Origin of the sequence: Bradyrhizobium sp. SZCCHNS3002 (assembly GCF_032377435.1) — a bacterium.
In the GTDB taxonomy this organism is placed as follows: Bacteria; Pseudomonadota; Alphaproteobacteria; order Rhizobiales; family Xanthobacteraceae; genus Bradyrhizobium.
In genome coordinates this window covers 1-57,671 of record NZ_JAUHHY010000018.1, presented here as the reverse complement: position 1 = coordinate 57,671, position 57,671 = coordinate 1, and the positions used below count along the sequence as shown (strand labels likewise).

At 68.0% G+C, this 57,671-nt stretch carries 34 protein-coding genes (1 of these 34 running past the window's edge); 22 read left to right on the top strand and 12 right to left on the bottom strand.

Annotated elements, in window-relative coordinates:
- The 12 genes from QW845_RS29385 to ggt form a co-directional block, all read left to right on the top strand.
- Positions 1–1,419, top strand: the 3' portion of a protein-coding gene (locus tag QW845_RS29385) for an aldehyde dehydrogenase (protein ID WP_315805001.1). The gene continues 66 nt to the left of window position 1, outside the view; 1,419 of the gene's 1,485 nt are visible here — the last part of the coding sequence; the start codon falls outside the window, past its left edge; its stop codon occupies positions 1,417–1,419.
- The gene (locus QW845_RS29380; protein ID WP_315805000.1) at positions 1,416–2,795 is read left to right on the top strand and encodes a transaminase; all 1,380 of its coding nucleotides are present in this window, start codon (positions 1,416–1,418) and stop codon (positions 2,793–2,795) included. Before QW845_RS29385 ends, QW845_RS29380 begins: the two co-directional genes overlap by 4 nt.
- Positions 2,796–2,797: 2 nt before the next feature.
- A complete protein-coding gene (locus QW845_RS29375) occupies positions 2,798–3,589 on the top strand; it encodes an SDR family oxidoreductase (protein ID WP_315804999.1) in 792 nt (263 codons plus the stop codon).
- Between the two features lie 231 nt (positions 3,590–3,820).
- On the top strand, positions 3,821–5,500 hold the full coding sequence (locus QW845_RS29370) for an amidohydrolase (protein WP_315804998.1): 1,680 nt from the start codon (positions 3,821–3,823) through the stop codon (positions 5,498–5,500).
- Complete coding sequence (locus QW845_RS29365) at positions 5,490–6,536, top strand: GTP-binding protein (RefSeq protein WP_315804997.1); 1,047 nt, start codon at positions 5,490–5,492, stop codon at positions 6,534–6,536. The genes QW845_RS29370 and QW845_RS29365 overlap by 11 nt, the downstream gene beginning before the upstream one ends.
- A gap of 44 nt (positions 6,537–6,580) precedes the next feature.
- On the top strand, positions 6,581–7,882 hold the full coding sequence (locus QW845_RS29360; RefSeq protein ID WP_315804996.1) for an ABC transporter substrate-binding protein: 1,302 nt from the start codon (positions 6,581–6,583) through the stop codon (positions 7,880–7,882).
- A gap of 11 nt (positions 7,883–7,893) precedes the next feature.
- Complete coding sequence (locus QW845_RS29355; RefSeq protein ID WP_315804995.1) at positions 7,894–8,616, top strand: ABC transporter ATP-binding protein; 723 nt, start codon at positions 7,894–7,896, stop codon at positions 8,614–8,616.
- Positions 8,603–9,301 carry an ABC transporter ATP-binding protein gene (locus tag QW845_RS29350; RefSeq protein WP_315804994.1) on the top strand — a complete coding sequence of 233 codons (699 nt, stop codon included), beginning with the start codon at positions 8,603–8,605 and terminating at the stop codon, positions 9,299–9,301. The genes QW845_RS29355 and QW845_RS29350 overlap by 14 nt, the downstream gene beginning before the upstream one ends.
- Before the next feature lie 10 nt (positions 9,302–9,311).
- A complete protein-coding gene (locus QW845_RS29345; protein ID WP_315804993.1) occupies positions 9,312–10,178 on the top strand; it encodes a branched-chain amino acid ABC transporter permease in 867 nt (288 codons plus the stop codon).
- Between the two features lie 4 nt (positions 10,179–10,182).
- Complete coding sequence (locus QW845_RS29340; RefSeq protein WP_315804992.1) at positions 10,183–11,190, top strand: branched-chain amino acid ABC transporter permease; 1,008 nt, start codon at positions 10,183–10,185, stop codon at positions 11,188–11,190.
- 6 nt (positions 11,191–11,196) lie between these two features.
- Complete coding sequence (locus QW845_RS29335; protein ID WP_315804991.1) at positions 11,197–12,696, top strand: amidase; 1,500 nt, start codon at positions 11,197–11,199, stop codon at positions 12,694–12,696.
- Between the two features lie 21 nt (positions 12,697–12,717).
- Positions 12,718–14,340, top strand: coding sequence for a gamma-glutamyltransferase (gene ggt, locus QW845_RS29330; protein ID WP_315804990.1), 1,623 nt, complete (start codon positions 12,718–12,720; stop codon positions 14,338–14,340).
- A gap of 265 nt (positions 14,341–14,605) precedes the next feature.
- On the opposite strand, the gene QW845_RS29325 is transcribed toward ggt, so the two are convergent.
- Complete coding sequence (locus QW845_RS29325; protein WP_315804989.1) at positions 14,606–16,186, bottom strand: endonuclease/exonuclease/phosphatase family protein; 1,581 nt, start codon at positions 16,184–16,186, stop codon at positions 14,606–14,608.
- A gap of 24 nt (positions 16,187–16,210) precedes the next feature.
- On the bottom strand, positions 16,211–16,948 hold the full coding sequence (locus QW845_RS29320; protein ID WP_315804988.1) for a hypothetical protein: 738 nt from the start codon (positions 16,946–16,948) through the stop codon (positions 16,211–16,213).
- 171 nt (positions 16,949–17,119) lie between these two features.
- Here QW845_RS29320 and QW845_RS29315 point away from each other — a divergent pair, with 171 nt between their 5' ends.
- From QW845_RS29315 to QW845_RS29305, 3 genes are all read left to right on the top strand, one after another.
- A complete protein-coding gene (locus QW845_RS29315; RefSeq protein ID WP_315804987.1) occupies positions 17,120–17,767 on the top strand; it encodes a hypothetical protein in 648 nt (215 codons plus the stop codon).
- A gap of 216 nt (positions 17,768–17,983) precedes the next feature.
- Entirely contained in the window at positions 17,984–18,322 is a 339-nt protein-coding gene (locus tag QW845_RS29310) for a hypothetical protein (protein ID WP_315804986.1), read from the top strand.
- A gap of 69 nt (positions 18,323–18,391) precedes the next feature.
- Positions 18,392–18,847 carry an RbsD/FucU family protein gene (locus tag QW845_RS29305; protein ID WP_315804985.1) on the top strand — a complete coding sequence of 152 codons (456 nt, stop codon included), beginning with the start codon at positions 18,392–18,394 and terminating at the stop codon, positions 18,845–18,847.
- Between the two features lie 271 nt (positions 18,848–19,118).
- Here QW845_RS29305 and QW845_RS29300 read toward each other — a convergent pair whose 3' ends face one another.
- Positions 19,119–19,496 carry a hypothetical protein gene (locus tag QW845_RS29300; RefSeq protein WP_315804984.1) on the bottom strand — a complete coding sequence of 126 codons (378 nt, stop codon included), beginning with the start codon at positions 19,494–19,496 and terminating at the stop codon, positions 19,119–19,121.
- Between the two features lie 416 nt (positions 19,497–19,912).
- Here QW845_RS29300 and QW845_RS29295 point away from each other — a divergent pair, with 416 nt between their 5' ends.
- Positions 19,913–20,065: a hypothetical protein gene (locus QW845_RS29295; RefSeq protein ID WP_315804983.1), complete on the top strand. Its 153-nt coding sequence runs from the start codon at positions 19,913–19,915 to the stop codon at positions 20,063–20,065.
- Positions 20,066–20,290: 225 nt separating this feature from the next.
- Here QW845_RS29295 and QW845_RS29290 read toward each other — a convergent pair whose 3' ends face one another.
- Positions 20,291–21,076: a GNAT family N-acetyltransferase gene (locus QW845_RS29290; RefSeq protein WP_315805067.1), complete on the bottom strand. Its 786-nt coding sequence runs from the start codon at positions 21,074–21,076 to the stop codon at positions 20,291–20,293.
- 530 nt (positions 21,077–21,606) lie between these two features.
- A complete protein-coding gene (locus QW845_RS29285; protein ID WP_315804982.1) occupies positions 21,607–22,812 on the bottom strand; it encodes a M20/M25/M40 family metallo-hydrolase in 1,206 nt (401 codons plus the stop codon).
- Between the two features lie 143 nt (positions 22,813–22,955).
- Here QW845_RS29285 and QW845_RS29280 point away from each other — a divergent pair, with 143 nt between their 5' ends.
- The 4 genes from QW845_RS29280 (at position 22,956) to QW845_RS29265 (ending at position 26,375) form a co-directional block, all read left to right on the top strand.
- Positions 22,956–23,714 (top strand): SDR family oxidoreductase, encoded by a 759-nt coding sequence (locus tag QW845_RS29280; protein ID WP_315804981.1) that lies wholly within the window; start codon positions 22,956–22,958, stop codon positions 23,712–23,714.
- On the top strand, positions 23,711–24,619 hold the full coding sequence (locus tag QW845_RS29275; protein ID WP_315804980.1) for a sigma-70 family RNA polymerase sigma factor: 909 nt from the start codon (positions 23,711–23,713) through the stop codon (positions 24,617–24,619). The genes QW845_RS29280 and QW845_RS29275 overlap by 4 nt, the downstream gene beginning before the upstream one ends.
- An 81-nt stretch (positions 24,620–24,700) precedes the next feature.
- On the top strand, positions 24,701–25,267 hold the full coding sequence (locus tag QW845_RS29270; RefSeq protein WP_315804979.1) for a cytochrome b: 567 nt from the start codon (positions 24,701–24,703) through the stop codon (positions 25,265–25,267).
- Between the two features lie 106 nt (positions 25,268–25,373).
- On the top strand, positions 25,374–26,375 hold the full coding sequence (locus QW845_RS29265) for a biotin/lipoyl-binding protein (RefSeq protein ID WP_315804978.1): 1,002 nt from the start codon (positions 25,374–25,376) through the stop codon (positions 26,373–26,375).
- An 87-nt stretch (positions 26,376–26,462) separates the two neighbouring features.
- Here the strand turns inward: QW845_RS29265 and recQ are convergent, their stop codons facing one another.
- Positions 26,463–28,268 carry a DNA helicase RecQ gene (recQ, locus tag QW845_RS29260; RefSeq protein WP_315804977.1) on the bottom strand — a complete coding sequence of 602 codons (1,806 nt, stop codon included), beginning with the start codon at positions 28,266–28,268 and terminating at the stop codon, positions 26,463–26,465.
- 224 nt (positions 28,269–28,492) lie between these two features.
- Here recQ and QW845_RS29255 point away from each other — a divergent pair, with 224 nt between their 5' ends.
- Positions 28,493–29,140, top strand: coding sequence for a ParA family protein (locus QW845_RS29255; protein WP_315804976.1), 648 nt, complete (start codon positions 28,493–28,495; stop codon positions 29,138–29,140).
- The gene (locus QW845_RS29250; protein ID WP_315804975.1) at positions 29,137–29,718 is read left to right on the top strand and encodes a hypothetical protein; all 582 of its coding nucleotides are present in this window, start codon (positions 29,137–29,139) and stop codon (positions 29,716–29,718) included. The genes QW845_RS29255 and QW845_RS29250 overlap by 4 nt, the downstream gene beginning before the upstream one ends.
- 3 nt (positions 29,719–29,721) lie before the next feature.
- Here QW845_RS29250 and QW845_RS29245 read toward each other — a convergent pair whose 3' ends face one another.
- The 6 genes from QW845_RS29245 to QW845_RS29220 form a co-directional block, all read right to left on the bottom strand.
- Positions 29,722–30,945 (bottom strand): trans-sulfuration enzyme family protein, encoded by a 1,224-nt coding sequence (locus QW845_RS29245; protein ID WP_315804974.1) that lies wholly within the window; start codon positions 30,943–30,945, stop codon positions 29,722–29,724.
- A complete protein-coding gene (locus tag QW845_RS29240; protein ID WP_315804973.1) occupies positions 30,938–36,502 on the bottom strand; it encodes a type I polyketide synthase in 5,565 nt (1,854 codons plus the stop codon). The genes QW845_RS29245 and QW845_RS29240 overlap by 8 nt, the downstream gene beginning before the upstream one ends.
- Positions 36,503–36,515: 13 nt before the next feature.
- Positions 36,516–37,703 (bottom strand): cupin-like domain-containing protein, encoded by a 1,188-nt coding sequence (locus tag QW845_RS29235; protein WP_315804972.1) that lies wholly within the window; start codon positions 37,701–37,703, stop codon positions 36,516–36,518.
- A complete protein-coding gene (locus QW845_RS29230; RefSeq protein WP_315804971.1) occupies positions 37,700–41,677 on the bottom strand; it encodes a type I polyketide synthase in 3,978 nt (1,325 codons plus the stop codon). Before QW845_RS29230 ends, QW845_RS29235 begins: the two co-directional genes overlap by 4 nt.
- Complete coding sequence (locus QW845_RS29225) at positions 41,674–48,072, bottom strand: SDR family NAD(P)-dependent oxidoreductase (RefSeq protein ID WP_315804970.1); 6,399 nt, start codon at positions 48,070–48,072, stop codon at positions 41,674–41,676. Before QW845_RS29225 ends, QW845_RS29230 begins: the two co-directional genes overlap by 4 nt.
- Positions 48,069–57,671: non-ribosomal peptide synthetase (locus QW845_RS29220; RefSeq protein WP_315804969.1), on the bottom strand; the 9,603-nt coding region annotated here is incomplete at its 5' end. The genes QW845_RS29220 and QW845_RS29225, both read right to left, overlap by 4 nt.

Here is a 57,671-nt window from a genome sequence, read left to right as displayed (position 1 = left end):
GGTGCCGTTGCCGAGAGTTCGGCCGGCAGTCGTTTGGACGTGATCTCCCCGATCGATGGCAGGCGGCTGACGACGATTGCTGACGGCAGCGCCGAAGATATCGATCGCGCGGTGCTGGCCGCGCGACGAGTCTATGACAGCGGAGCATGGTCGCGCGCGGCGCCCGCGGAGCGCAAGACGGTGCTGCTGCGATTCGCCGATCTCGTCGAGCGCCATGCGCTCGAGCTCGCGGTGCTCGGCGTGCGCGACAACGGCACCGAGATCGGCATGGCCTACAAGGCGGAGCCGCTGTCGGCAGCAGGCTCCATCCGCTACTACGCGGAGGCCATGGACAAAGTCTATGGCGAGATCGCGCCCACCAGCCGCGATGTGCTCGGCTTGATCCATCGCGAGCCGCTCGGCGTGATCGGCGTGATCGTTCCATGGAACTTTCCGTTGATGATCGGCGCCTGGAAAATCGCGCCCGCGCTTGCCGCCGGAAACTCCGTGGTGGTGAAGCCGCCAGAGACCGCGTCGCTGACGCTGCTGCGCCTGGCGGAGCTGGCGAGCGAAGCCGGTTTGCCCGAAGGCGTGCTGAACGTCGTCACCGGGCGCGGCGCCACCGCCGGCGAGGCGCTGGCCCTGCACATGGATGTCGACGTTCTGGCGTTCACGGGGTCGGGAGCAGTCGGGCGACGGCTGCTGGAGTATTCGGCGCGCTCAAATCTGAAGCGAGTCTATCTTGAGCTCGGCGGCAAGTCGCCGAACGTGGTCTTCAACGATGTCGTGGACATCAAGCAGGCCGCCAAGGTGTCGGCGAACGGCGTCTTCCGCAACTCCGGTCAGGTTTGCGTGGCCGGCTCGCGGCTGCTGGTACAGTCCAGAATCTATGACCGGTTCTTGAGCGAGCTGCTCGCGGTCACAGCCAAGCTCAGGGTCGGCGATCCCCTCGATCTCAGCTCCGATATCGGCGCCGTCAACAGCGATGCTCAATTGCGCAAGAATCTCGACGTCGTACGGCAGGCGGAGGAGGAGGGGGGAGAGCGGCTGTGTGGGGGTGAGCGGCTGCATGAGACCGGCGGCGGCTACTACATGGCTCCGACAATCTTCGCCGGTGTGAGCCCCGGCATGCAGCTGTGGCGCGAAGAGGTGTTCGGCCCTGTGCTTGCGGTGACGCGGTTCGAGGATGAGGACGATGCGGTGCGGCTCGCCAATGCGAGCGTCTACGGACTGGCCGCCGCGGTCTGGACCGGATCGCTCCGGACAGCGCATCGGATGGTGCGCGCGATCAATGCCGGCGTGGTGCATGTCAATACCTATGGCGGCACTGATCTGACGGTGCCGCTCGGAGGTTTCAGGCAGTCCGGCTTCGGCCGCGACAAGTCGCTGCACGCGCTCGACGAATACACCGATCGGAAAACCGCCTGGATTGCGCTATGACGCCGCCAGCACATCCGGCGCTCGACCGGCTGATCGACGCGGAGCAGGCGCGCTTCCTGCGCGAACATCCGCGCTCGGCGGCCGCGTGGCGGGAGGGGCAGCGACACTTCCTGTATGGCGGCCCGTCGCACTGGATGCGTCGCTGGGCGGGCGGCTTTCCGGTCTATGTCGATGCGGCGTCCGGTGCCCATGTCAGGGATATCGACGGTCGCGATTATGTCGACTTCTGCCTTGGCGATACGGGCGCGATGTGTGGCCACGCGCCCGAGGCCGTGACGCGAGCGGTTACGCGGCAAATCGCGCGCGGCGCCACGATGATGCTGCCGACCGAGGACAGTCTTTGGGTCGGCGCCGAGCTGTCGCGCCGCTTCGGTCCCCGCTATTGGACCCTGACGACCTCGGCAACCGATGCCAACCGCGCGGCCATTCGGATAGCACGCATGATCACCGGTCGTGCCAAGGTCCTGGTGTTCTCCGGCTGCTATCATGGCGGGGTCGACGAGGCGCATGTCGAACTTCGCGACGGGCGGGTCGGGCTGCGCAACATGATTCACCCAAATGCAGTCGCCTATGACGCAGTGGCGAAGGTGGTCGAATTCAACGACGTTGCGGCGATGGAGATGGCGCTTGCGGAAGGCGATGTCGCCTGCGTGCTCACCGAGCCCGTGATGACGAATTTCGGCATGATCCCGGTCGCCGACGGGGTCCACCGCGCCCTGCGCGAGGCGACGCGGCGCGCCGGCACCGTGTTGATCATCGACGAGACGCATACGTTGTCGTGCGGGCCGGGCGGCTACACCGCGCTTCACGGGCTTGCGCCGGACATCCTCGTCGCCGGCAAGGCAATCGCCGGCGGCATTCCGGCCGGTGTTCTCGGTCTCGATGAGGCCGTTGCCGAGCAGCTGTGGCACATCGTGCCACAGGTCAATCCGCGGCAGCGACAATCGGCGCACCTTGGGTTCGGCGGCACGCTGGCTGGCGGCGCGTTGGCGGTGGCCGCGATGCGTGCCGTCCTGGAGGACGTGCTGACGGCCCCAGCCTATGCACGCATGATTGGACATGCCGAATGCCTCGCCGCGCGGGTCGGAGACTTGATCTCCCGCAACGCTTTGCCCTGGCACGTGACCCAGATCGGCGCCCGCATCGAGATCATGTTCATGCCTGATGCGCCGCGCAATGGAGCCGACGTGATCGCGGCACGACAGCCGGATCTCGAGACGTTGATGCACGCCTACTACATGAACGAGGGCATCCTGATCACGCCGTTTCACGGAATGCTGCTGACCTGCCCTGCAACATCGTCCGCCGATGTGGACACGCATGGCGAGATTTTCGAGCGCTTCGTCGGGCTGGTCCGGGATGCAGGAGTGATCTGATCGTGGCGTCGCCGTTCGACCTGACGGAGCGCGTTGCTCTGGTGACCGGCGGCGGCCGGGGTATCGGCGCTGCGATCGTGACGCGGCTGGCGGAGGCGGGAGCTCACGTCGTGATCGCCAATCGCTCGCGTAATGTGGCCGAATCGCTCGCGGCCGATTTGGGCGGACGGCATCTCGCGGCCAGCGTCGCGGGGTTCGATAAACTCGATCGTGGCGGTCTGCACGAGCTCGTGAGTGACGTGGCTGGCCGTTTCGGCCGGCTCGACATTCTGGTGCACAACGCAGGCGGCTGCCCCTGGGCCGGCATCGAGGAGCTCGACGAAGACAAGCTCGATCAGGCCATGTCGATCAACCTCACCGCGGCCATCTGGCTCATCCAAGCGGCCGTGCCGTTCATGCGCACGCAGCAATATGGGCGAATTTTGGTGACTTCGTCGATTTCGGCCCGGCTGGCGATGGGGGGAGGCGCGCACTACTCGGCCGCAAAGGCAGCGATAAACGCATTCATCCGAGGCACGGCCTTCGAATTGGCGCGCGACGGGATCACGGCAAACGCCGTGGAGCCGGGGTTCATCGCCAAGCCCGGGCGAGGGACCTTTAGCACTCCCGAAAATCTGTCCCGGGTCGCTCGCCATATTCCGATGGGACGGATCGGGACTGCCGACGACGTTGCCTACGCGATGCTTTATCTCGCCTCCGAGCAGGCCCGCTACGTCACCGGGCAGACCATTGTGGTCGACGGGGGAGCGACGCTTCCCGAGACGGGCTTTGCAGTCGAACGACAATGGGGCTGATGCGCGAGCCGTTGGCGCCGCAGTAGCCGCGCGCCGCGGCGACTACTCATCAACAAATGAAGGCCAGGCGTGACACCGATCGACGCGAACGGGTCGCCGGGAGCGGCCCGTGGTCGTGTGCGGGGCGGCCGTCCGTCCGGCAGGTACGGGACTCGCTGCGTCATCAACCAAACGGCTGATTGTGACAGGCGGACGCGCGGAACAAGCTCAGGGCGCAATCGGGATCGGGAAATGAGCGAGATCAAGACTAGCGCCGACATGCTGTTCCGAAACGGGCGGATCTACACTGTCGATCCCGGCCGTCCCTGGGCAAGCTGCGCGGCGGTGAAGGCAGGGCGCTTCGTCGCCGTCGGCGAGGAATCCGACATCGAACCCTTCGTCGGCAGCGACACCGAGGTGGTGGATCTTGCGGGCCGTATGGCGATGCCGGGCATCGTCGACATCCACAACCACATCATGATGGGTGGTCAGGCCGATCTCTACGAGCTGCGCTTTTCGTCGAGCCATTCGATCAGCGAAATCGCGGGTGCCGTGAGGGGGGCGGCGGAGAAGGCGGCTCCCGGAAGCTGGATCGTCGGTGGACAGTTCGGCAACGACCTGTTGCAAAGGCTCAACACCGATGCCGCGGCAGCGGAGCTCAACGCTGCGAGCCTCGGCCACCCCGTGCTGCTGCGCGACGACAGCTATCACAATCGCTGGGCGAGCGCCGAGGCGTTACGGCTCGCAGGTGTCACCGAGGAGACGGAGAACCCCGTCGACGGCGAGATCGGCCGGGATCTCGACAGTGGCAGGCTGACCGGGCTGATGGTGGAAGCAGCCTCGGGCATCATCGAGCGCGCGCTCGCGAAGGTCGGCCATTACACCGCGGAGATGGACCGCGCTGCGGTCGCCCGTTCGATCGCCGTGCTGAACTCGTTCGGCGTTACCGGCTTCGTCGACGCCGCGAGCATGCAGCCGATCCTGGCCGCGCTGAAGGGGCTTGACGACCGCGGCGAGTTGTCGGCGTGGGCGGTCTGCGCCATGCCCATCGTGGAGCCCGGCTTCATGTTCGGCACCTCGGGCGAGGAACTGTTCGCGTTGCGCGATCAGTATCGCTCCGCCCACGTGAAGCCCGACTACGCCAAAATGTTTCTCGATGGCGTCCCCGGCGCCAAGACGGCCGCTTTTCACGAACCCTACGTGGCCGATCCCGTGCGCGGCTGCTGCTTTCGCGGCACCACCATGCTGACCGTGCCGGAGCTGATCCGCTGGCTCGGAAAATGCGAGAAGCTCGGCCTCGCGGCCAAGATCCACTGTGCCGGCGATGCCGCCGTCACGCAGGCGCTCGATGCAATCGAGGTGGTGCGCTCGTTCAACGGGCCGACGGCACTCATCCATCACGTCGCGCATGCGAGCTACATTGCGCCCGACGATATCCGGCGCTTCGCCGATCTCGGTGTCGCGGCCGACCTCTCGCCGATCATCTGGTTTCCGACGGTCTTCCTCGAGGCGCACAAGGCAGCGATGGGCGCGGAGCGGGCACAGCGGTTCTGGCCCAATCGCGATCTGAAGCTGGCCGGTGCGTTGATGGCCGGCGGCTCGGACTGGCCGGTCATCCCGAACCCGGATCCCTGGCACGGCATCGAAGGCATGGTGACGCGACGCAATCCAGCGGGCGACTTTCCCGGCCTGGCGCTCTGGCCCGAGCAGGCGCTCGACCTGGCAACAGTGATCGAGATCTACACCATCGATGCCGCGCGAGCCGCGGGCCTCGGCGGCTTCACCGGATCGATCGAGGTCGGCAAGTCTGCCGATTTGATCGTACTGAACCAGCCGCTCTTCGAGATCCCTGCTGATCAGCTCGCGGAAACGATTGTGCAGATGACCTTCTTCGAGGGGCGCAAAGTCTATGAGCGAAACCATGAGCAGTGACTCGCTCATTCCAATCACCGTTCTGACCGGCTTTCTCGGTAGCGGCAAGACCACTGTGCTGAACCATCTGTTGCGTCAGCCCGGCATGGACGGGGTGGTCGCGATCATCAACGAGTTCGGCGAGGTCGGCCTCGATCATCTCCTGGTCGAGACGAGCGAGGAGCGCTTCGCACTGCTCGACAATGGATGTGTCTGCTGCTCGGTCCGCGAGGATCTCGTCGCGCTGCTCGACGACCTGTCGTCGCGTCAAGCCAGAGGTGCGCTACCGCCGGTCCGGCGCATCCTGGTCGAAACCACCGGTCTTGCCGATCCGGTGCCGGTGCTGCACACGTTGATGACGGCGCCGAGCGTGGTCGCGCGCTATCGGATCGATGGTGTCGTGGTGACTGTCGACGCGGTCAACGCGATCTCCTCGTTCGAGAGGCACGAAGAAGCCGTCAAGCAGATCGCGATGGCCGACCGGATCTTGTTGACAAAATCCGATCTCGCCGAAGCTGGGACCCTCGCTGCGGTGGAGCAGTCGATCCGCTCCATCAATCCGACGGCCCCCGTCATCCGCGTGGCGCACGGAGCGATCGCGCCGGACGCCGTATTCGAGGCCGGCCTGTTCACGCCGCAGGTGCGATCGGAGCGGGTCGAAGCCTGGTTTGCAGCGGCCGCCGCGGCCCACGCGCAGCCGCATCCTGATCATCACGCGTACGGCAAGCGCATCTCTTCCTTCAGTCTGGTCGTGAACGAGCCGATACGCTGGGCCGCCTTCTCGCGCTGGCTGGACTACGTCGTCGCGCTCAAGGGAGACGACCTGCTTCGGTTCAAGGCGCTGGTCAACGTCGAAGATCGGCCGCAAGGGCCCTTGGTGGTGCACGCGGTGCAGCATGTGCTGCATCCGCCGATCGCGCTGGAGTCATGGCCGTCGGACGACCGCAGCTCCCGCCTCGTGTTCATCGTCCGCGATATTGCCGCCCACGCCATCGAGCACACGCTCGCGCGTTTCGGCGAAATCAGTCGCGACAGCATTGCGCGGCCGGCTGCATGAGACCGGCGGCTTTCCATTAACGCTTGATTTGCAGGAGACATGTCGTGACGAAGATCGGTAGCGGGAAGGTCAGTCGGCGCAGCCTGCTCAAGGCGGCCGGAACGGCAGGATTGGCGGCGGCCAGCAATGTGCCGCTGGTGAATATTGCAGGAGCCGCGTCGAGTACCATCAAGATCGGCTGGTGCGGCTGCCTTTCGGGCGTACGCGCCCCCTTTGCCGAGCCGGATCCATGGATCCACGAGCGGATGAAGGGTCTGGTGAAGGACGGTCTGAAGATCGGCGGCAAGAACTACGCCGTGGAGTTCGTGATCAAGGACGATCAGTCCGATCCCAACCGTGCGTCGGTGGTGGCCAGCGAGCTCGTGCTGCGCGAGAAATGCGATCTCATCCTGGTCGAGGATGGCGACGCGGAGATCCCGATCGGCGAGCTGGCGGATGCCCGCGGCGTGCCGACGATTTCGACCATGCTGCCCTGGCAAGGCTGGATGTTTCCGCGCAAATCCACGCCCGACAAAGGCTTCCCATACACGTTCCATTTCTTCTGGGGCGCCGACGACGTCGTGAAGAATTTCGTCGGCATGTGGCAGTCGGTCGAGACCAACAAGAAGGTCGGGACGCTCTACATCGACAATCCCGCAGGCACGGCGTTTTCCGATCAGAAGCTCGGCCTGCCGGCCGGCATCAGGCAGGCCGGCTTCCAGGAGGTCTCGACCGGCAGCTTCCAGATCGCAACCGATGACTTCTCCAATCAGGTGTCGACCTTCAAGAATGCCGGTGCGGACATCGTCTCGGGCTTTGCCTACGGCAATCATTGGGTCACGCTGTGGAACCAGGCCGCGCAGGCCGGCTTCAAACCGCAGATCTGCACCGTCGCGGCGGCTTTCCTGTTTCCAAGCGCGGTCAATGCGCTCGGCGACCGCGGCGACGGCATGTCGACGGAGGTGTGGTGGACGCCAGCCTATCCGTTCAGATCCTCGCTCACCGGCCAGAGTGCCGCTGAGCTTGCGGCCGAGTGGGAGAAGACGACCGGCAAGCAATGGACGCAGCCGATCGGCTATGCGCACGCGCTCTGGGAGGTCGGCTTCGCGGCGCTGCGCAACAGTGATCCCAAGGACAAGAATTCGCTGCGCGACGCAATCGCCGGGCTCGATCTCGAGACCGTCGTCGGCCCGGTGAAATTCAAGGGCAGCCCGATCAAGAATGTCGCGGTGACCTCGCTGTCGGGCGGGCAATGGCGCAAGACCAAGAGCGGCAAGTCGCCCTATGAGCTCCTGATCGTACACAATGGCACCGCGCCGTTCATTCCAAAGCAGGCGGATCTCGCACTGCTGTCAAAGCTCGCTTGAGGAATGGCCGCGTGCTGCGTGTAGAAGGTCTCTGCAAGAATTTCGGGGTTATCCGGGTTGCGGATGACCTCGAATTCGAGCTCGCGCGCGGCGAGTGCCTCGGCGTCATTGGTCCGAACGGAGCCGGAAAGAGTTCGGTACTGAACCTGATCGTCGGGCTGATCAAGCCGGATGCCGGCACGATCATGCTCGATGGCCGCGATATCACCGCCGAGCCGCCGCATCGCCGGGCCCGGCTCGGCATCGGCCGCGCCTTCCAGATTCCGCAGCCATTCCCCCATCTGTCCGTCTATGAAAACGTGCTGGTCGCCGCAACCTATGGCGGCCGCCTGCACGGCGCCGCGGCCACCGACTGGGCCATGGAGGTGCTTGGCCGCACCTCGCTCGCCGGCAAAGCGGATCGCGTCGCCGGCGCCTTGCCGCTGATCGACCGCAAGCGGCTCGAATTCGCCAAGGCGCTCGCCTCCAGGCCGCGCCTGATCCTGCTCGACGAGATCGCTGCCGGACTGACCGAGCCGGAGGTCGAGCGGCTGATCGACATCATCGCGGGCGTGAAGGCCGATCACGCCATGATCTGGATCGAGCACATTCCGCACGCCCTGCGCGCCGTCGCCGATCGCATCCTCGTGCTGAATTTCGGTCGCAAGGTGCTGGATGGACCGCCTGCGGAGGTGATGGAGAGCCGGACGGTCAAGGAAATCTACATGGGGCTCGCGGCCGATGACATTGCTTGAGGTGGCGGGCCTCGACGTCTTTCACGCCGATCTGCAGGCGGTGTTTGGTCTCGACTTTACGGTCGCCGAGCGCGAAGCCGTGGCGCTGGTCGGCGCCAATGGCGCTGGCAAGACCACCTTTCTGCGTGCGCTGGTCGGACTGATCGACAGCAAGCGCGGCAGCGTCCGGTTCGCCGGCGGCGACATCGTGAACATGCCGGCCGAGCGCATCGCGCGGCTCGGCCTCGGCATGGTGCCCGAGGGGCGCATGCTGTTCGATACGCTGACCATCGAGGAAAACCTCCTGATGGGGCAGGTGAGCAGGCGGCCGGGGTCGTGGACCCTGCGGCGCGTGTACGACCTGTTTCCGGCGTTGCAGGAGCGGCGCAACCACATGCCGCGGCAGCTCTCCGGCGGGCAGCAGCAGATGGTCGCGATCGGCCGCGCGCTGATGTGCAATCCGCGCCTGCTGCTGTGCGACGAGATTTCTCTCGGCCTGGCGCCGGTGATGGTGGAGCAGATCTACGGCGCGTTCGCCGACATTCGCAGCGAGGGGACGGCGCTGGTGCTCGTCGAGCAGGACGTCAAGCGCGCCGCGAGTGCGAGCGACCGCATCTACTGCCTGCTCAAGGGACGCGTGTCGCTGTCGGCGAGCGCAGGCGAGGTCGGTCTCGCCGAGCTGACGCAAGCCTATTTCGGAATGTAAGCGAGGGGACATGGCCTGGTTGGAGACGCTGGTGAACGGGGCGCTGCTGGGCGGGCTATACGGCCTGCTCGGCATCGGGCTTGCGCTCGTTTTTGGCGTGATGCGGCTGGTCAACATTGCCCATGGCGAGTTCATGGTGCTGGCGGCCTATCTCGCCGTGATGCTCGTCGGCCTGTTTCCGCAGGTGCATCCGCTGTTCGTGCTGATCCCGGTTGTGGTCGCGGCGTTCGGCGTCGGCTATCTCTATCAGGCAGCTATCATGAACCGGGTGGCCCGCGCGCCGGACCCGCTGGCGCCGCTCTTGCTGACCTTCGGGGTTTCGATCGTGCTGCGCAACCTGATGGTCGAGATCTTCGGCGCAGACGTCAGGGGATTGCAGCTCGGCGAGCTCTCCCGCGCGAGCATCAGTCTGTTCGGGCTGACCATCGGCGTCATGCCGTTGCTGACGCTCGGCGTGGCCGTGTTGTTGTTCCTGCTGCTGCAATGGGCGCTCAAGCGCACGGTGTTCGGCCGCATCGTGCGGGCCACCGCGGACCGGCGCGACATCGTCCGTCTGTTCGGCGTCAGGCCGGACATGGTCTACAACTACGTCATGGGCCTGTCGCTGGCGCTCGGCGCCATCGGCGGCGTGCTGCTGGCGGTTCGCTCGAGCTTCACCCCGTTCTCCGGCGTCGAACGCCTGCTGATCGCCTTCGAGGTCGTGGTGCTCGGCGGCATCGGTTCGTTCTGGGGCGCGCTGCTCGGCGGCATCGTGCTCGGCATGGCGCAGCTCGCCGGCCTGAAATGGGACGCGAATGCGGGCCTGCTCTATGCGCATCTGTTGTTCTTCGTGATGCTGCTGATCCGGCCCGCCGGCCTGGTCGCGAGCAGGGCGTGATCCGATGAGAGCAATCGTGATCTCCTCGACCATCGCCGCGGCGCTGCTCGTCGCCGGCCCATGGCTGCTCGGCGAGGGCACCTTGCGGTTTGCGACCGAGTGCCTGCTGGTGCTGGCGATGGCGCAGATGTGGAATCTGCTGGCCGGGTATGCCGGGCTGGTGTCGTTCGGTCATCAGGTGTTCGTCGGCATCGGCGCCTACGGTCTGTTCCTGATCTCCGATACGTTCGAGCTGTCGCCTTACTGGGTTCTGCCGGTCGCGCCGCTGGCGTGCGCGACCGTCGCTGCGATCATCGCGCTACCATTGTTCCGGCTGCGCGAGGCGTATTTCTCGATCGCGATGTGGGTGTTCTCGGAGATCGTTGCCGCCCTCGTCATGAAGGCCGGCTGGCTTGGCGGGACGTCGGGCCTGCCGCTGAAATCGAGCCGGCTCATGGATCTCGACTGGTTCGAGCCGGCGCTGTTCTGGATGGCCGGGACGCTGGCGCTCGGGACAATCGGCGGCCTGTTTGTTCTGATGCGCTCCGGCTTCGGACTCGGCCTGATGAGCGTGCGCGACAACGATCTGGCGGCAATGAGCGTCGGCGTCGACGTCCAGCGCAATCGCTTCATCGTGTTCGTGTTGTCCGCCGCCGGCTGCGGGCTTGCCGGCGCGGTCTCCTTCCTGGGCAACCTCTATGTCTCGCCCGCCGCGGCGTTCGACGTGAACTGGGTGGTCTACATGATGTTCGTCGTGATGATCGGCGGCATCGGCACGCTCGAAGGCCCGATCATCGGCACGGTGATCTTCTTCGGCTTGCGCGAGCTGATCACCGACCAGCTCGGACTATCCGCCGGCTGGTACCTCGTCGCGCTGGGTTCGGTCGCCGTGATCATCATGTTGTGGTCGCCGCGCGGGCTGTGGCCGCCGCTGCGCGATCGATTCGGGCTCAATTTTCTCGGCGTCGGCCGGACAGCCCCTGCCGCGCCCGCGCTTGCTCCGCTGGCCGACAAGGCCGGACAAATGGGATAATGCGCCATGTCTGTGAACGGAATGCCGACCACCGCGACGGCTCCCGACGAGATCTGCTTTCTCAGCGCCACGGAGCAGCGCAAGCTGCTCGCCTCGCGGCGCATCAGCGCGCGCGAATTGCTGGACCTGCATCTCGATCGCGTGAAGCGCGTCAATCCATCCTGCAACGCCGTGGTCGCGCTGGATGAGGAGGGCGCGCGCCGTCAGGCCGTCGCCGCCGACGCGATAATGCCGCGTGGCGAGCAGACCGGGCCGCTGCATGGCCTGCCGATGACGATCAAGGATTCCTTCGCCGTGTCGGGCATGGCCGCGACCTGCGGGCTCGAAGACCTGCGCGACTATCGCCCGCCGTCGGACGCCGTCGCCGTGGCGAAGATCCGCGCCGCCGGCGCCGTGATGTTCGGCAAGACCAACCTGCCGGCGGGAGCGGCGGACCACCAGTCCTGCAACACGCTGTTCGGCCTGACGCGCAATCCGTGGGACGGCGAGCGCACCGTCGGCGGCTCCTCCGGCGGCTCGGCCGCAGCGCTCGCAGCCGGCCTGACGTCGCTGGAGCTCGGCAGCGACATCGGCGGCTCGATCCGTGTGCCCGCGCATTTCTGCGGTGTCCATGGTCACAAGCCGAGCTACGGCCTCGTCAGCACCGAGGGCCACATTCCGCCGCCGCCCGGCCATATCGCACCTGCTGAGCTCGGTGTCGCCGGCCCGTTGGCGCGCAGCGCGTTCGATCTCGAGCTGTTGTTCGACGTCGTCCAGGGCATGTCCGAGATCGAGGCTGCAGGGGCCGAGCTGCGGCTGCCGCGCGCACGGCATCAGGATCTCCGCGCCTTCCGCGTGGCGGTGTGGAGCGATGCAAAGTCCTATCCGCTCGACAATGGCTACGCGGCGGCGATCGACGCCTTCGTCGATGATCTCGTTCGCCTCGGCGTGACGGTCGACAGGGAGGCGCGTCCGCCGATCGATCCTGCTGCGAGCTACCAACTCTACCTGCAGACCTTGTTCGGCATCATCGGGGCCGGGCTGCCGCCGCCCGCCCGCGACGCGCTGCTCGCCGCGGGGGAGCAGGCGGAGCAGGGCAGCTACGCGCGCCGCGTCGCCGACGCGGTCAGCCAATCCTTGCCGCAGCATCTCGCCGCGGCGGAGCAGCGCCATCAGCTCTATCGCGCCTGGCGTCGCTTCTTCGCCGACTACGACGTGCTGATCTGTCCGGTGACGCCCACGGTGGCGTTCCCGCACGATGTCGAGCGGCTCGATCTCGCCGCGCAATTCACCCGTCGCCTGGCCGTGGATGGCGGCACAGTTCCGTACATGGACAATCTGGCCTGGCCCGGATTGGTCACCGTCGCCAACCTGCCGGCCACGGCCATTCCGACCGGCCGCAAGGTCGGCAGCGTCCCCGCCGGGGTGCAGGTCGTGGGACCGTATCTCGGCGATCGCACCACGCTGAAGTTTGCCCAATTGGTCGAGCAGGCCCTGGGCGGCTTCGCCCGGCCACCCGGCCTCTGATTGGCTGTCAAAGGATCTGTCATGGACATCAGCACCGGTCGGCCGGTTACGCTTGCGCCCCGCGGAATGGTGACTTCGCCGCATGCGCTCGCTTCGAGCGCGGGGGTCGACATCCTGCGCGCCGGCGGTTCCGCGGTCGATGCCGCGATCGCGACCAGCGCCGTGCTGTCGGTGGTCTATCCGCACATGACGGGCCTCGGCGGTGACGCCTTCTGGCTGATCCATGACGGCCGCAGCGGAGCGGTCAAATTCCTGAACGGCGGCGGCAAGGCAGCCGGATCGGCCTCGCTGCCGGCGTTGCGCGAGAGAGGGATCAGCGAGATCCCGCTGCGCGGCATCATCCCGGCCACGCTGACGGTGCCGGGCGCGGTTGCCAGCTGGACCGAGGCGCATCGCGCCTTCGGCTGCCTGCCGCTCGCCAAGGTGCTCGAGAACGCCATCGCCTACGCGCAGGATGGCTTTCCCGTCACAGCCCGGCTGGCGAGCTTCATCGAGCTGATGCGTGACGAGCTTTGTCGCCAGCCGGAGGCGGCCGCGCTGTTCATGCCCGGAGGCGCAATCCCCGCGGCGGGCGCGAGGCTCGCAAATCCGGATCTCGCCCGGACGCTGCGCGCCATCGCGGACGCGGGCTGGGCCGGCTTCTATGGCGGGCCGGTGGCCGACGAGCTGACGCGCGTTTCGCGCGAGGCGGGAGGCTTTTTTGGCGACAGCGATCTGGCACGGCAGCGGGCGGGCTGGGGCACGCCGCTGGTCGGCCGCTACCGCGGCGTCGAGATCTACAACACGCCGCCGCCGACCCAGGGCTTCTCGGTGCTCGAGATGCTCAATCTGCTCGAGCCTCACGGACTGCACGAGAAGGATCTGCTCGGTCCCGACCGCGTGCATCTGATGGTCCAGGCCAAGCAGATCGCCTATCACGACCGCGACCGCGTGCTCGCCGACCCCGCCTTCGTCGATGTGCCGGATCAGGAGCTCATTTCCAGAGCCTATGCGGACAGCCACGCCGGACTGATCGATCCTCGTCGCGCGCTGCGTTGGGATCAGATTCCCTCCTATGGCAGCCTGGCCGGCGACACCGTCTATGTCGCGGTGGTCGACGGCGACGGCAACGCGGTCTCGCTGATCCAGAGCCTGTACGGTGCGTTCGGATCCTGCCTGGTCGCCGGCCGCACCGGAATCCTGTTGCAGAATCGCAGCGCGTATTTCTCGCTCGATCCCGACCATCCCAATCGGCTCGAGCCGGGCAAGATCCCCTTGCACACGTTGATCGCCTCGATCGCCAAGCGCGATGGCCGGCTGTGGAGCGTGCTCGGCTGCATGGGCGCGGACGGGCAGCCGCAGATCCAGCTCCAGCTGTATTCGGCGATGATCGATCACGGCCTCGACATCCAGGAGGCCATCGAGCTGCCGCGCTTCCTCTCCGGCCGCTTCGGACTCGGCGAGGCCCGGGATACGCTTCACATGGAAGGCCGCTTCCCGGAGGAGACGGTCAGCGAGCTGGCGCGGCGCGGGCACATCATCAACCGCTGGGGCGCATGGAACGAGATGGCCGGCCACGCCCACGGCATTACGCGCGACCCGCAGAGTGGCATACTGGCCGGAGGTTCAGATCCACGGAGCGACGGTGCGGCCCACGGTTGGTAGTTCGGCGCGGACGTCGGAGGGGGCGACCGCTGTAGCGTGGCCTGCCGTTTACCAGGTCGAGTGCGAAGACGCCTCAACTTGGCTTCCCGCCGTCGAGCGCTGCGCAGACGGCCGGGTCGGCATTGTCGACTGAGCGACCCATTCAGTGACTTGGAGCCTCTTGCCGCGCTTCTTGAACACCCTGTGTGTTGTGTCTTGGGCTAGTGCCTTGGGCTAGTGCCTTGGGCTAGTGCCTTGGGCTAGTGCCTTGGGTTAGTGCCTTGTGTTAGTGCCTTGGGCTGGCGAACAAAGTCGTCTCCAATCCGATGTGGTCCGAGAGATAGTCCTGCGGGCCGGGGGTGACGACCCAGCGAATGCGTGACTTGAAAGCGCGCCGGCGCACACGCGAGACGTCGAGATTGAAGCCGTGAAATGCAGTCGCACGTTCCATGAACAGGTAGTCGATCCTGGACCCGGTGGGATTCGCGTCGTCCGGCTGCATGTCGTCGCAGTAGTAATCGACATCGTCCGACATCGTTGGCGTGGCAAGGGCCGGATCGTAGGCTTGCCGATATGCCTCGCTGGCGCGATAGACCTTACAGTTGGTATTGAAGTCGTTGTAGATCGGCTCGTCGCCCTCGCCGTGACGGTCGGTCAAACCATCGCTTTTCATCGTATCGAACGGGACGGTCCACAGGTCATAAAAGCCGGCCTGCTCCATCGCCGCGACCAGATTGTGGTATTCGTCGGTGTCCGCGCCGATGTTGAAATCTCCGGCGACAATGGCCACGTTGGATGGAAGGTGCGTCGCCTTGATGAAGGCAATCAACTCGTCAATCTGCCTGCGCCTGACGTCGATCTTCTCCGCGTCGGTCGGGCCGGGCGACAGAAGGCCGCCGTCGCCGGCATAAACGTGCGTCGAATATAGCTCGATCGCACCAAAGCCAACCGGGATACGCGTGAGCTGCACCCCCTTGTTCGCCCATTTGTCGGAATCGAACATGTAGCTCATCTCGCATCCGCCGGGCATGACTCGCGACACGCCGTCCGCGGCATAGACATGCCCGCCGCCATTCTCGATCGTCCGCGTCGGGCTGAGTACGAGAATCCCACTCTGCAGCTGCTTGTAGGCGAGGGAGCCGGTCGGTCCCTCGACATGCTGCGCGGTGCCATGTGCCAGGATCTTATCCCTCGTATCCTGGTCCCAAGCCTCGACCAGCGATACGAGGTCGTAGGCGAACACCCTCCGGCCGATTTCGTCGGCGCGCTCGGGGATAACCGGCTTCTCCATGGCGCTCACTTCGAACACGCCAAGTACCGGCGCGACCATCTGCATCAGCAGCTCGAATACGACCTCCTCCGGGATCGAGAAGAGGCTTATCAGCCAGTCGAGGTCGGAACTGAGATGTTCGATGATGTATCCGCCGAGCGAGAGGCAGTCGCCCACCAGCTTGCAGGCATCGTTCAGCGGGTTGACGGAAACGCCGCAGACTTCCACGATCGGTGGGAAGATGCGGTCGCAGACATCTCCGATGTCGGCCCCGACCATCTCCAGTGCCTTGCCGATGAACTCGGCCGACGAGACCCCGAGACAAGCCGCGAAGTGGCCCACTCCCCCGGCAGCGGCGACGATCTCCTTCAGTCCGATCTTCGCGCGCAGGCACCAGATGTTGTAGTGCAAAAATGAAATTCGTGTCGTGGAGGGGCCCGACAGGCGCCAAGCTGCGTCGGCGAACGAAGCCGTCGGCAGGGTCGTTCCCGGTGCCGCTCCGGGGTAGCGCAGCCTGGACAAGAGGCTGTGCAGCGATTGCGGCGGGTGAAGTGCGTCGGCCTGCTGCGCGAGCTGATTGAACGACGTGGTGGGCATGCGCGCGTCCTCCTGACTGGTGAATCAGCTTGCCTGGAAGCGGTAGGCGAGCGTCGGCCAGGACAGCCAGCGTTCCGGCGCCCGTCTGACCTCCTGTTCGATCTTCTGGTTTACCCAGGCAGCGAGATCCTCCGGCTGCTTGCCGGCGGTGGGCAGTGTCGCCACCACCTCCACACGGTTGTCCCTGGGCGCTATCAGCGCCAGCGTGTAGCCGTTGCGGATCGCAAGCCTCAGAATGGCGGCCGGGGTCTTGGCGGGGCGCCCGAAGAATGGGCTGCGGATGAACTCGGTGCCCGGATGAATGTTGTCCATCATCGCGAACACGTTGCGGCCTTCGCGCATGTACGCGGCGAGCGCCGACGCACCGCCTTCGGCCCGGAAGTTCAGTGTGGTGCCCGCGTCCTTCAGCTCGGAGAGCCAGGGAGCATCATTCGATACCAGAACGATCACATGCTTTTTTTCCGCAGTGCCGAGCAGGCTCGCGAGCTCCGGGAAGTACCATCCGACAATCAGCAGCTTCTCGGATGCCGGCAGGTTCAGATCGATCTGCCGCGTCTTCCATGCACTTAGATTGCTCATGGCCTCGAGCCAGGCCCGCTGATGAGCCGAGCTGAAATCGGCGCGGGCGCGAGGATGGGGGGCGGCGAGCAGCTTGCCTGCCCAGGCAAAGGCATGGTCCGCGCAGGCCGGAACCGACCTCTCGACTGCGTCGACCTTCAATCCGTGAATGCCGCTCAGGACGGTGTGCAGATCATTGGGCATTTCAAGACCCCGCCAGTTCGCATGTTCTAAGCGCGGCCTGTCGCGCGCCAGAACATCCTACTTGATAGCTAACGGTCGCAGGCGCCAGCCGATGGAGCGTTGACGTGAATCAACCCGCGGCGGCCGAGTTGACGATATTTTAAGCTACATCTTCAACGGGAGGCGGCGAACATGACGAGCGACATCAAACTCACCGACACGTCGGTCATCCTGGAAGGATCAACGACTGTGCTGCAGAGCGGCAACGTCAGGATTCCCGTCGACGCGCAGGGCTATCCCGGCATGCTCAGAATCGAGTTTGACGGCGCGGAGGCCCACGCGGGGCGTCTCTTGCTGGCTCCGGCCTGGCTGGGGCGAGCGATGATGGTATGCAACGTCGAGACGGTGCAGCTCCAGAGCCCGAAAGTGCCCCCGGCGGCGCGCGCGGCGCTCTCGCACTCCCAGGCAGACGAACTTGTTCTCAACGATGGCAAGCATTACGCGGGGGGCGTTTCGATTCACGGTGCTGCGAAACTCGAAGACGTGACCGTCAAAGGCGCCGCGCGGTTCGAGAAAACCGTTGCCGCTCCAGACGGAATCGTGGCCGGTGGCGTTACGATCGCAGTCCCCGCAACGCCTGCACTGCAACCGGGTCCAGTTGCGAGCTCCCACACCAGCATGGAGATCAACTCGTCGACCATTCGTGTGACCACGACCCATGTCGGGATGATCGGGCATCAACCCGCGCCGGACGTCCTCGACCTGGTCGCGGAGATCCGCAGCCTTCGCGACCGGGTGGCCGCGCTGGAGAAGAAGGCCGGGGTTCCCGTGCCGGCCTAGCCTCGAGAGCCTCCTCGCCTTGGTCGCGCCGTGGCAAAGCCAAATGTCATGTGTTGGCGTGATCCAACACCGTACCATGTCGGATGATCGCGAGCTTCATCAAGGTCGCTTCCTCACGGCTGCAAACCATCTCTTGGAATGTCCAGTCAATGGCCGTACGTTGGTGGGCGGGACGGAATTCGCCCAAAGCAAACACCGTGGAGAACAGTTGGTCTGATGGATGAGGACGACCCGAGCGATCAAATCTCCCTCATCGAGCGGCGGATCGAACAGCTTGCCGAAATGGCCGAGCGGTGTCGAAAGATCATCCTGGCCTCGAAGATCGTGATATCCGGCGGCGCCGCATTGCTGCTCGGGGCGGTACTGGGCCTGCTCGGGTCCAATGCGGTCGTCGTCCTCGGGGCGATTGCCGCGGTGCTCGGCGGCATCGTTTCGCTCGGATCGAACGTGAGCACCTTGCGACAGACCATGGCGGCGATGGCTGCCGCTGAAACGCTGCGCGCGGACCTGATTGGCAGCATCGATCTTCGGCTGGTCGGCGAGGGGCGAGCGTAGCCCGCAATGCGATGGCTGCGGTCGCAACTGCCGACATGGTCCGTCCATGAAAACTGACAGGGAGACCACATGCTCAAGGGGATCGATCCGCTGCTCAATGCCGACGTGCTCTACGCGCTCAGAGCGATGGGGCATGGCGACCGTCTCGTGATCTGCGACACCAACTTTCCGGCGGATGCGATCGCGCGGCAGACCGTCTTCGGCGAGTTGCTGCGCATCGACAATGTGAGTGCGGCCAGGGCCGTCCAGGCGGTGCTGTCGGTGCTTCCGCTCGACACCTTCATCGACGATGCCGCCATCCGGATGGAGGTCGTCGGCAAGCCGGAGGAGGTGACGCCGGTGCAGCAGGAGGTCCAGGCGGTGACCAACAGCGCCGAAGGCAGGCCGTGGCCGCTGGTCGGCGTCGAGCGCTACGCATTCTATGAAATGGCCAAGAGCGCCTACTGCGTGATCGCGACCGGCGAGCGCCGGTTCTACGGCTGCTTCATCTTCAGCAAGGGCGTCATCCCGCTGGATGGCGCATAGCGATCACGATGCGGGCTGGCGCGCCGCATCTGGGCAGGGGTGTGCATGCCAGTAGGTCGCGATCGGTCATCCGCCTCGCGTTCGACGCGTCGCGCCCGCCGCGGCTCAATGGGCGTCAGGGGAAGCGACCCGGCGAGAGGTCGGTCTTGCATGTCGCTGCGCTCATGGCGGCTACGGGACTGGTCACGACGGCATAAAAGGGAGTCCAGCGCCGGGCGAGCGCCACGAGACCTCGCCCGGTGCCGCGCCGAGGTTTCAATCAGAAGCGGCCTCAGCGGCAATTCCAGGTCGTGCCCTGCGCGCAGACCGCGTTCGGGCTGTCGCCGCCATAGACCTGATAGGGGTATTCGCCCTTGCGGTAGTAGCCATAGGCGTGGGGGTTCACGCCATAGTAGGCGGGAGCCTCGTAATAGGCCGGGCCGCCATAGACCGGACCATCGTAGTAATCATAGGCGTCGCGGCTTGCGGCGATCGCAAGACCGGTGCCGATGGCTCCGGCCGCCAGCGCCGCGCCGACGGCAGCGCCACCACCGCCGTGCCAGCGCCCATTCCGCGCATCGGCACTGGTCGGGGTCAAGGCGCCGATCGCGAGCGCAGTCAATGAAGCGATTGCGGCCGTGCGGCCGAGCAGAGATTTCTTGGTCGACATGTCAGGCCTCCAGTGAAGTGCGCCGTGATCGGCGGATGTCTTGAGGTGTCCGGCTCTGCCGAGAACTGTTGACGACTGTCAGAAGCGAGGCATGCCGGTAGACGGATGATCAGTTGCCGTGCTGCATCCGACTTCGCTTCAGGCGCCAGCGGCGTTCCCAAAGTGAATGTCAGGGTCCACCGCATTAGAACCGCTGCTGCCCTTTGGAGTTCCGGGTCGCCGACCGAACTTGTGCGCGTCGTCGAATCGCCGTGGAGGTGGGTCTGTCGGCGGATTGACTTCCTGGAACCTCGGCGTTACTTCTCCGGCGTCAGCAGGAGCCACTGATCGACCATCTCGCAAGGGCCGCCGAAGCGGCTCGAGAGGTGGACGGGTGGATATCCGCGAGCCTGCATCGCAGCCTGGATGGGACGCGCGTGGTGAACTACGCGCAAAGCGTGGATCAAGACGCCGCAGCGCGCGTCATCGAGCACCTCATGGCGCGCGGCCTGATCCAGGGCAACAACGCTTTCGGCCAGGCCGACCCTGGCCTCTACGAAGTCGTCTCGACGCTCGAGCGAAAGAGCTGACGACCCGACCACGAGCGCTCGTCCATGAACAGATGCGCGTTTAGATGAGCTTGCGCGACACGTGCGATGGGCTTGCCGGGGCACCGGCCCGCTTGCCTGCGCCGTGAGGATGAAGCGACGGGTCGCCGCAACACCGGCGGCCTCCACGCAAAGCATGCGTTGACGGCCGAAATACCGTGCGCAAGACAACTGATCGATCGCTCAGCGCCAACGTGCTCCATCCGCTCACCGACCGTCCTGCATGAGCTTTTCGAAGCGGAAGAAGTCGCCGTCGTCAGGCATGCCTTGCAGCGGCGGCTGGTGCGGCAGCGGGTTGTAGGCGTTGTAGTACTCGACGATCTTGAAGCCGCATTTGTTGACATAGAAATGAATGTTGCGCTTCTCGAAATAGGGCGTGAAGGTCTGCCAGACCTTTGTGTCCGGATAGCGCGCCTCGATCGCGTGCCAGGCCCTTTGCCCGATGCCGCGGCCATGCTGCCGGATCGAGATGTAGAACAGATCGAGCGAATTGTGATGCGAGATTGGATCGATGGTCAGGACGGCGCCGCCGACGGGTGTGCCGTCCAACAGGATTTGATATGTCACGGCGCCCGCCGCGTTGACTGACTGTTCGATATCGTCGTCGGAGGGGATCGATTGGTCCGGGACCGAGCCGACCTCGTCCATCACGGCGGCCGAGAAGGCCTCCTGCAACTCTCTCTTGAAGCCCTGCAGATTCCGGTTGTCCGCGATCTCGAGTGTCACGCGGCTCTCGCCGATGTCATGAGTCAAAGGCTCTCCTCGCTCCAATAAGCTGCCTATGCGACCTGCGCCACGTGATGTGAACGTCATCAAGCTTACCGCCGTCTGACATGGGCCGAACGGAATCGTCTGGTCGCGCCAGGCGCAAGCGCAGTTTGCCCGCCGGCACGCGTGCGGATCCGGCCGATGTGCACGACGGGCAATCCTCGCATGCCCTCCATGCGCCAACTGGCCGTCGTGCCAGTTTGTCGCGGACTTCTCCCTTGTCACGTCGGGCAAATCACCTCCACATTTCCGGACATCCCGGCTCGCTGAAGAGGGACGTTTCGCGATCGTCACGAGCGTCGAGCCGGAAGATGCGATGGGCGTGTTGCTCCGCAGCCTGGTGTCACAGCCGAGCCGACGAACGGAGCGACGCGACGGCGAAATCGTGTGGTCCTGGCATCGCGGTGCTGATGCCAAGCCGGCGGTGATGATCCGCAGGCGACGGGGGCAAGACAGCCGTTCCCCGGGGAGAGCTCGTATAAGCTGTCAAACCGTCGCGCAGGGAAGGCCGGATATTGGGCTGAACCTGTGGTTCTGCCGCGTGCTTCTTGTTGCACGCGGACCGCGGGTATCAGCCGATACCCGGTCTTCCCTGCGCCTCTTCTTCGTAGGAGAGGTCAACTCCATGCAAAACTCGGGCGTACGCCGCCGCGAGATCGCTCGGCCTTGTCTGCAGATCGATCGCCCGAAGGAGGGAAGTGGTGGTGACGATGTCCCGCGCCGGCGTTGCGCAGGCTTCCTGCATCGGCGTCGTGTCAGCCCATCGTCGCGAGCCGCAGCGCCAGCGCGCAGGCGCGGTCGTATTCGTCGAGGTTGATCCATTCGTCTGTCGTGTGCGGCTCGTTCTGGCCGGTGCCGAAGGTCACGGTCGGGATGCCGTGGCGGACCATCCAGTTGGCGTCGAGGCCGCCATTGCCGGCGCGCAAGGTCGGCGTGGCGCCGATGTCGGCGACGGCCGCGGTGGCGCGCTTGACGACGGGCAGGGTCTCCTTCATCCGGAACGGATGATAGTCGGTCTCGGCCTTGAACTTGACGCGGCCGGACTTGCCCTCGCTGTTGGTGACCTGCTTGGCCGCCTTCTCGAAAGCCGTCTTGTAGGCCTTGGTGATCTCGCGGATGAATTTGGCATCGTGGCTGCGGCATTCGCCGCGGACGTGGACGTAGTCGGTCACGACGTTGGTGGCGTCGCCCGCGGGGCGGCCTTCGCCGCCGGTGACCGGGCCGACATTGCTGGTGCCAAGCCTCGCGGCCTTGCCCTTGCCCTTCACCACCTTGCCGAACCAGCCGCCGGCTTTGACGTCGGCGAGCGCGAGCGCCAGGATCATGGTGGCGCTGATGCCGCGCTCAGGCGCGACGCCGGCATGCGAGGCGCGTCCGAAGATCTCGACCTCCCAGCGGTCGGCACCGACAGCCCCGATCGTGACGGCGGAGGCGGAGCTGCCGTCGAAGTTGAACGCCATCTCGGGCCCGCCGAGGTCGTCGGTGTTGACGTGCCGCGCGCCATAGAGCCCGCTCTCCTCGCGCACGCAGAACAGCAGGGTGATCGGCGGATGATCGAGCCTCTCGCGGATCAGCTCGGCCGCGAGGGTGACGAGAATGCCGCAGCCGCAGCGATTGTCGCCGCCGAGCGCGGTCCTGGCCTGATTGACGATCTTGCGGCCGGAGATCTTCGGCTGCGCGCCGGCGCACAGCGGCACGGTGTCCATGTGGGTCATGAACATGACGCGCGGCTGGTTGTGCATCGTGCCGCGGCCGGGCAGCTCGACGATCAGGTTGCCGGTCTCGGTCGGCAGCGGAATCCGGGTGTTGGCATCATCGAGCCGCATCGCCTTGGCCGGGACCCCCGCCTGCTTCAGCGCCGCCATGATCTCGCGCCCGATCGCCTTTTCCTGTCCGGTCACGCCCTGCACGGCGAGAAAACGCATCAGACGATCGGTGGCGGCGGCGGTGTCGACGGACATGAAGCGATTCCCATGATGAACGATGTGCCCGGAGCATCCAGCCGGGCGGCCGGTTGCGCAAGAGGGCTCGCATTGGTTTCGCCGCCTGACTCTTTTCCGATGCCTCGATCGTCTTCATGTCATCTCGACATTGGAGCATCATCATGAGCCTGAAAGACAAGACGATCGTCGTCACCGGCGGAAGCCGCGGCCTTGGCCTGGGAGTCGTGGAGGCCCTCGTCGATCGCGGCGCCAAGGTGACCGTCGTCGCGCGCGGAACCGGCGCGTTGAATGCCGTCGCCGCCCGCCTCGGCGTGGCCACGATCGCGGCCGACGTCACCGACGAGGACGCCGCGCATCGCATCGTCGGCGATATCCGCCCCGACATCCTGGTCTTGAACGCCGGAACGACGCCGCACATGGACCGGCTGGATCGGCTGAGGTGGGAGGATTTTTCGATCGCCTGGGACACGGACGTCAAGGCGGGCTTGTACTGGATCCAGGCGGCGCTCAAGCTCCCCCTGAAATCAGGAAGCCGCGTCCTGGTCGGATCGAGCGGCGCGGCGGTGGGCGGTTCACAGATGTCAGGCGGCTATGGCGGCGCCAAGCGCATGCTCTGGTTCATGGCGAAATACGCCAACGGCGTGTCGCAGGACGACAGGCTCGGCATCCGCTTCCAGGCGATCGTGCCGCGCATGATGATCCTCGGCACGGGAGTGGGGGATACGGCCGCGGGCGCCTATGCGGGCGCGATGGGCATTACGCCGGAAGCGTTCGTTGCCCGTTTCGGCGCGCCGATGCCGCCGCGCGCGTTCGGCGACCGCGTCGTCTCCGTGCTGGAGGACCAGCGCTTCGCCGATGGTGTCGTGTTCGGTCTGAACGGCGACGACGGCGTGACGGTGATGGAAGGAGCGGCAGCTTGAGTGACGGCGGACATGCTTCGCCCGGCGTGCGCAGCGCCGAGCTCGTGGCCCTGGCGGAGCAGCTGCGGCCGGAGCTGCATCGCTATTGCGCGCGCCTGATGGGCTCGGTGATCGACGGCGAGGACGTCGTGCAGGACACACTGACAAAAGCGCTCGTCGCGGTGAACGAGATGCGCGACGTCGCGATGCTGCGCGCCTGGCTGTTCCGGGTCGCGCACAACCGGGCGCTCGACTTGCTGCGCAGCCGTGTGATCCGGGCTGCCGAACCGATGGAGGCGGCCGACGGCGTCGCCGACGACACCGTGCCCGATGCCATGGAGATGATGATGCGCGAGGAGGCGGTGCGGACCGCGGTGTCGCGCTTCGCGGAGCTTGCGATCACTCAGCGCAGCGTCCTCGTTCTGAAGGACGTGCTCGACGAGCCGCTCGCCGACATCGCGGCGCTGCTCGGCCTGACGGTGGACTCGGTGAAGGCGCATCTCGCCCGCGCCCGGGCGCGGCTCTCCGAGATCAACGCTCTGGCCGAGGCACGGCCGGCGGCGAGACCCGCCTCCGATGCGGTGACACGCTATGTCAGCCTGTTCAACCGGCGTGATTGGGACGGCCTGCGTGCGCTGCTGGCGCACGACGTCAAACTGCACCAGTCCACTCATCCCGTCCGTGTCGGCTCGGCCGATGTCGGGATGTTCTTCAGCATCTATGCCGGGATGGACGGCGTCTGGCTGGCGCCGGCCCGGCTGGAGGGCCGGGAAGTGATCGCCGTGTTCGAACGCCCGGGCGATCCGCAGCCCAGCTACTTCATGTGGCTGAGCTGGCGCGACGGCAAGATCAGCTTCATCCGCGACTACCGCTACGTCCGCTATGTCATGGCCGATGCAGAGCTGGCACTCGTCCCGCCGGTCTGAGCACCCAGACCTGCAAGGGCTTGATCCACATCAACGAGGGACGGTCGCGCCAGGAGCATCTTTTGCTAACAGAGGTCTGAGATGCAGCTCTTCAACTCGACGAGGGACTACGGCGCGATTCCGCAGACGCTGCATTGGCTGACGGTCGTTCTCGTGGCCGTCGCCTGGGCGCTTGGGGTGTTCGGTGACGTGCTGCCCAAGGGCGCGCCGCGCGAGTCCGGCCTGCTCGTCCATGTGACGGCCGGGATCGCGATCCTCATGCTTCTGGTGGTGCGCCTGGCTTGGCGGCTGGCCGACCCATCTCCGCCGCCGGAAGCGACCGAATTCGCCACATGGATGGGAAAGTGGCAGGATCCGGCCGCGCGTTTCGCGCACTATGTTCTCTATGCGCTGCTCTTTGCCGTGCCCGTCATTGGCATCGTGTTGCAGTTTGCGCGCGGTGAGTCCTTGCCGCTGTTTGGCATCGCCGAGATCGCGTCGCCCTGGCCCAAGGATCGCGCGTTTGCTCACAACGTCAAGGAAGTGCATGAAATTCTCGCCCACACCCTTGTCATCGTGGCCGCAATGCATGCGGCCGCTGCGCTGATCCATCACTGGATCTTCCGGGACCGGACGCTGCTTCGCATGCTGCCTCACTCGGACGATTAGGGAAGGCGACACGCCTGTCGGAAATTGTGGATTGCGCCGGTCGCTTCCGCCGCGGCCGTCACCGCCGTCTCGTGTCGAGCTGTGAGGTGGCGTCGCGGTGCCGTCGATGCGGGCATTGTTTCGAGAAATTGAAGACCCAATTCGGTCCAAGCGCCATTATCAACCGGCCTGCGAGCCGCCACATCGGCGTCACGAGCATCCGGTGGGCGCGACCCTCACGTCACGAGGACGGCGCCGAGGCAGCAAACGCGCCCGATGCCGTGGTCGTGAGGAGCGAACGGTGGACGGACAGCAAGCGCCGGGCGGATCCCGGCCGGGCATTGTGCATAAGGAGCGTTCGCCGGCGGACCCGCGCGCCACACCCAGGGGGGCCGCTGGACGTGCGCTGTGGCCGCTCGCCGGGCTCGGCCTGATGATCGGAATGCTCGTCGCGCTGCCATGGATGGTCGAATATCTGACCGTCGGCCAGTATCTCGTCCACACCGATGACGCCTATGTCAGGATGAACGAAGTCCCGGTCAGGTCGGCGGTGTCCGGCCGGGTCAGGGACCTGCTCGTGACCGACAATCAGGAGATCGTTGCGGGACAAGTTCTGGCACGGATCGAGCACCGGGACGAGCGCGCCGCGACGGTCGCGCTGAACGACGTCATCGCTCCCGTCGCCGGCGTCGTGGCCGCAGGCGGTCTCCATGTCGGGGACGTCGTGACGGCAGATCGGTCGTTGATGGCCGTGGTCACGCCGGGCGAGCCCGATATCATCGCTGCCCTCGCGGTCTCCGAGATCACCTATGTCGCGATCGGACAGGCGGTCACGATCGACGTGCCGGGCCTGCCTTCCATCCGGCTGTATGGACATGTCGCGGATGCCGAACTGATCGGCGCAGCGTCCGGCTCGCCGGACAACGAAGACCGGATCGCGCTGAAGATCCGCCTGCCGAGGGCGGCGATGCCCACCGGATTGAGATCGGGCATGGCGGTCGGTGCGACGATCCTGACTGGCCTGACCGGGACGGAGCGGATGGTTTCGCAGATCCTGCGGGAGAGGGCGCGGAAGAGCTGTCGCTGCGAGCAGGATCTCCAACCCGCGTCGATGCAGCGGCGCATCTGACCATGACCATCCCTGCGCAACCTCGAATGCCGCCGTGAACTTGGTAGAGAGGAACCTTGCGCGCGCCCAGCGAATGTGCCGCCGGTCTCAATCGCCCGCATCATGCGCGTTGATGACCGCCACGAAGGCCTCGCCGTAGCGCGCGAGCTTGACCGTGCCGGCGCCGGGGATGCTGGCGAGCTCCGCGACGGAGCGTGGATGGCGGGCCGCCATCTCGGCCAGCGTCTTGTCGTGGAAGATGACGTAGGGCGGGACGTTCTGCGCCTTGGCGAGCTCCATCCGCCGCACGCGCAGCTTGTCGAACAGCTCGCGGTCGATGTCGGGAAACGCCGTCGCGGTCTGGCGCTCCCGGACCTTGCGGTCGCGCTTCGCCTTCTTCAGCACGCGCAGGCTGAGCTGCGGCCTGTCGCGCAGGAACTGGCGGCCTTCGGGCGAGATCGACAGGCCGCCATGGCCGGCGACGTCGACGCTGATCAGGCCGTGGGCGACGAGCTGGCGGACGATCGAGCGCCAAGCGTTGCGATCGTGCTCCTTGCCGATGCCGAAGGTCGAGAGCTTGTCGTGGCCGAGCCGCTCGATGCGCTCGTCGCTCTCGCCGAGCAGCACCGCGACGACATGCGCCTGGCCGAAGCGCTCTCCGGTGCGGTGGATGCAGGACAGGAGCTTCTGCGCGGCGATGGTGCCGTCGAAGGTCTCCGGCGGATCGAGGCAGATATCGCAATTGCCGCACGGCGCGCAATCGTCGCCGAAATAGCGCAGCAGCACCTGGCGGCGGCACTGGCAGGTCTCGGCGAAGCCGAGCAGCGCATCGAGCTTGCGGCGCTCGGTGCGCTTGCGCGCATCGGGCGCGTCGGACTCGTCGATGAAGCGGCGGCGCAGCGCGATGTCCTCCGCCCCGTACAGCATCAGAGTCTCGGAGGGCAGGCCGTCGCGCCCGGCGCGGCCGGTCTCCTGATAGTAGGCCTCGATGCTGGAGGGCAGGTCGGCATGAACAACGAAGCGCACGTCGGGCTTGTCGATGCCCATGCCGAAGGCGATGGTGGCAACCATGATCAGGCCCTGCTCGAGCTGGAAGCGGCGCTGATTCTTCTCCCGCGCCTTCATCTCCATGCCGGCATGATAGGGCAGCGCCGGGAAGCCGTGATCGCTGAGCGAGGCCGCGACCTCCTCGGTCTTGCGCTTCGACAGGCAGTAGACGATGCCGCTCTCGCCCTCGCGCGATTTGAGGAAGGCCAGCATCTGCTGCATGCTGTTGACCTTCTCGGCCGCGCCATAGCGGATGTTCGGCCGGTCGAAGCCGGCGATGAAGCTGTTGCCGTCGCCGATGGCGAGATGCTCGACGATCTCGGCGCGGGTCGGCGCATCGGCCGTGGCGGTGAGCGCGATGCGCGGTATGGTGGGGAACAGCCCGGCGAGGCAGTCGAGGGCGCGGTATTCGGGCCGGAAGTCATGGCCCCATTGCGAAACGCAATGCGCCTCGTCGATCGCGATCAGCGACAGTTGCGCGGTCTTGAGGCGTTCGAGGTTCTCGGGCTTGAGCAGCGTCTCTGGCGCCATGTAGAGCAGGTCGAGTTCGCCGCGCTCGATGTCCTGCCACAGCAGGTCCTTCTCGGCGCCCCAGAGCCGCGAGTTGAGCGCCGCGGCCTTCACGCCGGCCTGCCGGAGCGCCGCGACCTGGTCCTCCATCAGCGCGATCAGCGGCGAGATGATCAGCCCGAGGCCGGGACGCGCCAGCGCCGGAATCTGGTAGCACAACGATTTGCCGCCGCCGGTCGGCATCAGCACGAAGGCGTTATGGCCGGCGATCACGTGCTCGACGATGTCGCGCTGCCGTCCGCGGAAACTGTCATAGCCGAACACGGTCTTGAGGATCGAGAGCGGATCGGCGGCCATGGCAACGCACTTCTTCGACGGACAGAGGGACTGGATAAGTCCCGTCGCAGCCCGCCGCCGTCAAGCGAAAGCTGCCCGCTGGTGCGCATTTCGGCCAGGCGATGCATGGGGCGGGGACAGCGGCAGGGGGCGCGTTGGACAAGCCGAGGAGTTATGGCAGAATCGACTTGCATCGCATTATGCTCCTATCCTGATACGCGCATGGGCTCCCGGGGTGAGCTGACATGACCCATCGGATCATCACGCTGGCCACGCTGAAGGGTGGGAGCGGCAAGAGTACGGTCGCGACCTGCCTGGCGGTGCATTGGCACCTCGCCGGGCGCAGGGTGGTGCTGGTCGATGCCGATCCGCAGCGATCGGTGGTGCGGCTCGCCGAGCGGGAGCGTGCGCTCGCCGGCCTGCGCGTCGTCGAGGATGCCACCGAAGGCGTTTGGCGCACCGCCAAGGAGCTCGCAAAATCGGCGCTGGTGATCATCGACACGCCGGGGTTTCGCACGCCCTCGACGCTCGGCGCGCTGGCCGCTGCCGATCTCGTGATCGTTCCGGTGAAGCCGTCGCCGCTGGATGTCGATGCCATGCTCGACACGCTTGCGATCCTGGTCAACGGCATCAGGGGCTGGCGGCCGCTGTTCCGCTGCCTGCTGACGCAGACGACGCGGGAGTCGGTGATCGCCAAGCACATCCGCGTGGAGATCATGAAGGCCGGTTTTCCGCTGCTCGACAGCGAGATGCAGAACCGCGTCGCCTATCCCGAGGCGGCGCTGTATGGCGCGACGCCGGAGCTGATCGACGAGGGCGGGCGCGCGGCGCAGGACATCGCGGCGATCGCCGACGAGATCGATCGTCTGTTCCTCCACGAGGCCGCGGCATGAGCCGCAAGCTGCCGAAGGCGGTCGGCCGGACCATGGGGGAGATGCGCGGCACCGGCGCTGCTGATGGCGACGACGCGCAGGTCGCCGAGGGCAAGAGCGTGAAGGCCAAGGCGGCGCCTGCGGATGCCGGTTCGGACCCGGTCGACGAGGTGATCGCGCCGGCGCTGGTGCCCGGCGTGTCGTCGGCGGTCGTGCCGTCGCACCGGCAGCGCGGCCAACTGATCGTCGAGCGCTATGCTGCCTATGCCGCCGCGGGCGGGCTGATCCCGATTCCCTTCGCCGGCCCCGTCGGGGTCGGACTGATCGTGCTGCATATGCTGAAGAAGCTCGCCGAGGAGTACAGCGTGCCGTTCCAATACGATCAGGCGCGCCCGATCGTCGCCAGCCTGATGGCGGCTGCGGCGCCTGTGGTCGCGGGCGGCCTGACCACGGCGGCGCTGAGTCGTGTGGTGCCCGGCGCCAACCTGTACGGGATCGCGGTGTTCTCGCTGACGGCGATGACCACCACGCGCGTGCTCGGCGGCATTTTCCTCGATCATTTCGAGCAGGGCGGCAGCCTTGCCGACCTCGGCGCGTGACCGCTACGCGTCTCCATCGAGTGCGCGCGACCAGTCGGCGATCAGATCGGCAGCCTCCTCGAGGCCGGTCGAGAGCCGCACCCAGAATTCATCCGCCGGCTGTTTGGCGAACTGCCGCGGCGGCGGCTCCAGGATCGGCAGCACGAGGCTCTCGGCGCCGCCCCAGCCGAAGCCGAGCCGGCTCAGAGCGAGGCGGTTGATGGCGGCGATGACGTCGTCGCGGGCCTCGGCGGCGAAGGCGATCGTCAGCAGTCCGGCTGCGCTCCTGCAGTCGCGCCGCCACAGCTCGTGCCCCGGCGCGCCAGGCAGTGCCGGGCACAGCACGCGGCGCACGTCCGCGCGTGCGGCGAACCAGCGGCCGAGCTCGATCGTGGTGCGCAGCTGGCGCTCGCCGCGCAATGGCAGGCTGCGCAGGCCGCGCAGCGCCAGATACGACTCCAGCGCGCCGGGTACGTGCCCGAGCTGCACGGCGATGTCCTTCAGCCGCGCGGCATGGCGGTGCGAGGTGACGAGGGCGCCGAGCATCAGGTCGGCATGGCCCGCCGCCTGCTTGCCGAGCGACACCACGACCACGTCGACACCGTGCTCGAACGGCCGGAACGCGCCGAACGCGCCCCAGCTGTTGTCGAGAATGGTGATGACGCCGTGCGATCGCGCCGCAGCCGCGATGGCGGGTACGTCCTGCATCTCCAGCGACAGCGAGCCCGGCGATTCCATGTAGACCGCGCAGGTCCCCGGCCGCAGCAGCCGGGCGATGTCGGCGCCGGCGGCCGGATCGTAGAACTCGATCTCGACGCCAAGGCCGCGCAGCACGGTCTCGCAGAACCGGCGGGTGCTCGACGCGACGGTGTCGGCGACGAGGAGATGCTGGCCGGCGCGGGCGAAGGCGATCAGGGCCGCGGTCACCGCGGCGCTGCCGCTCGACACCAGGATGGCGCGTTCGCCGAGCTCGAGCTGGGCGACCGCCGTCTCGATCCTGCTGACGGCGGGCGTGCCCATGCCGCCATAGAAGAACACGTCGAACGGATTGGCCTCGGCTTCGTGCAGGGTCTCGACAGTGTCGAAGAACACCGTCGAGGCCGGCTGGATCGCGGGCTGCGGAGTCTGCCGCTCTGCGGTTGCTTGAACGGCACGGGTGGACAGATGGAGCTGTGGTCCGCAAGGCTGATCCGGCATCCCGGTCCCGGTCCGCGACGGGCTCAGTCTGATGGCATTGTTGTCAGTCACGGCCGGTGCCCTCCGCAGCGAGCATGTCGATCAGCGCATCGAGTTCGTCCTCCGACAGGGCATCGAGCTCGCCGTCGGACAGGATTGGCGTGTCGCCTGCCGGAACGGGCTCGGCGGAAGGCGCATCCGTCCGCATCGTTTCGAGATGCGATGCGAGCAGCCGCGGTGTCGGATGGTCGAAGATCACGGTGGCCGGCAGGCGGATGCCGGTGCGGCCCTGCAGGCGGTTGCGCAGGTCGAGGCCGCTCAGGGAGTCCAGGCCAAGCTCCGTGAAGCGCCGGTCGGGATCGATGCCATCGCCTGCATCACGCCCGAGCGACCGGGCGAGATCGGCCAGGACCCTGGCAAGCAGCGTCTCATCCGAAGGACGTGGCTCCGCGATCTCCGTCCGAGCCTTTGCTGGAACGTGCCGCTCGCGGCCGGCGCGCAGCTCCGCGAGTTGAGGCGCCGCCGGGCGGCGCTCCAGGAAGCGATCGACATCGAGCGGCACCACGCCGATCTGCGCCGGGTTGGCGTTGAGGATGCGCCAGAGCGCGTCGAGACCTTGCGCGGTGCGGATCGTGCCGATGCCGAGGCGCTGCAGATTGCCTTGATGATCGTGTCCGGCCACGACCCCGGTCTCCGACCAGGCGCCCCAGTTGATGCTGATTGCGGCAAGCCCACGCGCACGCCGATGGGCGGCCAGCGCATCGAGCCAGGCATTGGCGGCCGCATGGCTGGCCTGTCCGGCCGAGCCGAGCAGCGATGCGGCCGAGGAGAACAGCACGAAGCAGGCGAGGTCGTGCTGCGCAAACAGCCGATGCAGCACCAGCGCGCCGGTCACTTTGGGATCGAACGCCAGGGCCAGCCGCTCCGGCGACTGTTCAGTCAACAGCGCATCGTCGAGCACGCCGGCCGCGTGAAACACGCCGCGGATGGGGACGTCGGCGGGCAATGAAGAGAGCACCGACTGCATTGCATGCTCGCTCGCGACATCGGCCACCAGCGCATGGATCTGGATTCCCGCGGCGCTCCAGCCTGCGAGACGCCGCGCAATGGTCTCATCGGGCGGGCGGCGACCAACCAGCGCGATGTTGCGCGCGCCCTTCGCGATCAGCGCTTCGGCGAGCGCCAGGCCAAGACCGCCATAGCCGCCGGTGATCAGTTGGATGCCGTCGAACGAAAGTGTGGCGGGCGAACCCTCGGTCCGCTTCGGCGGGGCTGACGCAATCCGCGGCACGAAACGGCGCCCGTTGCGGACCGCCTGAAGCGTTTCGCCCTCGTCGCAATCGAGCGCGGCCAGCAGATCGGCGCTGGTCGTGCTGGCGTCGATATCGATCAGTCGTGCGGCCAGATTCGGCAGCTCGAGCGCTGCCACTTTCATCAGCCCCGGCAGCGAGGCTGCGACCAGACCATCGACCTGGTCGCCCGGTGATGCAGCGATCGCACCGCGGGTCGGGATGCTGACGCGCGCGGGCGAGGACAGGCTTGCAGCAAGCTGCAAGGTGGCGAGACTGCGCGCCGTCGTGTCGAGGATCGCTTCTCGCATGGTTTCGACTGCGACGTCGGGAGCGCCGGCCGCATCCAGCGCCGTGCAGTCGACAACGTGAACGCGGCCCGTCGCTTCGGCCGCACGGCGATGCAGCTCGGGTGGTTGCAGCAGGCTGCATTGCGCGCCGGCTTCGGCCAGCACCTGCGCCAGCCGTGCCGCCTCACCTCCCTCGTCGGCCACGAGAAGCCATTCGCTTTCGGCAACGACATGGCCGGCGCGCGCGAGGATGACGGTCTGACCGAACGGCTCTGCGCCAAGCAGCGGTGAGATCTCGTCGAAGCCGTGTCGTGTGAGCATCCGGCCCCAGCCGGCGATGTCGAGCAAAGCATGGCCGGTCTTGCGCCGGTCGTCATCGAAGCGCCACCAGCCGTCGGTCATGCCGAAGGTCAGATCGAGCCAGCGCTGCGGCGTCACCGCTTCGACGAGCACCAGCAGACCGCCAGGCGCCAGCAACTGGCGCGCGTGGGCGAGCGTGACGGCAAGGTCTCGCGTCGCATGCAGCACGTTGGCGGCGACCACGATGTCGAAGCTTCGCAGCGTGAGACCCTGGCTCGCTGGCTCCGCTTCGATATCGAGTCGCTTCGTCTCGATCTGCTCGCCGAAGCGGTCGCGTGCATCGGTCAGGAACACGGTGCCGATGTCGGTGAACACGTAGCGTGTGGCATCTCTGGGCAGCGCATCGAGCACGGCGGCCGTGGTCGCTCCGGTCCCGGCACCGATCTCCAGGACCTGGATCTGACCGGGGGCTGCCTGTTCGGCCCAGGACGCCAGCGCCTGCTTCAGCAGCGTGTTCATACAGCGCGTCGGCAACGGCTCAGAATAGAGCTCAGCGAGCTGGCGCGGATCGCCGGCGGGCGACAGCAATTCGAGCGGATCGAGCTTGCCGGTGAGCACCTCATGCAGCCGGGGTCCGCAACGCGACAGCAGCCGCCACTCGGCGGCGATCGAGATGTCGGGCAAATTGGCGGGCGCGCGCGGCGGCAGCGGCCGGTCGGGCCGATCGACAAAGCCGGTGGATGTCGTGGCGATGAGGCCGGCCTCCGCCAACATCGACAGCATGCGCGCGAGCAGGGCGCGCTGGTTCGAAGCAATGCCGAAGCGCGCCGCGATCGTCTCCACCGAGCCGTCGAGCGCGAGGTGACGGCGCCAGCCGAGCGCATGGAGCGCGCCGGCGGCATAGCAAAGGCTGACCTCATCGAGCAGCCGTTGGCCGTCGCGATAGGCGACGTAGGCCGGCGTTGCCGCGAGACGTTCGCCTGTCGCGGCAACCGATGCCGCGATCTTGCGGACGGCGGGCCGGTGCAGCCGCTGCGCGCGCCAATGCTCGGCGATGAACCAGGCGTCGGGCGCGGCATCCGCGTGGGCCAGCCAGTCGGCCGGCATGGCGCGCGCTTCGAAGCCTTCGATCACGAGCCGCGTATCGCCCGTGTCCGAGAGCAGGCGCAGGTCGGCGGTGACGCTGTCGGCATCGCGGCGCGTCAGGCGCATGTGCCACCAGCCGGTCGCCTGGTCCGGACCACCCGTCCATCGCAGGCCGGCGCAACGCACCGGGACGATCGGCGCATTGTAGTCGTCGCCGAGCGCCGCGAGCAGCAATTGAAAGCCCGCATCGATCAAGCCAGGATGCAGCGGACCTGCTTCATCCGCGGTGAGATGATCGAGTGGCGCGCAGCGCGCCAGGGCCTGGTCTCGGCCGCGCCAGACCTGCTGCAGATGGCGAAAGCGCGGGCCGAGCGCGATCCCGAACCGGCGGGCGCGCGCATAGAGCGCGACGACATCGAGCGCGTCGGGGCAAGCGCCGCGGAGCGCAGCGAGATCGCTCGCGGGCGCAGCCCCGCTGACGTCCTGCAAGCGCGCTGTCAGGCACCGCCGCCATGCCGACTCATTAGCGGCACGGCCCATCAGTTTGAGCTGGCCGCCATCGGCATCGCCATCAGTGACGGCGATTTCCACCTCCACGTCAGCGCCACGCGGCAGCGTGAGGGGCTGTGGCAGCCTGATGTCGCTGAGGCTGCTGACGCCGAGGCGCATGGCCGCCTCGCGGGCGGCCGCAATCCATACGGCGCCGGCGACAACGATCGCGCCCTGCACCTCGTGATCGTCAAGCAGCGGCTGCAGCGAAGGGCCAAGCCGGAAATGAAACAAGGTCGCGTCGAGCGCGGCCGAGCGGACGAGAGCGCCGATCAGAGAGCGGGGCGTGCCGCTTGCGAGGTCGAACCAATAACGCTGCCGCTGGAACGCCGTGGTGGCGACATCGCGCTTGCGCCAGCTCTGCCGCGGCCAGAGCATCGACCAGTCGACGCTGCGGCCCGCGAGGAACGCCGCAGCGGCGGCGTGGCAGTCGGTCGTCCGTTCGGCCTCGCCGCTCAGGCTGCGAGCGACTGCGGAAGCCGCTTGCGAATTGGCGTCACCGCATGCAAAGGCGCGTAGCTGTCGCGCGAGCGCGCGGGGCTCGGATGCGATCGCCGTGAGGCGATGCGCGAACGCGCCGCGGCAGGTCGCGGCGGTCGCACAATAATCGCGGAGCTCGGCCGCCGGCAATCCGTCCAGCAGACCCGCGTGCTGCTCGGCCTGCTCGCGCAGCGCCGCGGCGGACTTTGCCGAGATCACCAGCAGCTCGTCGCCGCAAGGCGCCGGAATGGCCGGCACATCCGCGGGCACGGGCACCTCGATGACGAGATGGGCGTTGGTGCCGGAGAAGCCGAAGGCGCTGACGGCGGCGACGCGTCGGCCCGGCGGCAAGGGCGTCGGCTTGCGCGGCACTGCAAGCCGGTAGTGATCCCAGTCGATGTTCGGATTGGGTGTCTCGAAGTGCAGATGCGGCGGCACGATGCCGTTCCGCAGACTGAGAAGGGTCTTCATCAGCCCGGCAACGCCGGCCGCGGCTTCCAGATGCCCGAAATTGGTCTTCAGCGATCCAACAAGCAGCGGCTCGTTGCGCTCGGTGGCATAGACACGGCCGATCGCCCGCAGCTCGATGGGATCACCGAGCGGGGTGCCGGTGCCATGAGCTTCGACATAGGCGACGTCCGACGCAGCGAGGCCGGCGCGGCTGAGCGCTTCGCGCATGACGGCTTCCTGCGCCGCTCCGCTCGGCACGGTCAGGCCGCCGCTGGCGCCGTCCTGGTTGACGGCGCTGCCTCTGATGATGCCGAGGATGGTGTCGCCGTCGGCCTCGGCATCGGCGAGACGCTTCAGCACCACGACGCCGCAGCCCTCGCCACGGACATAGCCGTCGGCGCCGGCGTCGAAGGTGCGGCAGCGCCCGCGCGGCGACAGCATGTGCGCCTTGGAGAAGGCGATGCTTGGGACCGGGCTGAGGATCAACCCGACGCCGCCGGCGAGCGCAAGGCTGCATTCGTTCTGCTGCAGGCTGCGGCAGGCCTGGTGGATCGCGACCAGCGACGACGAGCAGGCCGTGTCGATGGTCATGCTCGGGCCGGTGAGGCCGAGGACGTAAGACAGGCGGCCGGCGGCCACGCTGAGCACCGTGCCGCTGACATGATAGGGCCCGACGCGGTCGCGATCCTCGGGCGCCGCCTGCAGCGTTGCGTAGTCGAAAGTGCCGAGACCCACGAACACGCCGGCGGCGCTGCCGTAGAGCGCGGTCGGATCCTGGTTGGCGCGCTCCAGCGCCTCCCAGCTCACTTCGAGCAGGACACGCTGCTGCGGATCCATGGCGTGGGCTTCGCGCGGCGCGATGTTGAAGAAGTCGGCATCGAAGCGATCGACGCCTGCGCAGAACGCGCCGTGGCGCGCGGTCATGTGCCCCGGCGTGGCGGGATCCGGATCGACGAGGCGGGCGTTGTCCCAGCGATCCCGTGGCGTCTCGGTCACTGCGTCACGTCCATTGGCGAGACTGTCCCACAGCTCCGCGGGCGTACCGGCGCCGGGCAGGCGGCAGGCCATGCCGACAATCGCGATCGGCGCCGGCGTCTTGAGGCGCGCGATCTCCGCCTCGAGGCGGCGGATCGTCAGCAGCGCCTGCTTGATGAGGGACGGGTCCTTGGGCTCTGGACTGCTCATGACCATCGCTACGTCAGGCCTGATAGGCCAGCCGCCGGCCGAAGCGGCGGACGGCCTCGTTGAACGTCTCGCGCTTCTGCCAGAGGCGCTGGCGCCAAGCCGGGCCCTTGGGCGGGCGCCGGTAGAAGGCGCACAGCGCGCCGTCGAGGAAGTCCTCGGCGGTGATCACCGGCTCGGCCGGTGCCTGCTCGCCCGGAAGCAGCGTGCTGCGATAGCATTCGGCGGCGAGTATGCGCATCGCACGGTACTTCTCGCGTGCGCTCGGCGCCGGTTCGGCCGCAGCCGCGCGCAGCCGCCGCGCGGCGGCCTTGCTCGCCTCCGCACGGCGTGGATCCAACGTGCCGGCGACGATGTTCTGGATGTGGCAATCGCGGTGCACGCTGCCGATCAGGGCGACCGCGTCGGGATCGGTTACGCCGCCGAAACGGAAGCTCACCGACATCGCGGCATCGACATAGCCGACGTGATGCCACCAGAACGCCGGCATCAGGATGGTCTCGCCGGCCTCGACCACGACCTCGACGCCGCCGGCATAGGCGATCAGCGCCGCACGCTCGGCATCGTCCATCGCGTTGACCGCGACGGTCGAGAAGATGTCGATGGGAAACAGCTTGAAGCCGGATTTCGGCGGAAACAGCACGATGCGCTTGCGGCCGAACACCTGATGCAGCAGGACGTCGCGGCCGTCCCAGTCGGTGTGGAGATCGGAGGCGTTGCCGGCATTGGCGACGAACATCAGCGAATGCGCCTCGCTCGCGCTGCGCTGCGCGAGCGGATTGCCGTAGCCGCCATGCACTTTCTCGATTCCGACCGCACCGAGATTGCAATCGTCCAGGATTCTCTCGGGCGTCGGCTGCTCGCTGGTGAGCGCGCGCGTCGTGGGCTCGCGCTCGATCAGATCGAGATAGTCGCGCAGCAGGCCCGGCTTCTTGTCGATTGCGATCGGGGCGCTGCTGCCCTGCACGAAGTTGCGGATGTTGGCGAGATGCGCATCGATGTAGTTGACGCCGATCATGACCTGGAGGTCGCCGAGCGCCTCGCGCACCTTCTGCGCGTCGGTCAGCTCGCCGAGCAATTGTCCCTTGAACAGGCCGGAGATGACCGCCGGCTGGCGGCGCTCGAGCAATTCGTCCCGGCGTGCGGGCAGATCGGCGGCATCATAGGTCGCGATCACCGGCTGATCATGGCGAGATGACGTCATTGCAGTCGCTCCAGTTCCTGACGCAGCAACAGCTCGGCCTCTTCCTCGGACAGATCGTCGATCTCGGCCGTCGCGACCGGTTGAGGCATGGCAGGTGTGGACCGTGCAGCGGGATCCACAAACAGGCCGCCGAGATGGTCGAGCAGCGCCTCGATGGTCGGATAGTCGAACAGCAGGGTGGCATGCAGCGGCGCCCCCAGCCGCTCGCCGAGATCTTCGCGCAGCTCCAGGGCGGCAAGAGAATCCAGGCCGAGATCGAACAGCCGCGTCCGCGGCGCGATCGTATCGGCATCGGCCAGTCCAAGAACATGGCCGAGCAGCTCGCGCAGATGCCGCTCGATCGCGGCGCGGCTGCGGTCGGTGGCATGGCGCCCCGCAACGGAGATCATCGCTGATGTCGGGGACGCGGCCTTGATTGGTGCTCTGCCGGATGCGGCCGCGGTATCGCCGGTCAGCACGCGCCGGCTGGCGGCGCGGAACACGAAGCCACTGGCTTCGAGCAGCGGCGTGTCGCCCATCATCAATTGCACGTTCGCCGCCGGAGAATTTCCCTGAGCGTTCGGACCGTCTTCGCGCCAGGCGACGCATGCAAGCGATGCCTCGATGCGGTGTGGCCAGAGGCGGAGCTGGTCGATGCGGAAGGGCAGATGCGCGATGTCGGTGTCGCGGCGGTCCCAGAAGCGGCTGAGCAGTTGCAACGAGCTGTCCAGCAGCCCGGGATGAATGATGGCATCCGTGACATCGACCAGATGCGCGGGACGCCGCAGCTCGGCTGTCAGCTCGCGGCCATCGCAGTGGATCGCATCGGCCCATTGAAACGACGGTCCGAGGTCGAAGCCCTGTGCCACGAGGTCGTCGTAGAATGCTCTACCATCGAGCGCGCCGGATCGAGCTGGCGCGCCGCCGTGCCGCTCCCAATCGCGGGGAGCGCTGAGAGGCAGATCGGCGCGACCGGTGACGTGGGTGGTCCAGGCCTCGTCGTCGAACGGATCGGAATCGGCGCGCCGGCTGATGAGGCGGATGCGATGGCCGCCAGGCTCCGGCGTCAGCACGAGCTGCATGACGATGCCCTGCGGCGGCAGATGCGCGGCCTGCACCAGGGTCACGTCGCGCAAGGTCAGCGGGCCGGCCGCGGACAACGTCCGCAGGCCGGTGAAGATCATGGCGAGATGCCAGGCGGCGGGCACGATGACCTCGCCGAACACGCGGTGCTCGATGAGGAACGGATCACGTCCGGCGAGCTCGGTCTCGAACCGCGCCTCGCCGTGCGACTGCGGCAGCGCGAGCCTGCGGCCGATCACCCGCGTGTTGTTCGGTGCCGGCGTGGCCGCCGCGGCGGCCGGCGCCAGGCGGATCGGCCGCCGGTTGAACGGCGTATTGGGCAGCGGCACGCGCGGCGCCGGAGGCTGGCTGGCTGCGACATCGGCCGCCGATCCGTCGACCGCGAGCGCGGCCAGCGAATGGCGCATCTGCCAGGCATCGGCGGCGCCGGGCGCAACGCTCGGCAGCCACAAGATGTCCGCATCGGGCAGGGTCTGGCGGCCGAGTCCGATCAGGGCCGGCTGCGGGCCGATCTCGATGACGGCCGTGACGTCGCGCTCCGCGAGCTGCCGCAGGCTGTCCTCGAAACGCACGCGCTCGCGCGTGTGTCGGCACCAGCGCTCGGGATCAGCGATGTCGTCGGCGTTCACGGCGGCGCCGGTGAGATTGCTGATCAGCTCGACGGTCGGCGTCATGAACCGGACCTCCGCCACCGCTTGCCGCAGCGCCGGCAGGATCGGCTCCATCGCCTGCGAATGGAAGGCGTGGGAGACGTCGAGGCGTTGCGCGGCCAAGCCGTCGCGGCCGCAGCGCGCGATGACATCGTCGATCGCCCGCGCCGGCCCCGCGATGGTCACGCTGCGCGGCGCATTCGTCGCCGTGATCTCGACCTCGCCGCCATAGCGCTGCACCAGCGCGCCGAGCCGCCCGGCATCGGCGCGCACCGCCGCCATGGCGCCGCCCTCGGGCAGCGACTGCATCAGGGCCGCGCGCCGGCACACCAGGCGCAAGCCGTCTTCAGGGCTGAAGGCGCCGGCGACGCAGGCCGCAGTATACTCGCCCAGGCTATGGCCGAGCACGACATCCGGCGCCACGCCCCAGGCGCGCCACAGCTCGGCCAATGCAAGTCCGAATGCGAACAGCGCCGGCTGTGCCCAGCCGGTGCGCCGCAGTTGTGCGGGGTCGACGTCGCCGAGCAGGAGATCACGCAGCGGCACGTCGAACTCGCGCGCGGCCAGCGCGATCGAGCGCTCGATGCTGTCGCGGAACACCGGCTCGGAGCCGTGCAGCGCGCGCGCCATCGCCGGGCGCTGCGCGCCCTGGCCGGTGAAGAGGAATGCGACCGCGCGTCCGCTGCGGCGGCTGGCCTCGCCGATCAGCAGCGCCGGATGCCGACTGCCCGAGACGGCTGCATCGAGCGCGGCTCGCGCCTGGTCAGGCTGATCAGTGACGATGGCGAGCCGGTGCCGCAATGGCGTCCTGTGCCGAAGCATACTCGAACAAATGCCGGCGAATTCATTCTGGTTGACGCCCTGGAGCCGGTCGCGCATCGCACCGGCCAGCAGCGTCAGCCCTTGCGGTCCTTGCGCCGACAACAGCAGCGTCGACGCATGCGCAACTGAGACGGGCTCCGCTTCCGACCTGGGATCTGAACGCTCCACGACGACATGCGCATTGGTGCCGCTCATGCCGAATGAGCTGATGCCGGCAAAGCGCAACTCGGCGCGCGCGTCCTCGAGACGCGATGGCAGCGTGAATGGCAGGGCGTGCCAGGGAATGTCGGGGTTCGGCGTGCCGACACCCGGCTGCGGCGGCAGCTGCTGATGCTTCAGGATCAGCAGCGTCTTCACGACCCCGGCAAGGCCGGCCGCGGCTTCGAGATGGCCGATGCTGCTCTTGACCGATCCGAGCGGAAGCTCCGTCGTGCGCTGCGGCGTGTTGAACACGGCGGCGAGCGACTCAAGCTCGATCGGGTCGCCGAGCCGCGTGCCGGTGCCGTGGGTCTCGACATAGCCGACCGCCTCCGGTGGTACACCCGCCGCCGTCAGGGCGTCACGGATGACCTGCTCCTGCGCGATTGCGTTGGGCACAGTGAGCCCGCTGGCCGGTCCGTCGTGATTGACCGCGGCGCCGCGCACCACGCCGAGCACGTTGTCTGCGGCAGCGTCCTCCAGCCGGCGCAGCACGAGCACGACGCAGCCCTCGCCGCGGCCGAAGCCGTCGGCGTCGGCAGAGAACACCTTGCTGCGGCCATCCGGCGCGAGCACGCCGGTGCGCGACAGGAACAGCGTGACCTGGGGCGTCAGATGCAGATGCACACCGGCGACCAGTGCGAGGTCGCACTCGCGGTTCTCCAGGCTCTGGCAGGCCAGATGCAGCGCCACCAGCGAGGAGGAGCAGGCGGTGTCGAGCGACAGGCTCGGTCCGTTCAGCCCGAGCTCGTGCGACAGCCGTCCCGACGCGAAGCAGAGCAGGGCGCCCGTGCCGGAATAGGGACCGATGCACGCGGGATCGGCGCCGTAGAGCTCGCGCGGTCCATATTGCGGCTGGCCGATGCCGACGAACACGCCGGTGCGGCTGCCCCGCAGCGTGCCGATGGGCACGCCGGCATTCTCGATCGCCTCCCATGCGACCTCCAGCAGCAGCCGCTGCTGCGGGTCCAGCGAGGCCGCCTCACGCGGATTGATGTTGAAGAATTCTGGATCGAAGCCGTCGACATCGTCGAGAAAGGCGCCGCGCCGCACATAGGTGCGGCCGGGCGCGCGGCGATCGGGATCGAACAGAGCGTCATTGTCCCAGCGGCCCGCCGGCAGCTCGCCGATGGCATCGCGGCCGGAGCGGAGCAGATCCCAATAGGTGTCGAGGTCGGCAATGCCTCCCGGCAGGCGGCAGCCGGCGCCGATGATGGCAATGGGGGCGCGTCGTCGCGTCATGCCCGCACTCCGGTCAGCTCTGACGGCCGATCGAACAGCTCGGCGTCGAGGAAGGTTGCGAGCTGGTCCACGGAGCCGTGCCTGAACAGCGTGGTCTGCTCGATGCGGTGGCCAAGGCTGGCGCGGATGCGGTTGCGCAGGTCCAGCGTGGCGAGCGAGTCCATGCCGAGCGCGAAGAAGCCGCGCGTGCGATCGATCTCGGCAGCACCGGCGAAGCCGAGCACCGCGGCGACCAGGCCGGCAAGATGGTCGGCGAGCGCAGCACGGCGGCGGCGTGCGGGCAGGCGCGCAAGCTCCATCCGCAACCGATCGTCCGCCGAAGGCTCCGGCCGGACCACGCGCAACGGCACGGCGCCGGCCGTCGCGGCCGCCTTGGGCTGCGGCGCCACGAACGCATCGACCAGGGCAGGCGGCGCGTCGGCGCAGGCGCTGGCGAACTGCGCCCAGTCGACGTCCAGCACCGCGGCCTGCGGCAGATCGGTCCTGATGAGTTCGCCGAGCGCCGCGAGACAGATTTCACCCGGCATCTCGCGCAAGCCCTGCCGGGTCCACTCACGCCGCGTCGCCCGCTCGCCGGCGCCGACCATGCCGAGGCCGGACCACGGTCCCCAATTGATGCTGAGCGCCGGCAGCCCCGCCGCGCGCCGATGCTGGGCGAGCGCATCCAGTCCGGCATTGGCGGCGACATAGCCGGCGAGGCCGGGAGCACCCAGCAGCCCGAACGCCGAGGAGAACAGCACAAAATGATCGAGCGGCTGGCTGCGGGTCAGCTCGTGCAGATGCCAGGCGCCGTCGAGCTTGGCCGCAAGCACCGCGCTGATGCGATCCCAGCTCTGGGTCTCGATCACGCCGTCATCATGGCTGCCGGCGGTGTGGAAGACGCCGCCGAGCGGCGGCAGTTCGCGGCTGCATGCATCGAGCAATGCGGCGACCTCGTCACGCCGGCCGAGGTCGGTCGAGCGCAGCATCACCGTGACGTTCTGCGCCCGCAGCTCATCGGCAAGCGCGCGCGCTGCCGTCTCGGCCGAGCGGCTCGCGATCACGATGTGGGTGGCGCCGCTGGTGGCGAGCCAGCGGGCGAGTGCGGCGCCGAGCGCGCCGCCGCCGGCGATCAGCTGGGTTCGCCCGGCAAGACCCAGCGGCGGCGTCGCTGCCGATGCTCCGGACGCGCGCAGCCGTGGCACGCGCGCGCGGCCGTTGCGCCATGCCATCAGCCATTCCGCCGGCGCGCTGTCACTGAGGTCGCCGATCAGCCAGTCGGCAAAGGCGGCGTCGCTCAGGGCCGAGGCGTCGATGTCGACCAGCCGCATGCCGAGCCAGGTCTGCTCACGGCCGAGCACGAGAGGGAGGCCCTGCAAAGCGGCGAGCGCGACGTCGACCCGGTCCTCTGCGCTGGCCGCCATGGCGCTTCGGCTGAGCGAGAACAGCCGCCTCGGCGGTCGCGCGAGCCGGGTCAGCCGCTGCAACAATGCGAGCAGGCGTGGTCCCATCGTCGTCAGCCGCTCGGCCGGCGTGCTTTCGGCCGTGAATTCGGCGGACGACGCCCGCATATCGATCACGGCCTCGACGCCGTCGTCGAGATGGCGGAAGCCGTCGACATCGTCGGTCGCGACGATGCAGCGGACGCCGCGGCGGCCGAGCGATGTCGCGAGCAGTAGAGCCTGCGCGGCGTGATTGGCCAGCAGCAGCCACGGCCGTACCATCGACGCGGCGGGGCGCGGCGGGAGCTTGCGCTGCGGCGCGTCGATCCATTCGACCACGTGCAAGTTGCGTGTGAGGGTCTCGGCCGGACGCGCCGAGACGGCACGGACGAAGGTCAGGCCGCTGATGCGCAGCACCGGTGCGCCATCGGCCGTGGAGGCATCGAGGTTCACCACGGCGGCCCTGCCGTCGGCCGTGACGCTGCGCAGCCGCGCGTGCGACCAGGCGATGGTCCCTATGTCCCCGAGCAGGTCGATGCGCTCGCATCCGGCCGGAATGCCGCAAGGGATGGCAACCGGCAGCGCGGCCTGTGCGACCAGCAGCGCCGCGTCCAGCCGTATCGCACCGGCGAGCGCTGGCGGCACGTCGGCGGCGCCGATCTGCCCGAGCGCCTCGCCTCGGCCGGTCGTAAGAGCCGCGAGACTCGCGATCGAGATGCCCGGCTCGCAGCCTTGGGCACGCAGCCATTCGGCGAGTCGATCGATCGTGTCGTCTGTTAGTTCATGCCGGAGCGCGTCGAGCTCTGCCGTCGCCGTGCCAAGCCCGTCCACGACGACGTCGCCGATCTCGGCTTCGGCATGAACCGTCCAGCTCGCTGCAGCGTTACGGCTTGCGATCCGCACGCGGCTCGTCCCGGCGCCCTGCGGCAGCAGCACGGTCTGCACGTCGACGCCGTGATCCGGCAGATGCAGCGGCCGATGAAAGACCAGCGACGACAGGCGCAGCGGCGCGAGGCTGATCGGGCAGGCTCCGCCGGGGCCGCTGCCATGCGCCTCGACCATCATCGCGAGCATCGCCGCCGCCGACAGCGTCGCGCTCTCGCCGATGCGGTGCGTCTCCAGGGCCGGCCACCGGCCGCCGCCGAGCCTGGTGGCATGAACCGCTCCGTCCAGCGCGAGCGGGATCATCGGACCGATCAGGGTGGCCGGATCGGGTGTCGGCACTTCGACGCGTGGGGATGATTGCGGTTCTGCGTCCGAGCTCGGGTCGATCCAGTAGCGCTTGCGCTCGAACGGCGTGGTCGGCAGTGCGACGCGCCGCGGCGGCCGGCAATCGAGGCTGCGCCAATTGATCTCAGCGCCCCGCACAAACAGCTCGCCTGCCGCCCGCGACAGGGTCTGCCACGCGGACTCCGTCGGCACCAGGCTCGGCAGCAGCGCGACCGCATTGTCGGCAAGGCAATCGCGGGCGACACCGGTGAGCACCGGCCGCGGCCCGATCTCGATGAACACATTGGCGCCGAGCGCAGCGGCCGTCGCGATGCCGTCGCGGAAGCGGACCGGCTGGCGCACATGGCGCACCCAGTACAAGGGGTCCATCAGCTCGTCATCGATCAATCGTCCGGTGACGTTGGAGACGATGCTGATCCGCGGCCGCCGCGGATGCAGCTTGCGGCAGGTGTCGCCGAACGGCGCCAGCATGCCGTCCATCAGCGGCGAGTGACCCGCGCGCGAGACATGCAGCCGGTGGACCTCGATGCCCTCGCGGGCGAAATCGGCGAGCGCGGCTTCGACCGCGGCCGGCGCGCCCGAGATCACGCAATTCTGCGGGCCGTTGTAGGCCGCGATCACGACCTCCTGGCCGGCCACGCGGCGCTCGACGAAGGCGGCGTCGGCGAACACGACGCCCATCGCGCCGTCAGGCGTCGCCTGCATCAGCCGTCCGCGCATCGCGACGAGCTCGACGGCCTCGGCAAGGTCGAGCGCCCCGGCGATGCACGCCGCCGTCACTTCGCCGAGGCTGTGACCCATCACCACGGCCGGCGTGATGCCGGCGTCGATCCACAGCCGCGCGAGGGCATATTCGAGCGCGAACAGTGCGGGCTGCGCGTAGCGCATCTGCGCGATCATGTCCGGCTCGCCGGGGGCGGGGTTCATGATCTCCAGCAGCGGCCTGTCGAGGAACGGCGCAAACAGCTCAGCGCATTCGTGCAATGCGGCAGCAAAACCCGGATGGCTGCCGGCGAGCTCCTCGGCCATCCCCGGATATTGCGAGCCCTGTCCGGTGAACAGGAAGGCGACCATGGGCGCCTTGCCGGCCGTGCCCGCCATCACGTCGGAATACGGCTCTCCTGCGAGATGGCTGCTCAGCTCGCGTTGCCAGTCGCCCGGGCCACTGCCGACGATCGCGAGCCGATGCGGCTGCGCGCTGCGGCCGGCGGCCGCAGTCGCGGCGATGTCGCCCGGCGTCTGCGTGCCGACGACGGATGCGAAATGATCGAGGTAGCGGCGCGCGAGCTCGTGCAGCGCCGCGGGCGAGCGCGCCGAGAGGACGAGCAGATGGTGCTGCCGCGGATCGTCGGGACGGTCGTCCGGCCGCGGCGCTTCGGCGAGGACGACGTGCGCGTTGGTGCCGGAGAAGCCGAACGAGCTCACGGCGGCGCGGCGGCGCCGGCCATCACGCCGCTCCCAGGCTTGCAGTTGCGTTGGAATGCTGGCCGGAATCGCGGCGAGCTCGAGCAGCGGGTTGATGGCGCCGAGATGCAGTTGCGGCGGGACGGCGCCATGGCGAAGCGCAAGCACCGCCTTCATCAGTCCGGCGAGGCCCGCGGCCGCCTCGGTGTGGCCGATATTGCTCTTCACCGAGCCGATCAGCAGCGGATGCTCGCGGCCGCCATGCACGGCGGCCAGCGCGTTGAACTCGATGGGGTCGCCGAGCGGCGTGCCGGTGCCATGCGCTTCGACATAGTCGATGTCGGACGCGGCGATGCCGGCATCGTCGAGCGCGCGGCGGATGACAGCCTGCTGCGCCAGGCCGTTCGGCGCGGTGAGGCCGTTGCTCGGGCCGTCATTGTTGACGGCGCTGCCTTCGATCACAGCGAGCACGGGGTCGCCATCGACCAGCGCGTCGTCGAGCCGCTTGAGCGCGAGCACGGCGCAGCCCTCGCTGCGCACATAGCCGTTAGCCTCGGCGGAGAACGGCTTGCAGCGTCCGTCGGGTGCCAGCATGCTGGCCTGCGAGAAGGCGATGCTGAGCTCGGGGCCGAGGATCAGGTTGACGGCGCCTGCCAGTGCCATCCGGCAATCGCCGGCGCGCAGCGCCTTGACCGCGAGATGCACGGCAACGAGGCCGGCAGAGCAGGCGGTGTCGACCGACAGCGCCGCGCCCTGCAGCCCCAGCGTATAGGCGATGCGCCCCGAGGCGATCGATCCGGCGTTGCCGGTGCCGTAGTGGCCGTCGAGCCGTCCGGCGGCGCCGGCGATGCGCTCATAGTCGTGTCCGAACAGGCCGATCAGGACCTGCGTGTCCGAACCGGCGAGGGCGGTGGGATCGATGCCGCCATGCTCCAGCGCCTCCCAGCTGCATTCGAGCAGCAGGCGCTGCTGCGGATCCATCGCCGCCGCCTCGCGCGGCGACAGCCCGAAGAATCCGGGATCGAACTGATCGACATCGGCGATGAACCCACCGCGCCTCGTCGTGATGCGTCCGGGACCGCCGGCGGGATTGCAGAGAACGTCCGCATTCCAGCGCGTTGCCGGGACATCGGTGATGCCATCGCGGCCTTCGCTGAGCAGCGTCCAGAACTCCTCCGGGCTGGTCACGTTGCCCGGGAAGCGGCACGCCATCCCGATGATCGCCACCGGCGCCGCGGTCTGGCCTGTCTGCTGTTGGCGAGCGGTCGATGATGAGGCGCTACCGCGCGGGGCGGCCGCACGTTTCGGCGCAGAGGATGGCGCGGTGAGGCCGTTGACGATCTGCTCCGGCGTCGGATGACGGAAGAAGAAGGTGGCATCGATCGCGGTGCCGAGCGCGCGGTTCAGCCCGGCCCTCAGGCTGTGCAGGTCGAGCGAGTCCAGCCCCATCGCATGCAAGGTGCGTCCAGGCGCGAAATCTTTCGCGCGCGCCGGCCCCAGCACATCGCGCAAGGTTGCGGCGACGATCTCGGGCAGATCGCGCGCGCTGACGACGGGCTGGCCGGCGCTGCTCGTGGTGATCGCATCCAGGCGGTCCGCGTCGTATTCGATCAGCACGCCGGCCTCGCCGCCTGCGGCGTAGCCGGGGAAGGCGCCGGGCAGCACGTCGACGATGCGAGCGCCGCGCGCGGCATGGAAACGCAGAATCGCGTCGACCGGCAGCCCGTTGGCATCGCGGCGGGCGACATAGGCGGCGATGATGTCGTCGTCAGAGGCCGCGAAGTCCCGGCACAGCGTCACGCCGACGATCGTCGTCGCGCCGGCGGCGCGGGCGAGCCGCAGCGCCAACTGCACCAGCGCCTCGCCGAGGCCGGTCTGGGCGTGATCAGGATCGACGCAGACTCCGAGCAGTTGCGCAACCATGCCGTCGGGCGCGTGCAGCGTCTCGAACTGTTCCGCGGGCAGATCGCGCAACGCCCGCGCATCTGCGATCCGCTGCGTGTAGATCGCACCGATGATGCGCTCCTGCCGCAGCACCACGATATGATCGCCAGAAGCCTGGTGGATGCGCCGTAGGAGGCGTTCCGGCCGGCTGCGCAGCGGCTCCGGCCAGCAGGCCGTATCCAGTGCGACAAGGCCGGCGAGATCGGTTTCGCGGGCCGCGCGAACCACGATGCCCGACTGATCCGCCCCGGTGTCGATGGCGAACCAGGCCCGCGCCTCATCGTAGGTTGGGCTCGGTGCGGGAATGCGCTGCTCGGCCACGGCGCGCTGCAGGCGTTGGAGGATCGGCGCCTCGAGCGTCACATGCGACAGTGGTGAGGAACGATGCTCGGTCATGACTGATCCACCCGCCGGGCCACGCGCTCCGCATGAAGGCCGCGCATCAGACCATCATGATCGCAATCGAGCTCGATCAGCTCGAACTCTCCGCCGATCAGTTCGCGCCAGCCCGCAGGCGCAGCCGGATTGCCGCGCACGCGCGCGTGGAAGAAGGTGGCGTGTCCCATGGTGGGCGTGGGCTGATAGGTGCCGAGCAGCTTTCCGCAGCGGACATAAGCCTCGACGATCTCCTCCACCTGGGCGGCGGTGATGTCCGGCGGAAACTCGCCGCTGCGGCTCAGCACCGCGGCGGCTCTCGCATAGTCGAGCGTCGTCTCGTCGGAGGCCTCGCCGGTGAGGTCGGCGATGATCTCCGCCTTGCTGACCTCCCATCCGCCCGGGGGCTTGATCGGCGCGTCGAGCAGCAGCAGCGACGCCACCGTCTCTCCCTCCGCCGCAAGTTGGCGGGCGATTTCGAAGGCCGCCACGCCACCGAAGGACCAGCCCATGAGATGATAGGGGCCGTGCGGCTGAACGCTGCGGATCTCCCGCAGATAGCTCTGCGCCTGATCGACGAGGCTCGCCGGCCCCGCGTTGCGGCCGGTGACATCCTGCAGTCCATAGACCGGGCGTGGCACCGACAGGCGCGAGACGATGTCGAGATAGCAGAACACCGTTCCGGTCGCCGGATGGATGCAGAACAGCGGCGGCGCGGCGCCGTTGCCGCGCAGCGTCACCAGCGCCTTCGCCGGTTGCGCCGGGACCGTGCCGCGCAACAGCCGCGCCATGCCTTCGATGGTCGGGTCGGCGGCAATGTCGCCGGCTCGCAGCTTGAGGCCGAACTCATTGCGGCAGCGCGCGATCAGTTGGATCAGGATCAGCGAGTCGCCGCCCAGCTCGAAGAAGTTCGCGGTGACGTCGATCGACGGCGTCTGCAGCAGCTCCTGCCAGATCGCCTGCAGCCGGAATTCGACGGCGTCGCGGGGCGCGATGGTGCGACCATCAAATGAGGCATCCGGTCCGTGCATCGTCGCCAGCGCACGCCGGTCGATCTTTCCGGCCGGGTTGAGCGGCAGGCTGTCGAGCCGGATGAACTGTGCCGGCAGCATGTAGGACGGCAGGTGCTCGGCAAGATGGCGGCGAAGCTCGGACGGTGCTGCATCCATACCGCCTTTCGCTGACCACCAGCACACCAGACGCTGATCGCCGCGGCTGGTCTCGAGACCGACGGCCGCGGCTTCGACCATCGCGTGCCGACGTAACACCTCTTCGATCTCGCCCGGCTCGATGCGGAAGCCGCGCAGCTTGATCTGAGCGTCGCTGCGGCCGAGGAATTCGAGGTTGCCGTCGGGAAGCCAGCGCGCGCGGTCGCCGGTCCGATACAGTCTCTCGCCCGGTGGGCCGAACGGATCGGCGATGAAGCGTTCCGCGGTCAGGCCCGGGCGATCGAGATAGCCGCGCGCAAGGCCGCGGCCGGCGACGTAGAGCTCGCCTGCAGCACCGATCGGCAGCGGAGTGAGCCTGTCGTCGAGCACGTGGCAGCGCAGGCCGAGGATCGGACGGCCGATCGGTGGCGTGCGGTCGCCGGCGAGCGGAGCGCTGAGCGAGGCGCACACTGTCGTTTCGGTCGGGCCGTAGCCGTTGATGAAGGTCCGGCCGGGAGCCCACAGCCGTGCCGTCTCGGCCGGGCAGGCCTCGCCGGCAACCACCAGCACGCGGCAACCGTCGAGATCGCGCGGTGCCATGACGCCGAGCGCACTCTGCGGCAGGGTGGCATGGCTGACGCCGTGCCGCCGGGCGAAGTCGGCAAGAGCGTCTCCCGGCAGCAGGTCATCGGGCGAGCCGACCACGAGCGCGGCGCCGCTGCCCAGCGCCATGCAGATCTCCCACACCGAGGCGTCGAAATTGGGCGAGGCAAATTGCAGCACGCGATCGCCAAGCCCTGCGCCAAACGCGGCGCGCTGGGCGCGAATCAGGTTAGCGGCGCCGCGATGCGGAACCATGACGCCCTTCGGCCGTCCGGTCGAGCCGGACGTGTAGATCACGTAGGCAAGGTCGTCGGCCGAGATCGCGGGCCGCGGCTGGCGCGGCTTATTGCCGGTCGCAGCAGGCACGTCCTGTTCGTCGATGCCGATGCGGCGGACTGCCGGAGGGAGCCAGGCCGCCGCGCCATCGGTCAGCACGCGCTGCACGCGGCTGTCAGTGATGATGAAGCCGAGGCGGTCGGGCGGATAGGACGGATCCAGCGGCACGTAAGCGAGTCCGGCCTTGAGAGCTGCCAGCGCGGCGGTCACGAAGCCGGCCCGGCGTTCGCAGGCGATGCCGATGAACTCACCCGGGCGCGCGCCGTCATCGCGCAGCCGGCCGGCCAGGCGATCGGCGGCGTCGTGCAGCTCACGATAGGTCAGGTGGCCGAAATCGCCGATCAGCGCCGGCTCGTCGGCATGGTCCCGGGCGGTTTCGTCGAGCAGCTCGGTCAGCGTCTCCTCGGCAAGGACCATCGGCGTGGTCGCGTTCCAGGCCGCGATCTGCTGCAGATCCCTGGCGTCGGCACCGAGCAGGCGATGCAGCGGCAGATCGCGGTCCGCCGCGGCCAGGCGCTCGATGACGGCGATGAAGTCGTCGGCCAGTCGCGCGATATCCTCCGCCGCGAACCGGCCGGCGTCGTAGCTGAACGCGAGCTCATAGGAGTCGCCCGGCATGACGGCGACGGCCAGGGGATAATGCGTATGCTGTTCCACGGGCAGCGCGCGAATGGAGAGATCGTCGAGCATCCCGTCCATCGACGTGGCCGGCTGGTTCTCGAACACCATCAGGGTCTCGAACAGCTCGCCCTCGGCGCGCTCGGTCCAGCGCATGATGTCGCCGAGGCCAGCATATGCGTAGCTCATCCGTTCCGCCTGCTCGGCATGAAGCCGCGCCAGCCACTCGCCGGCGCTCGCCTGCTCCGTGAGCCTGATCCGCGCCGGGACCGTGTTGATCAGCAGCCCCGCCATCCGCGCGATGCCCTCCACTTCCGGCGGGCGCAAGGCGATCGTGGTCCCGAACACCAGATCCTCGGACGAGCACAGGCGCGACAGCATCATCGCCCAGGCGCCCTGGAGCAGCGTGTTGGCGCTGACATGGTGCCGCCGTGCCGCATGGCGCAACGCGGTCGACCTGTCCTCGCCGAGCATCCGCTTCAAGGCGCGCTGGCCGCTGCCTCGGGCCGGCGTCGGCAGCGAGATGCGCGCCATCGTCGCCGCGTCGGCAAGGTGTTGGCGCCAGAAGCTTGCGCTCTCCTCGCGATCCCGTTGGGCGAGCCAATGGACGAACGCGGCAAACGGCGCGCGCGGCGGCAGCGCCTCGATACGGCCGGCGGCAAGGGCCGCGCGCGCAACGAACAGGTCTTCGAGCACGAGCGACAATGACCAGCCATCGAGCAGCACGTGATGATTGCTGATCACCAGGGCGTGGCGATCCGGCGCGAGGCGCAGCAGCATCAGCCGCAGCAGCGGCGTGCCGTCGAACCGGAACGGCGTCGTCATGTCATGCGCCAGGAGATCGCGCAGCGTCTGCTCGGGATCGTCGTCAGTGCTGAGATCGCGCGTCTGCCATGGTGCCTCGGCATCGGGCCTGATAACCATGACGTAGCGGCCGTCACGCTCGCCGATCGTCGTCCGCAGCACGGCATGGCGGGCCACGACCGCCTTCCAGGCGGCGTGGAGGACCGCTTCATCGAGGCTGCCCGTGATGATCATCGCGGTCTGCATGCGATAGGCGCCGGCCGCGTCGTCATCGAGGCTGTGGCGCAGCAGGCCGAGCTGCAACGGTGTGAGCTGCAGCTCTTCCGTCTCTGGCCACGAAATATCCGGCGTGCGGACCGCCGGCGCCGCTGCGGCCTGATGTTGCACATGGGCCGCCAGGCGCGCGACCGTCGGCTGCCGGAAGATGTCGCGCGCACTGAAGACGAGGCCGGCCTGGCGCGCGCGCATCACCACCTGGATGGCGAGGATGGAATCGCCGCCGAGCGCAAAGAAGTCCTCGTCGATGCCGATGTGATCCTGATCGAGGACTGACGCCCAGATCTCCGCGAGGCGTTTCTCGGTGACGGTGTCCGGCGCACGGCGCGCGCGCTCGGCCGCTTCCGCTTCGGACCAGGGCAGCGCGGCGCGGTCGACCTTGCCGCTGCGGCTGCGCGGCAGCGCCGGCAGATTGATGATGCGCGACGGCACCATGTAGTCCGGCAGGAACGAGGTGAGATGGCCGCGCAACGCGTCGAGCGAAGGGCAGTCGCCGTGTCGCGGCACCACATAGGCGACGAGCTGCGGATTGCCGCGGGCTTCGCGCACCATCACGCAGGCGTCGGCGATCTCCGGATGACGCTGCAACGCGTGCTCGATCTCGCCGGGCTCGATCCGAAGGCCGCGGATCTTGATCTGGTGATCGACGCGGCCGAAGCATTCGAGCACGCCATCGTCGCGCCAGCGGCCGCGGTCGCCGGTGCGATAGAGCCGCGCGCCGGGCGGGCCGCCGGGATCGGCGATGAAGCGTTCGGCCGTGAGACCGGGCCGGTTGCAATAGCCGCGCGCGAGCCCGACGCCGCCGATGTAGATCTCGCCTTCGACGCCGGCCGGGACGTCCGCCAGCCAGTCGTCGAGGATGCGGATGACGGTGTTGGCGATCGGCGCGCCGATCGGCGGCCGTCCGCCGTCGTCGGCCGAGAACCGCATCATGGTCGAATAGATCGTGGTCTCGGTCGGGCCGTAGTAGTTGTGCACGCTGGCGGCGCGGCAGGCGGCGAGACGGTGCAGTGTCGCCTCGGTCAGCGCTTCGCCGGCGCTCACGATCCTGAGCCCGGCGAGCGCGCCGGGCACCGCGGTGGTCAGCATGTTCCAGACCGTCGGCGTCGCCTGCATCGCGGTGACGCCGGCCGCGGCGATCAGCGCCGCCAGCCGGTCGGGAGCGGTGGCCTCGTCCTCGGCCGCCAGCACGACGCAGCCGCCGGTGACGAGCGGCAGCAGCAATTCCACGATCGAGATGTCGAACGCCGCCGTGGTGGTGGCGGCGAAGCGATCGTCGGGCGTGAGCTTGAGCTCCGACTGTACGGCCGCCAGCAGGTTGCCCAAGCCGCGATAGGTGACGGTCACGCCCTTGGGCCTGCCGGTCGTGCCGGATGTGTAGAGCAGGTAGGCGGCCTGGAGCGGATGCGCCGCGCGTAAGGCGGGCGCGGCAGCCGCAGCGCCGAGATCGATCGCGAGGACCGGCACGGGAGCTGGCAGATCCGCCGACGCGTCGGCAGTGATGGCAAGCGCGGGCCGGGCGTCATCCAGCATGTAGCCGATGCGATCGCGCGGCAACGAAGGATCGATCGGCAGGTAGGCGGCGCCGATCCGCAGCACCGCGAGAATTGCGATCAGCAGCGCGGGGGAGCGCGGCAGATGCAGCGCGACGAGATCGTCGGCGCCGACGCCGCGCGCCGCAAGCTGGTCGGCGAGCCGGCCGGACATCGCATCCAGCCGCGCATAGTCGAACGTCTCGTTGCGCCAGATCAGGCCGGGCGCGGACGGCGCGACGCGGGTCTGCCGCAGGAAGCCATCCAGGACGTGTCCCGCCGGCTCCGGCTGCGCGGTCATATTCCAGGCCGCAATCCGCGGATCGCGGCTCGCGTGGGCTCCCAGCACGCGGCCGATCGGCATGTCGCCATCGTCAGCGAGAGCCATGAGCAGCCGGCGCAGCTCCGCAATCAGCTCGGTCGCGGACGCGCCGTCGAACAGACCGGGCCGGACGTGAAGCCGCAGCGTCAGCCGCGGTCCGGGCAGCACCGCAAGGCTCAGCGGATAGTGGTTGGCGTCGCGCCCCTGCACCCGGGTGATGCGCAACGCTTCGGCATTGTCGATGGCATCAGCCGAGAGCGGATAGTTCTCGAACGCCAGCAGCGTGTCGAACAGCGCGTCGGTGCCGAGCATCTGCTGAATCTCGCCGAGGCTGAGATGCTGATGGGCGATCAGCGCGGCCTGACGGTCCTGCAACTCGCCGAGGAATGCCTTGATCATGCGCGCGGGCGACACGCGTGCGCGCAACGGGACGGTGTTGGCAAGCAGGCCGACGATCTGGTCGGCGCCGTCGAGCGCGGCGTCACGCCCGGCGACGGTGATGCCGAACACGACGTCGTCGCGATGGGCGCGCGCCGCGAGCCACAGCGCCCAGGCGCCCTGCATCAAGGTGGCCAGCGTGATCCCGAGCGAGCGCGCGGCCGCGACCAGCCGCTGGGTCTCGTGCTCGTCGAGCGCGACGTCGGTCTGCGTTGCGTTGCCATGGCCCGACAGGTTCGGCGCGACCAGCAGCGGGCCGCTCCAGCCGTCGAAGGCCGCGCGCCAGGCTGTCAGCGCCGTGGCGCGATCCTGACGGTCGAGCCAGTCGAGATAGCGGCTGAACGGCACCGCCGGCGGCAGCTCGGCCTTCCCGTGATAGAGCTGCATCAGGTCGCGCAATACGATCGGCATCGACCAGCCGTCGATCAGGATGTGATGCAGCGTCAGGATCAGGACGTTGGTCGCGCCGGCGCTGACCAGGCTGCTGCGCAGCAAGGGCGGAGCCGCCAGGTCAAAGCGGCGCGTCAGGTCGTCGTGGCGGACTTGATCGAGAGCCGCCTGCAAGTTCATATCAGCGTCGACCGTCAGTTGACGCCAGGGCAGATCGACCGCGGGCACGACGCTCTGGGTGAAGCCGCTGCTGTCGTCGGCCCGGAACGCCGCGCGCAGATTGTCGTGCCGCGCGATCAGCGCGGCGATCGCGCCGCGCAGCCGGTCGCGATCGAGCTCACCTGCAAACTCCACTTCGAGCTGGACGACATAGACGTCGGCACGGACGGGATCGGACAGGTTCTCGTAGAGCAGGCCGCGCTGCAATGGCGACAGCCGGAGCTGACGGACCGACGGCTTTGCGGCCGGATGCGGCGCGGCCGGCGTCAGTTCGGCAAGGCGCTCGAGCAGGGCGAACCAGCGCGTCGCGAGCACCTGCACGACGTCGTCATCGACGAGGCTTCGGTCGCTGGACCAGGTGGCGCTGAGGCGGGCGTCGGCGCCCTGGCCGATCACCACCGTGTTCAATTCGATCGCATGGGCCGGACGCAACTCGGCCTGCTCGACGAGGTCGCCGGGCAGTGCCGTCGGGATGATGCTCCAATCCGCAACATGATCGGTCGAGAAACGGCCGAGATAGTTGAAGCCCGCCTGCGGCGTCGGCAGGCGGTCGAGCGTCCGCGCCGCGTCCTCGTTCAGGTAGCGCAGCAGGCCGAAGCCGAGCCCGTCGTCAGGGACGTCGGCGAGACCGGACTGCACGGCGTGCAGCGCGCCGAGCAGGCGTTCGGCGTCGCCGGCGGTGGTCGTGGAATCTCCGGCGGGAAGGTCGAAGCGAACGGGATAGAGGCTCGTGAACCAGCCCACGGTGCGCGACAGGTCGATGGCAGGGTCGAATTCGTTGCGGCCGTGGCCTTCGAGGTCGATCACGATGGTCTGCGCTGCCGCATCGCCATCGGCGAGCGTCGTGACGAAAGCCGCAAGCAGGATGTCGAGCACCCGCGCGCCGAGCCGTCGCGGCGCCTCGCTCATCACGCGCGCAGTCACCGCTGCCGGCAAGGTCAACGTCAGATGCTTGACGCTGTTCGCAACGGGCTGGCGGGGCGGCGTCAGCCGCAGGGGAGCGGCGCTTGCCGCCAATGTTCGCTGCCAATGCGGCAGCTCTGCCTGCACGGAGGAATGTCGCGACCGCGCTTGAAGCAGCCGCGACCACTGCCCGAAGCTGGTGCCGAGCGCAGGCAACTGAGCCGGCTGGCCGGCCGTCGTAGCGTGCCACGACGCGGCGAGCTCCTCGATCAGGATCCGCCACGACACGCCGTCGACGGCGAGATGATGCAGTACGAGCAGCAGCGCGTCGTTATCAGCTACGCTGGCCGTGAATTGAACCGCCTGCAGCATCACGCCGCCTGCGGGATCGAGACGCGCCTCGGCAGCGCCGATCTCCTGGCTGATCCGCTGCGCGCGCTGCTCCGGCGTCAACGCGGCGACATCGATCTGGCGCAGCCGGCGCCGCGCCAGCGCTGTGTCGGAGGGCGCGATGTGCAGCGACGGCCTGCCATCGATCGGATCGAATGCGAGGCGGGACCGCAGCATGGCATGGCGCGACAACGTGGCATCGAGCAGGGCGATCAGTTGCTGCGACGTCAGGCCGCGCGGCAGCCGCACGGTCATGCTCTGGCTGAAGCGGTCGACATTCCTGCCGCGCTCGAGCAGCCAGCGCATGATCGGCGTCAGCGGAATGGGGCCGCCGTCCGCGCGATCGTCGGCGGTGACCTGCTGGGCCGCGGTTGCAACGCTCGCGAGCTTCGCGATCGTGCCCTGCTGGAACACGTCGCGCGGCGTGATCACGAGCCCGGCGCGTCGCGCGCGCGTCACCATCTGGATGCTGGTGATGGAATCGCCGCCGAGCGCGAAGAAATTGTCGTCGATGCCGATCGTGTCGTGGCCGAGCAGCTCGGCCCAGATCGCGGCGAGCACCTGCTCAGACGGTGAGCGCGGCGCGCGGTGGGGTGCCTCGGACGCAGCAGCGAGATCGGGCTCAGGCAGCGCCTTGCGGTCGAGCTTGCCGTTCGGGGTGAGCGGCAGCGCATCGAGGCTGACGAACAACGCCGGCACCATGTAGTCCGGCAACAAGCTGCCGAGATGGCTGCGCAACTCTGTGACGGACGGCGCAACGCCGTCGCGTCCGACCACATAGGCGACGAGGCGCCGCCCGTGCGGATGCTCCTGCGGCACCACCGCGGCAGCGGCGACGCCGTCGTGCCGTCGCAGCGCCGTCTCGATCTCGCCGGGCTCGATGCGGAAGCCGCGGATCTTCACCTGTTGGTCGGCGCGACCCAGGAACTCCAACGTGCCGTGGGCCTGCCTGCGCGCGCGATCGCCGGTGCGGTACAGCCGGGTGCCCGGCGGTCCGAACGGATCGGCGATGAAGCGCTCCGCCGTCAGATCCGGGCGGTTGAGATAGCCCTGCGCAAGCCCCGCGCCGGCGACATACACCTCGCCTGCAACCCCGATCGGTACCTCGTTGAGCTGGGCGTCGAGCAGGTGAATGCGCGCGTTCTCGATCGGTGCGCCCATCGGCGGCGGCGCGTCGCCCGATAACGGCGCGCTGATGCTGGCGCAGACCGAGACTTCGGTCGGCCCGTACGCGTTCAGCATCCGGCGATGCGGCGACCACAGCGCGACGAGGTCGCCGGGGCAGGCTTCGCCGGCGACGACGAGGACGCGGCAGCCGGCGAGATCGTCCGGCTCCATCACGCGGAGCGCTGTCGGCGGCAGCGTCGCATGGGTCACCGCGCAGGATTGGACGAGCGTCGCCAGGGACGGTCCGGGGCGCAGCGTGTCGGCGTCGCCGGTGACGATCGCGGCGCCCTTCGAGAGCGCCGTGGCGATCTCGGAGACCGACGCGTCGAAGCTCGGCGAGGCGAACTGCAGGACGCGGTCGCCGGCTCCGATCTCGAACGCGACCGTCTGGGCATGGACGAGATTGACGAGGCCGCGCTGCGGGATGGCGACGCCCTTGGGGCGGCCGGTGGAGCCGGAGGTGAAGATGACGTA

Coding starts and splice junctions, on each gene's coding strand:
- QW845_RS29350 (WP_315804994.1), top strand. CDS start 8,603: ATGACATTGCTTGAGGTGGCGGGCCTCGACGTCTTTCACGCCGATCTG.
- QW845_RS29315 (WP_315804987.1), top strand. CDS start 17,120: ATGACGAGCGACATCAAACTCACCGACACGTCGGTCATCCTGGAAGGA.
- QW845_RS29265 (WP_315804978.1), top strand. CDS start 25,374: ATGCGGGCATTGTTTCGAGAAATTGAAGACCCAATTCGGTCCAAGCGC.
- QW845_RS29365 (WP_315804997.1), top strand. CDS start 5,490: ATGAGCAGTGACTCGCTCATTCCAATCACCGTTCTGACCGGCTTTCTC.
- QW845_RS29240 (WP_315804973.1), bottom strand. CDS start 36,502: ATGAGCAGTCCAGAGCCCAAGGACCCGTCCCTCATCAAGCAGGCGCTG.
- ggt (WP_315804990.1), top strand. CDS start 12,718: ATGGACATCAGCACCGGTCGGCCGGTTACGCTTGCGCCCCGCGGAATG.
- QW845_RS29310 (WP_315804986.1), top strand. CDS start 17,984: ATGGATGAGGACGACCCGAGCGATCAAATCTCCCTCATCGAGCGGCGG.
- QW845_RS29285 (WP_315804982.1), bottom strand. CDS start 22,812: ATGTCCGTCGACACCGCCGCCGCCACCGATCGTCTGATGCGTTTTCTC.
- QW845_RS29280 (WP_315804981.1), top strand. CDS start 22,956: ATGAGCCTGAAAGACAAGACGATCGTCGTCACCGGCGGAAGCCGCGGC.
- QW845_RS29300 (WP_315804984.1), bottom strand. CDS start 19,496: ATGTCGACCAAGAAATCTCTGCTCGGCCGCACGGCCGCAATCGCTTCA.
- QW845_RS29325 (WP_315804989.1), bottom strand. CDS start 16,186: ATGCCCACCACGTCGTTCAATCAGCTCGCGCAGCAGGCCGACGCACTT.
- QW845_RS29335 (WP_315804991.1), top strand. CDS start 11,197: ATGTCTGTGAACGGAATGCCGACCACCGCGACGGCTCCCGACGAGATC.
- QW845_RS29345 (WP_315804993.1), top strand. CDS start 9,312: ATGGCCTGGTTGGAGACGCTGGTGAACGGGGCGCTGCTGGGCGGGCTA.
- QW845_RS29380 (WP_315805000.1), top strand. CDS start 1,416: ATGACGCCGCCAGCACATCCGGCGCTCGACCGGCTGATCGACGCGGAG.
- QW845_RS29305 (WP_315804985.1), top strand. CDS start 18,392: ATGCTCAAGGGGATCGATCCGCTGCTCAATGCCGACGTGCTCTACGCG.
- QW845_RS29255 (WP_315804976.1), top strand. CDS start 28,493: ATGACCCATCGGATCATCACGCTGGCCACGCTGAAGGGTGGGAGCGGC.
- QW845_RS29230 (WP_315804971.1), bottom strand. CDS start 41,677: ATGACGCGACGACGCGCCCCCATTGCCATCATCGGCGCCGGCTGCCGC.
- QW845_RS29370 (WP_315804998.1), top strand. CDS start 3,821: ATGAGCGAGATCAAGACTAGCGCCGACATGCTGTTCCGAAACGGGCGG.
- QW845_RS29225 (WP_315804970.1), bottom strand. CDS start 48,072: ATGACCGAGCATCGTTCCTCACCACTGTCGCATGTGACGCTCGAGGCG.
- recQ (WP_315804977.1), bottom strand. CDS start 28,268: ATGGCCGCCGATCCGCTCTCGATCCTCAAGACCGTGTTCGGCTATGAC.
- QW845_RS29320 (WP_315804988.1), bottom strand. CDS start 16,948: ATGCCCAATGATCTGCACACCGTCCTGAGCGGCATTCACGGATTGAAG.
- QW845_RS29235 (WP_315804972.1), bottom strand. CDS start 37,703: ATGACGTCATCTCGCCATGATCAGCCGGTGATCGCGACCTATGATGCC.
- QW845_RS29270 (WP_315804979.1), top strand. CDS start 24,701: ATGCAGCTCTTCAACTCGACGAGGGACTACGGCGCGATTCCGCAGACG.
- QW845_RS29250 (WP_315804975.1), top strand. CDS start 29,137: ATGAGCCGCAAGCTGCCGAAGGCGGTCGGCCGGACCATGGGGGAGATG.
- QW845_RS29340 (WP_315804992.1), top strand. CDS start 10,183: ATGAGAGCAATCGTGATCTCCTCGACCATCGCCGCGGCGCTGCTCGTC.